Annotated in this window: 57 protein-coding genes and 2 pseudogenes (1 of these 59 cut by a window edge); 23 read left to right on the plus strand and 36 right to left on the minus strand. The window is 51.9% G+C overall.

The window, feature by feature from the left end; translation table 11 throughout:
- Positions 1–293: 293 nt before the first annotated feature.
- Complete coding sequence (locus ACTHTJ_RS07230) at positions 294–1,106, minus strand: cytochrome C assembly family protein (RefSeq protein WP_070583714.1); 813 nt, start codon at positions 1,104–1,106, stop codon at positions 294–296.
- Positions 1,107–1,288: 182 nt separating this feature from the next.
- Here ACTHTJ_RS07230 and ffh point away from each other — a divergent pair, with 182 nt between their 5' ends.
- Positions 1,289–2,659, plus strand: coding sequence for a signal recognition particle protein (ffh, locus tag ACTHTJ_RS07235; protein WP_070583716.1), 1,371 nt, complete (start codon positions 1,289–1,291; stop codon positions 2,657–2,659).
- Between the two features lie 102 nt (positions 2,660–2,761).
- Here the strand turns inward: ffh and ACTHTJ_RS07240 are convergent, their stop codons facing one another.
- The 14 genes and pseudogenes from ACTHTJ_RS07240 to ACTHTJ_RS07305 all read right to left on the minus strand — a co-directional run bounded on the left by ACTHTJ_RS07240 (position 2,762) and on the right by ACTHTJ_RS07305 (position 14,327).
- Positions 2,762–3,061 (minus strand): hypothetical protein, encoded by a 300-nt coding sequence (locus tag ACTHTJ_RS07240; RefSeq protein WP_083297171.1) that lies wholly within the window; start codon positions 3,059–3,061, stop codon positions 2,762–2,764.
- A 139-nt stretch (positions 3,062–3,200) separates the two neighbouring features.
- Positions 3,201–3,896, minus strand: coding sequence for a thiol:disulfide interchange protein DsbA/DsbL (locus ACTHTJ_RS07245; protein ID WP_070583720.1), 696 nt, complete (start codon positions 3,894–3,896; stop codon positions 3,201–3,203).
- Between the two features lie 170 nt (positions 3,897–4,066).
- Positions 4,067–6,178, minus strand: a pseudogene (locus tag ACTHTJ_RS07250) (TonB-dependent receptor).
- A 160-nt stretch (positions 6,179–6,338) separates the two neighbouring features.
- On the minus strand, positions 6,339–6,872 hold the full coding sequence (locus tag ACTHTJ_RS07255) for an alpha/beta hydrolase (protein WP_070583722.1): 534 nt from the start codon (positions 6,870–6,872) through the stop codon (positions 6,339–6,341).
- Positions 6,873–6,882: 10 nt separating this feature from the next.
- Positions 6,883–7,227 carry a hypothetical protein gene (locus ACTHTJ_RS07260; protein WP_049336871.1) on the minus strand — a complete coding sequence of 115 codons (345 nt, stop codon included), beginning with the start codon at positions 7,225–7,227 and terminating at the stop codon, positions 6,883–6,885.
- Positions 7,214–7,993: an exodeoxyribonuclease III gene (locus ACTHTJ_RS07265; RefSeq protein ID WP_003684015.1), complete on the minus strand. Its 780-nt coding sequence runs from the start codon at positions 7,991–7,993 to the stop codon at positions 7,214–7,216. The genes ACTHTJ_RS07260 and ACTHTJ_RS07265 overlap by 14 nt, the downstream gene beginning before the upstream one ends.
- Positions 7,994–8,037: 44 nt before the next feature.
- Positions 8,038–9,351 carry an amino-acid N-acetyltransferase gene (gene argA / locus ACTHTJ_RS07270; protein WP_070583725.1) on the minus strand — a complete coding sequence of 438 codons (1,314 nt, stop codon included), beginning with the start codon at positions 9,349–9,351 and terminating at the stop codon, positions 8,038–8,040.
- Positions 9,348–9,743, minus strand: a complete 396-nt coding sequence (locus ACTHTJ_RS07275) for an MJ0042-type zinc finger domain-containing protein (RefSeq protein ID WP_070583727.1) — start codon at positions 9,741–9,743, stop codon at positions 9,348–9,350. The genes argA and ACTHTJ_RS07275 overlap by 4 nt, the downstream gene beginning before the upstream one ends.
- A gap of 99 nt (positions 9,744–9,842) precedes the next feature.
- Entirely contained in the window at positions 9,843–10,484 is a 642-nt protein-coding gene (gene pyrE, locus ACTHTJ_RS07280; protein ID WP_003682682.1) for an orotate phosphoribosyltransferase, read from the minus strand.
- A gap of 145 nt (positions 10,485–10,629) precedes the next feature.
- Entirely contained in the window at positions 10,630–11,100 is a 471-nt protein-coding gene (gene rlmH / locus ACTHTJ_RS07285; protein WP_440360904.1) for a 23S rRNA (pseudouridine(1915)-N(3))-methyltransferase RlmH, read from the minus strand.
- A gap of 162 nt (positions 11,101–11,262) precedes the next feature.
- On the minus strand, positions 11,263–11,982 hold the full coding sequence (gene pyrH, locus ACTHTJ_RS07290) for a UMP kinase (protein WP_003708812.1): 720 nt from the start codon (positions 11,980–11,982) through the stop codon (positions 11,263–11,265).
- Between the two features lie 219 nt (positions 11,983–12,201).
- Positions 12,202–13,056, minus strand: coding sequence for a translation elongation factor Ts (tsf, locus tag ACTHTJ_RS07295; protein WP_002215087.1), 855 nt, complete (start codon positions 13,054–13,056; stop codon positions 12,202–12,204).
- 123 nt (positions 13,057–13,179) lie between these two features.
- Positions 13,180–13,908, minus strand: coding sequence for a 30S ribosomal protein S2 (gene rpsB / locus ACTHTJ_RS07300; protein WP_002230071.1), 729 nt, complete (start codon positions 13,906–13,908; stop codon positions 13,180–13,182).
- A gap of 176 nt (positions 13,909–14,084) precedes the next feature.
- A complete protein-coding gene (locus ACTHTJ_RS07305) occupies positions 14,085–14,327 on the minus strand; it encodes a hypothetical protein (protein ID WP_004520263.1) in 243 nt (80 codons plus the stop codon).
- A 78-nt stretch (positions 14,328–14,405) separates the two neighbouring features.
- Between ACTHTJ_RS07305 and ACTHTJ_RS07310 the strand changes: the two genes are divergently transcribed.
- Both ACTHTJ_RS07310 and ACTHTJ_RS07315 read left to right on the plus strand, forming a co-directional pair.
- Entirely contained in the window at positions 14,406–14,996 is a 591-nt protein-coding gene (locus ACTHTJ_RS07310) for a 5-formyltetrahydrofolate cyclo-ligase (RefSeq protein WP_070583729.1), read from the plus strand.
- A 94-nt stretch (positions 14,997–15,090) separates the two neighbouring features.
- Positions 15,091–15,678: a GNAT family N-acetyltransferase gene (locus ACTHTJ_RS07315; protein ID WP_070583731.1), complete on the plus strand. Its 588-nt coding sequence runs from the start codon at positions 15,091–15,093 to the stop codon at positions 15,676–15,678.
- 158 nt (positions 15,679–15,836) lie between these two features.
- On the opposite strand, the gene mnmG is transcribed toward ACTHTJ_RS07315, so the two are convergent.
- Entirely contained in the window at positions 15,837–17,732 is a 1,896-nt protein-coding gene (mnmG, locus tag ACTHTJ_RS07320; protein ID WP_070583733.1) for a tRNA uridine-5-carboxymethylaminomethyl(34) synthesis enzyme MnmG, read from the minus strand.
- Between the two features lie 83 nt (positions 17,733–17,815).
- Entirely contained in the window at positions 17,816–18,820 is a 1,005-nt protein-coding gene (amgK, locus tag ACTHTJ_RS07325) for an N-acetylmuramate/N-acetylglucosamine kinase AmgK (RefSeq protein ID WP_003749406.1), read from the minus strand.
- A 69-nt stretch (positions 18,821–18,889) separates the two neighbouring features.
- Here amgK and ACTHTJ_RS07330 point away from each other — a divergent pair, with 69 nt between their 5' ends.
- The 3 genes from ACTHTJ_RS07330 to ACTHTJ_RS07340 all read left to right on the plus strand — a co-directional run bounded on the left by ACTHTJ_RS07330 (position 18,890) and on the right by ACTHTJ_RS07340 (position 23,198).
- Positions 18,890–21,289 (plus strand): LPS-assembly protein LptD, encoded by a 2,400-nt coding sequence (locus tag ACTHTJ_RS07330; protein ID WP_349267070.1) that lies wholly within the window; start codon positions 18,890–18,892, stop codon positions 21,287–21,289.
- On the plus strand, positions 21,286–22,275 hold the full coding sequence (locus ACTHTJ_RS07335) for a peptidylprolyl isomerase (protein WP_440360903.1): 990 nt from the start codon (positions 21,286–21,288) through the stop codon (positions 22,273–22,275). Before ACTHTJ_RS07330 ends, ACTHTJ_RS07335 begins: the two co-directional genes overlap by 4 nt.
- A gap of 113 nt (positions 22,276–22,388) precedes the next feature.
- Positions 22,389–23,198, plus strand: a complete 810-nt coding sequence (locus ACTHTJ_RS07340) for an alpha/beta hydrolase (protein ID WP_070583739.1) — start codon at positions 22,389–22,391, stop codon at positions 23,196–23,198.
- A 257-nt stretch (positions 23,199–23,455) separates the two neighbouring features.
- Here the strand turns inward: ACTHTJ_RS07340 and ACTHTJ_RS07345 are convergent, their stop codons facing one another.
- Complete coding sequence (locus tag ACTHTJ_RS07345; protein WP_070583741.1) at positions 23,456–24,076, minus strand: DUF1269 domain-containing protein; 621 nt, start codon at positions 24,074–24,076, stop codon at positions 23,456–23,458.
- A 218-nt stretch (positions 24,077–24,294) separates the two neighbouring features.
- Positions 24,295–25,182, minus strand: a complete 888-nt coding sequence (gene rsmI / locus ACTHTJ_RS07350; protein ID WP_070583742.1) for a 16S rRNA (cytidine(1402)-2'-O)-methyltransferase — start codon at positions 25,180–25,182, stop codon at positions 24,295–24,297.
- Positions 25,183–25,247: 65 nt separating this feature from the next.
- Here rsmI and ACTHTJ_RS07355 point away from each other — a divergent pair, with 65 nt between their 5' ends.
- From ACTHTJ_RS07355 to ACTHTJ_RS07380, 6 genes and pseudogenes are all read left to right on the plus strand, one after another.
- A complete protein-coding gene (locus ACTHTJ_RS07355) occupies positions 25,248–25,595 on the plus strand; it encodes a YraN family protein (RefSeq protein WP_070583744.1) in 348 nt (115 codons plus the stop codon).
- Positions 25,596–25,599: 4 nt separating this feature from the next.
- Positions 25,600–26,193, plus strand: coding sequence for a phosphoheptose isomerase (locus ACTHTJ_RS07360; RefSeq protein WP_003749391.1), 594 nt, complete (start codon positions 25,600–25,602; stop codon positions 26,191–26,193).
- Between the two features lie 73 nt (positions 26,194–26,266).
- Entirely contained in the window at positions 26,267–26,878 is a 612-nt protein-coding gene (locus ACTHTJ_RS07365; RefSeq protein ID WP_049330858.1) for a BON domain-containing protein, read from the plus strand.
- Positions 26,879–26,945: 67 nt separating this feature from the next.
- Entirely contained in the window at positions 26,946–27,551 is a 606-nt protein-coding gene (locus ACTHTJ_RS07370; protein WP_070583748.1) for a hypothetical protein, read from the plus strand.
- Positions 27,552–27,590: 39 nt separating this feature from the next.
- Positions 27,591–28,394 (plus strand): annotated as a pseudogene (gene map / locus ACTHTJ_RS07375) (type I methionyl aminopeptidase); the annotation flags it as partial.
- 404 nt (positions 28,395–28,798) lie between these two features.
- On the plus strand, positions 28,799–29,095 hold the full coding sequence (locus ACTHTJ_RS07380) for a helix-turn-helix domain-containing protein (RefSeq protein ID WP_003680641.1): 297 nt from the start codon (positions 28,799–28,801) through the stop codon (positions 29,093–29,095).
- Between the two features lie 93 nt (positions 29,096–29,188).
- Here the strand turns inward: ACTHTJ_RS07380 and ACTHTJ_RS07385 are convergent, their stop codons facing one another.
- From ACTHTJ_RS07385 to ACTHTJ_RS07395, 3 genes are read right to left on the minus strand one after another with little or no spacing between them, the layout of a single operon-like run.
- Positions 29,189–30,139, minus strand: a complete 951-nt coding sequence (locus ACTHTJ_RS07385) for a YheT family hydrolase (RefSeq protein ID WP_070583752.1) — start codon at positions 30,137–30,139, stop codon at positions 29,189–29,191.
- A gap of 12 nt (positions 30,140–30,151) precedes the next feature.
- Positions 30,152–30,778, minus strand: a complete 627-nt coding sequence (locus ACTHTJ_RS07390; RefSeq protein ID WP_049343735.1) for a phosphatase PAP2 family protein — start codon at positions 30,776–30,778, stop codon at positions 30,152–30,154.
- On the minus strand, positions 30,778–31,578 hold the full coding sequence (locus ACTHTJ_RS07395; RefSeq protein ID WP_070583754.1) for a competence/damage-inducible protein A: 801 nt from the start codon (positions 31,576–31,578) through the stop codon (positions 30,778–30,780). The genes ACTHTJ_RS07390 and ACTHTJ_RS07395 overlap by 1 nt, the downstream gene beginning before the upstream one ends.
- Before the next feature lie 110 nt (positions 31,579–31,688).
- On the opposite strand from ACTHTJ_RS07395, the gene argG reads away from it, so the two are divergent.
- From argG to ACTHTJ_RS07420, 5 genes are all read left to right on the plus strand, one after another.
- On the plus strand, positions 31,689–33,032 hold the full coding sequence (gene argG / locus ACTHTJ_RS07400) for an argininosuccinate synthase (protein ID WP_070583756.1): 1,344 nt from the start codon (positions 31,689–31,691) through the stop codon (positions 33,030–33,032).
- Between the two features lie 43 nt (positions 33,033–33,075).
- Positions 33,076–33,291, plus strand: coding sequence for a DUF4177 domain-containing protein (locus ACTHTJ_RS07405; protein WP_003749376.1), 216 nt, complete (start codon positions 33,076–33,078; stop codon positions 33,289–33,291).
- Positions 33,284–33,499 (plus strand): hypothetical protein, encoded by a 216-nt coding sequence (locus ACTHTJ_RS07410; protein WP_049330864.1) that lies wholly within the window; start codon positions 33,284–33,286, stop codon positions 33,497–33,499. Before ACTHTJ_RS07405 ends, ACTHTJ_RS07410 begins: the two co-directional genes overlap by 8 nt.
- A gap of 129 nt (positions 33,500–33,628) precedes the next feature.
- A complete protein-coding gene (locus ACTHTJ_RS07415) occupies positions 33,629–34,078 on the plus strand; it encodes a DUF3290 domain-containing protein (protein ID WP_070583758.1) in 450 nt (149 codons plus the stop codon).
- Positions 34,079–34,090: 12 nt separating this feature from the next.
- Complete coding sequence (locus ACTHTJ_RS07420) at positions 34,091–34,723, plus strand: DUF421 domain-containing protein (protein WP_070583762.1); 633 nt, start codon at positions 34,091–34,093, stop codon at positions 34,721–34,723.
- Between the two features lie 72 nt (positions 34,724–34,795).
- Here the strand turns inward: ACTHTJ_RS07420 and ACTHTJ_RS07425 are convergent, their stop codons facing one another.
- The 3 genes from ACTHTJ_RS07425 to ACTHTJ_RS07435 all read right to left on the minus strand — a co-directional run bounded on the left by ACTHTJ_RS07425 (position 34,796) and on the right by ACTHTJ_RS07435 (position 37,629).
- Positions 34,796–35,167: a DUF488 domain-containing protein gene (locus tag ACTHTJ_RS07425; RefSeq protein ID WP_070583765.1), complete on the minus strand. Its 372-nt coding sequence runs from the start codon at positions 35,165–35,167 to the stop codon at positions 34,796–34,798.
- Positions 35,168–35,230: 63 nt separating this feature from the next.
- The gene (trpC, locus tag ACTHTJ_RS07430) at positions 35,231–36,013 is read right to left on the minus strand and encodes an indole-3-glycerol phosphate synthase TrpC (protein WP_070583768.1); all 783 of its coding nucleotides are present in this window, start codon (positions 36,011–36,013) and stop codon (positions 35,231–35,233) included.
- 143 nt (positions 36,014–36,156) lie between these two features.
- Positions 36,157–37,629 (minus strand): malate:quinone oxidoreductase, encoded by a 1,473-nt coding sequence (locus ACTHTJ_RS07435; RefSeq protein ID WP_049329291.1) that lies wholly within the window; start codon positions 37,627–37,629, stop codon positions 36,157–36,159.
- Positions 37,630–38,059: 430 nt separating this feature from the next.
- Between ACTHTJ_RS07435 and ACTHTJ_RS07440 the strand changes: the two genes are divergently transcribed.
- The 4 genes from ACTHTJ_RS07440 to ACTHTJ_RS07455 all read left to right on the plus strand — a co-directional run bounded on the left by ACTHTJ_RS07440 (position 38,060) and on the right by ACTHTJ_RS07455 (position 41,828).
- Positions 38,060–38,554 carry a hypothetical protein gene (locus tag ACTHTJ_RS07440; protein WP_003749363.1) on the plus strand — a complete coding sequence of 165 codons (495 nt, stop codon included), beginning with the start codon at positions 38,060–38,062 and terminating at the stop codon, positions 38,552–38,554.
- Between the two features lie 82 nt (positions 38,555–38,636).
- Positions 38,637–39,266, plus strand: coding sequence for a 16S rRNA (guanine(527)-N(7))-methyltransferase RsmG (gene rsmG / locus ACTHTJ_RS07445; RefSeq protein ID WP_036493627.1), 630 nt, complete (start codon positions 38,637–38,639; stop codon positions 39,264–39,266).
- A gap of 67 nt (positions 39,267–39,333) precedes the next feature.
- Entirely contained in the window at positions 39,334–40,104 is a 771-nt protein-coding gene (locus tag ACTHTJ_RS07450) for a ParA family protein (RefSeq protein ID WP_049336841.1), read from the plus strand.
- Positions 40,105–40,523: 419 nt separating this feature from the next.
- Positions 40,524–41,828, plus strand: coding sequence for a hypothetical protein (locus ACTHTJ_RS07455; protein ID WP_070583774.1), 1,305 nt, complete (start codon positions 40,524–40,526; stop codon positions 41,826–41,828).
- A gap of 42 nt (positions 41,829–41,870) precedes the next feature.
- On the opposite strand, the gene ACTHTJ_RS07460 is transcribed toward ACTHTJ_RS07455, so the two are convergent.
- The 6 genes from ACTHTJ_RS07460 to ACTHTJ_RS07485 form a co-directional block, all read right to left on the minus strand.
- On the minus strand, positions 41,871–44,822 hold the full coding sequence (locus tag ACTHTJ_RS07460; RefSeq protein WP_083297172.1) for a DUF3418 domain-containing protein: 2,952 nt from the start codon (positions 44,820–44,822) through the stop codon (positions 41,871–41,873).
- 65 nt (positions 44,823–44,887) lie between these two features.
- A complete protein-coding gene (lpt3, locus tag ACTHTJ_RS07465; protein WP_141745150.1) occupies positions 44,888–46,465 on the minus strand; it encodes a lipooligosaccharide phosphoethanolamine transferase in 1,578 nt (525 codons plus the stop codon).
- Between the two features lie 138 nt (positions 46,466–46,603).
- Positions 46,604–47,998: an ATP-dependent RNA helicase HrpA gene (gene hrpA / locus ACTHTJ_RS07470; RefSeq protein WP_083297173.1), complete on the minus strand. Its 1,395-nt coding sequence runs from the start codon at positions 47,996–47,998 to the stop codon at positions 46,604–46,606.
- 108 nt (positions 47,999–48,106) lie between these two features.
- Positions 48,107–48,493, minus strand: coding sequence for a ribosome silencing factor (rsfS, locus tag ACTHTJ_RS07475; RefSeq protein ID WP_002246503.1), 387 nt, complete (start codon positions 48,491–48,493; stop codon positions 48,107–48,109).
- A gap of 58 nt (positions 48,494–48,551) precedes the next feature.
- The gene (nadD, locus tag ACTHTJ_RS07480; protein ID WP_295863280.1) at positions 48,552–49,157 is read right to left on the minus strand and encodes a nicotinate-nucleotide adenylyltransferase; all 606 of its coding nucleotides are present in this window, start codon (positions 49,155–49,157) and stop codon (positions 48,552–48,554) included.
- A gap of 18 nt (positions 49,158–49,175) precedes the next feature.
- Positions 49,176–49,760: a beta-class carbonic anhydrase gene (locus ACTHTJ_RS07485; protein WP_070461258.1), complete on the minus strand. Its 585-nt coding sequence runs from the start codon at positions 49,758–49,760 to the stop codon at positions 49,176–49,178.
- A gap of 123 nt (positions 49,761–49,883) precedes the next feature.
- On the opposite strand from ACTHTJ_RS07485, the gene ACTHTJ_RS07490 reads away from it, so the two are divergent.
- Positions 49,884–50,774 carry an NUDIX hydrolase gene (locus ACTHTJ_RS07490; protein ID WP_070583778.1) on the plus strand — a complete coding sequence of 297 codons (891 nt, stop codon included), beginning with the start codon at positions 49,884–49,886 and terminating at the stop codon, positions 50,772–50,774.
- A gap of 15 nt (positions 50,775–50,789) precedes the next feature.
- Complete coding sequence (locus ACTHTJ_RS07495; protein ID WP_070583780.1) at positions 50,790–51,731, plus strand: ABC transporter ATP-binding protein; 942 nt, start codon at positions 50,790–50,792, stop codon at positions 51,729–51,731.
- A gap of 108 nt (positions 51,732–51,839) precedes the next feature.
- On the opposite strand, the gene ACTHTJ_RS07500 is transcribed toward ACTHTJ_RS07495, so the two are convergent.
- From ACTHTJ_RS07500 to ACTHTJ_RS07520, 5 genes are all read right to left on the minus strand, one after another.
- The gene (locus ACTHTJ_RS07500; protein ID WP_070583781.1) at positions 51,840–52,304 is read right to left on the minus strand and encodes a hypothetical protein; all 465 of its coding nucleotides are present in this window, start codon (positions 52,302–52,304) and stop codon (positions 51,840–51,842) included.
- Between the two features lie 98 nt (positions 52,305–52,402).
- Complete coding sequence (locus ACTHTJ_RS07505; RefSeq protein WP_283120565.1) at positions 52,403–52,627, minus strand: enterochelin ABC transporter; 225 nt, start codon at positions 52,625–52,627, stop codon at positions 52,403–52,405.
- Positions 52,628–52,705: 78 nt separating this feature from the next.
- Entirely contained in the window at positions 52,706–55,537 is a 2,832-nt protein-coding gene (locus ACTHTJ_RS07510) for a valine--tRNA ligase (protein ID WP_070583783.1), read from the minus strand.
- A 96-nt stretch (positions 55,538–55,633) separates the two neighbouring features.
- Positions 55,634–56,443, minus strand: a complete 810-nt coding sequence (gene zupT, locus ACTHTJ_RS07515) for a zinc transporter ZupT (RefSeq protein ID WP_070583785.1) — start codon at positions 56,441–56,443, stop codon at positions 55,634–55,636.
- A 180-nt stretch (positions 56,444–56,623) separates the two neighbouring features.
- Positions 56,624–56,764, minus strand: the end of a protein-coding gene (locus tag ACTHTJ_RS07520) for a D-amino acid dehydrogenase (RefSeq protein ID WP_070461263.1). It continues 1,116 nt past the right edge of the window; 141 of the gene's 1,257 nt are visible here — the last part of the coding sequence; its start codon lies beyond the right edge, outside the window; it ends in the stop codon at positions 56,624–56,626.

Below are 56,764 nucleotides of genomic sequence, written 5' to 3' on the forward strand. Positions count from 1 at the left end.
TTTAGCAAATGTCAACTAAAATTATCGAAAATTTTAACTAACTGTGTTATACTGTCTGCTTCGTTTTCTTCACCGCGTCAGCAGCGAAGAACCGAACTATACGCCTCACAACGAAACCAGTCAACACTTTTCGCAAAATTATTTCTAGAAATTTAACCACCGCCCTGTTTTAACAGGGTTTTTATTTTATAAAAAACTCCAGCAACCTTCCTACACTATCCATACATACAAAAGAACACAAAACAAAGGCCGTCTGAATTGCTCTTTCAGACGGCCTTTTTTATGTTTTCTATTTATCCAATACGTTGAAGGACAATTTCTAGGACAAATTTACTGCCCACATAGGCAAAAATCAGACTGACAAATCCGACAATAGTCCAAACGGCGGCTTTTTTGCCGCGCCATGCGGTCATGCTGTGTTTCAACAATAATGCGCCATAAATCAGCCACGACATAATACTGAAGATGGTTTTATGCGTGAAGGTCATCGGCTTGCCGAAAATAGTTTCTGCAAAAAACGTACCGCTGATTACAGAATAGGTCAATAAAACGAAACCTGCCCACATACCTTGAAACATAAGTTTTTCCAAACTCAATAAAGGTGGCAAGAAGCTGACCAATGCGGAAAAACGGCGTTTGTGCAAATTACGGTTGATTAAAAGGATTAGGATGGCAAATAAGGTAACGATGCCAAACAATCCGTATGCAAGCAATGATGATGCGATGTGCGACAGTGGCAATAAGTCTACAATTTGGCGACCTGAAAAATCCCCCGGGAAAAGGAAACCCAACAATAAGGTCAATGCGGCACAGGGATACAATAAGAGTTGCACTCCGCGCAGACAATAAAAGAAGCTGCCCAAGCAATACATCATCAGCATCAGCCAGACTATCAGACTGAGCGAATAACCAAAACCGGTAATCAATACCCTATCCTGCAATACAGGGAACATCAATGCTGCGCCATGTACCAATAATGCGCCGCTCAAAATCAGAAGCTCGGTTTTCAGCGGGTAAGACTTATTATTGTGCTTTTTATGTTGCAACCAGGAAAATGCGCCCAATCCGGCATACACCAGCATAAGGCAGATTAAGACAATCGGCATAAATATCTTTCTCAATAGAGGTGTGAACACTTGACGGACAGCCGGCAGGGTTTCAGACGGCCTTTGTGTACGTGTTTGTGTTCTTGAAGCATAACTTCGGACTATCGTGTAAAATAATCCGAATTTTATTTTAACAAAGAATGCCCTGTATTGGGCAGCTATTCTCATTATCAAGGATAAGTATGTTAGACAACCTGACCAACCGCTTCAGCAAGGTACTTAAAAATATTCGCGGCCAATCAACGCTGACCGAAGACAATATTAAAGAAGCCTTGCGCGAGGTTCGTCTTGCCCTGCTGGAAGCCGACGTTGCATTACCCGTCGTTAAAGAATTCGTCAACACAGTCAAAGAACAGGCCCTTGGCCAAGAAGTCGTCGGCAGCCTGACGCCTGACCAAGCCTTTATCGGCGTGGTCAACCAAGCCTTAGTCGAATTGATGGGCAAGGAAAACAAAACGCTGGATTTATCGGTTTCACCGCCTGCCATCGTTTTGATGGCCGGTTTGCAGGGTGCCGGTAAAACAACAACCGTCGGCAAACTCGCCCGCCTGCTGAAAAACGATCAGAAGAAAAAAGTCTTGGTGGTATCCGCCGACGTTTACCGCCCTGCCGCGATTGAACAGCTGCGCCTGTTGGCCGAACAGGTCGGCGTGGACTTTTTCCCATCCGACACCAACCAAAAACCGGTTGAGATTGCAACTACCGCCGTTGATTACGCTAAAAAACATTTTTACGATGTCTTGATGGTCGATACCGCTGGCCGCCTGGCAATCGATGAAGAGATGATGAACGAAATCAAAGCGCTTCATGCGGCGGTCAACCCGGTTGAAACTTTGTTCGTTATTGATGCCATGCTGGGTCAGGATGCGGTAAATACCGCTCAGGCATTTAATGAAGCCCTACCGCTGACCGGTGTCGTATTGACCAAGATGGACGGCGACTCGCGCGGCGGTGCGGCATTGTCCGTACGCCATGTAACCGGCAAACCGATTAAATTTATCGGTGTCGGCGAAAAAATCAACGGCCTCGAACCTTTCCACCCCGACCGTCTTGCCAGCCGTATCCTCGGCATGGGTGACGTATTGACCCTGATTGAAGACGTTCAAAAAGGTATTGATGAAGAAGCCGCCGCCAAAATGGCGAAAAAGCTGCAAAAAGGCAAAGGCTTCGACCTCAACGACTTTAAAGAGCAAATCCAACAGATGCGCAATATGGGCGGCTTGGAAAACCTAATGTCAAAAATGCCTGGCGAACTGGGTCAAATATCGAAAAAAATCCCCGAAGGAACGGCTGAAAAAGCGATGGGCAAAGTAGAAGCCATCATCAACTCGATGACTCCAAAAGAACGCGCCAACCCTGCCCTGCTCAAAGCCAGCCGCAAACGCCGTATTGCAATGGGCGCGGGTACGACCGTGCAGGAAGTGAACAAATTGCTCAAACAGTTTGAACAAATGCAACAAATGATGAAGATGTTCAGCGGCAACGGCTTGGGCAAACTGATGCGCTTGGCCAAAGGCATGAAGGGAATGAAAGGCATGTTCCCGGGTTTGTAAGCTAATTTGACCGAAAACGCCGTCTGAAAAGTTTCAGACGGCGTTTTTGTTTTTACTCTAGCAAGAATTACTATTCACATATAACTATGAAATCTATTCCTTTTAAGGATTTTCATAGCGTATCGTTGCCTCTTCCAACATTTCCCATTGGCCACCACTACCATGGTAGGTTTCGGCACCAAGCCTGAAAACGGCATTGCAGTGCGTACATTGAAAATAATGTACCACGAAATCGTTCCAACCATATATGTCACGATTACCCTGAGAATCAGTATGGGTAATGTAACCGCTATTGGCGATGGTTTTGGCAAAATCAAGGCTGGGACCATAAACTTTGTCGTAGGCTGGAGTAATATCGATAAGCGTGCCGTCTGCTAAACGATCAGAGGCTTGCAGTAACATTTGCGATAATTCTTTCGGAACCCTGATACGAACGGTAGGTCGCAGGTCAGAACAGTAATCACACATGGTTTGGATCTTTCAGCACAGTGAAGGAAAAAGAGATAAGGGACGCGAAACCTTTGCTCATTCAATCCTCAACTTATTGCGGCTTTTTCTGCTCTTCGCGTACTTTGTCCACCAACTGGTCAATCGTGGTCATGCCGGACTGCCAGTCTTTAAATTCGACTTGGTATTTGCCGCCGACGATCACAGTCGGCGTGCCGCTGATTTGGAATTTATTGGTCAATTCTTCCATTTGAGCCGCACGCGCTTGGCTTTCGGGCGCTTCAAATGCAGCCAATACTTTTTTGCCGTCAAACGCTGTTTGCTCGGACAACCATTTTTTCAGGGTATCGGTATCGGCCAAGTTGATTTTTTGGTTAACCATCGCATCGAAAATATGGCTGTTGGCTTTATCTGATTCTCCGGCCATTTCCACTGCGGCCGCCAAACGTGCCAAAGGTTTCATTTCATCACCCCACACGACATGCTCCCGGCGTATATAGGTATCGTCTTTAAACGTTTTGATGTGCTCGCTCAAAACCGGCTCAAGATGGGCGCAATGCGGGCAGAAGTAGCCGAAGAATTCCAATACTTCGATTTTGCCGGCCTGCTGTTGAGGAATCGGATTGGACAATACGGTGTAATTGACACCTTCGGTCAATGCGGCAGGGGCTGCCGGAGCGGATGTGTTGCTTTGGGCGCTGTCTGCCGGAACGCTGGTTTCCGCCTGTTTGCTGCAAGCGGCCAATGCCAACAGGGTTAATGAGGTCAAGGCTAAGGTTTTCAGTTTCATAGGTATCTCTTTACATTCAAATCAATGGGCGGATTTTATGGCATTTTGTTGGAGGTGTGTTCGATTTGAGTGAAAAAATGTGTTTAGTTTTATTTCAACCTTTATAAAAGGCCGTCTGAAATATGGCTTAGATCATAGCCTTATTTTCGGACGGCCTTTGCCTGATTTCATCAGAAACGGTAATTTACCCGGGCAGTATAGCCGCGCGGATTACCCGGCATGGCATCCGAACGCCAATATTTTTGATTGAGCAGATTGGCCGCGGCAAAGGTAACGTTGACGTTTTTATGGTTCCAGCCAAGCATGGCATCAACTCGGGCAAAGCCGGGAAGCGTAGTCACTTCTTTATTTCTTGAGTCGTAACCGTAGCGTTTGCCTGTACCGGTTACGCCGATTTCGCCGTAGAGGTTTTCGGTCGGGGTATAACGGAAAAACAGGTTGCCGGTAACGTTGCTGGTGTTATTCAAATGGATGCCCACTCGGTCGGGATTTTCCTTGTCCTCAACCACTTTCGCCTGCATCACACCCAACGAACCGCGCAGATAGAGTTTTTTGGGTATGATTTGCCCGATAGCGGACAATTCCACGCCACGCGAACGGTGTTTACCGCCGACTGCCCAAGTGTAGGGATCATTTTGCGCGTCGGGGCGGTAGCGGATATTGAAGCGTTCGATTTGGTAGGCAGACAACGTAGTGCTGAGGCGGTCGTCCAGCCAACTGCTTTTAACGCCGGTTTCGTATTGGCGGGTGTACTCGGGGTCGGCGTTGAACACGGCGGCAGACGAAGTGTCGATACTCAAATAGCCGCCGCGTCCGCCATAAGGCGCGAAGCCTTTGTTATACGAGGCGTAAAGTGTGTGGACTGGGTTGATGTTCCACACTGCGCCGATGTTGGGGCTGAACGAGTGGCCGCTGTACTGGCGGCTGCTGCCGGTAAGTTTGTTTTCGGAATTAAAGGTGTATTTGTCGTAACGGCCGCCGAGGACGAATTTCAAGTCGGGCGTGGCTGAGAAGATGTTTTGCACGAAAATGCCGTAGGAGTCGGCTTTGTGGCGGTTTTGGGTGAGGACGGGTTGCAGCCTGCCCGAAGCCGGCCAGCTTGCGCGGTCGTAGGGGTTGATGGAGGCGGAAAAGGCTCGGCTGTAACCCAATGTCGGGTTGCGGTTTTCGCGGCTGTAATCCAGGCCTACGGTCAGATGATTTTCAAAACGTCCGATGGTGTAGTCGCCGTTGAGCGTGAAGTTGGACGACAGGATTTTGTTGTCGGTCTGCTGCCAGGCGTAGTTGCGGCGGATAAGGTTGCCGTTTTCGCTGCCTGCATAGAAATGGTCGAAATCCTGCGCCGCCGTGCGGTGGGCGAGCTGCCATTGGGCGCGCCATTTGTCGTTGAAGGCGTATTCAAGGTCGGAACGCCAAACTTGCAGCTTGTCTTTCACAAAATCGTTCGGGTGGGCAAAACCCATGCGATAAGGCAGTCCGAAGCGGTCGTACACGGACTTGTTCGGGCTGCGGTCAGGTGTGCGCTCCACATTGTCGTAGGTGTATTGCCCCGTCCATTTCAAGCCGTTGTCGAGTTTGACGGTAATACTGGGCGAAACCATGACGTTTTTGCTGTCTATGCCGCTACGGAACGAATTGGCGCGCCCAACTTCGCCGGTGAGGCGGATGGCGACGTTTTTGTTCAGCACTTCGTTAATGTCCATATTCAGGCTGCGGTTTGCCCACGAGCCGTAAACCGCACCGATATTGCGGCTTTGTTTGAAGTTGGCGTATTTGCTGACCATGTTGATGACGCCACCGCCGTTGGTGCGCCCGTAAAGCACGGAGGACGGGCCTTTCAAGATTTCGACGCGCTCGATGTTGGCGGTGCTGCGGCGGACCTGTCCGCTCTCGCGCACGCCGTCGCGGTAAATATCAGATGCATCGGCTTGGAAGCCGCGCAGGAAAATGCTTTCGCCACGCATATCGTAGGCAGCGTCAATGCCGGCATTGCCTTCGAGGATGGAACTCAAATCGTTCGTACCGTAATTTTTGTTTTTCTGGATATTGAGCGTATCGACGGTTTGCGGCGTTTCTTTGATGAGCTAGCCGTTGCGGGTAACAGCGGCTTCGTCGTAGTTGATGTAGCCTTTGAGTACGCTGGTATCGGACTGTCCGACCACAGAAACGGTGGGTAGGGTGGCGGTGTAATGTTCACCATTGTCCTGCGTATCGGCGGCAGCGACAGGGAAGGAAGCAATAATCAGCGTGGGTAATAAAGCTAAATGAAATGGTATTTGCATTTTTATACTCAATTTAACGAAACAACCGAATTATATTGCCTCATAAAAGAAATGAGAATAGTTTCTTTTAATTATATTTAACATGATATTTGCAAACAAAGGCCGTCTGAAACACATATCGGTTTCAGACGGCCTTTGTTTATTAATAGACATTTCTAAACTACTTACTCAACAGCATTTCCTGCATCAGCTTCATGCCCCATTGCCAGCCACCGAGTGCGCCGTTTAACTGGCCCGAATGCGGCGATTGAAGCAGGCGTGCATGCCAGCGGTCGGCCTGTTCTTGCGCCCAATCGCGTGGCGTGCCGTTTGTTTCGGCGATAACCAGCGCTGTACGGCAAGGGCAGCGGACACGCTGGAACGTATGGATTTCGTCCTCGGGAAGAGCTTCTGGGCGCGGCGAGACCAAAATAATATTGGTCAGGCGTTTTTGCGTCAGGATGTCGGCTTGATACAGCCATGCCAAAAATGCGGACACGCCGGCACCATGAGCCACGACGGCAATATTTCTGCTGACGATATGGTCGAATGCCGTCTGAATGGCGTGTTGCCATTCGGAAATGGTTTGCCGACTATCGGCTTCGGCAGTTTGAACAATCGGATAGCTGACCGCCCAGCGATCTATCCACATTTCCGCTTCATCCGCATCGCGTATCAGAAACAGTGCCATTTCTTCGAGTTCGAAGCTCTGCATTTCAGACGGCCTATTTGAGTAAGTCGTTGAGTGTAAATGCAATCAGCAATGCGGCTGGCACGCTGAGAATGGCACAAGTCGCCAGACAAAGTACGATGTTAGCAACCAGCCGCCAGCCCTTCCAAGCAAAGCATTTGGCCGCAATCAGCAGGCAAGGCAGGGAAAACAGCAGCCATACCAACGCCCACGTCGGATTGGCCTTGGTCGGCGCAACCCAGCCGGACATCCGCGCCAGCATAAATACCGCCCACACAAGCATAGGCAATACAAATGCCGCCACGACCCACGCCGCGCCTATGCCGGTTTTACCGTTTATATTCCAATCATATTTACCAAAAACCTTATTCGGCAACATAGTCATACTCCACAACTAAAGGGGCGTGATCCGAGAATTTTTCGTCTTTATAAACATGTGCGGAAACAGCTTTGGCGGCCAACTCCGGCGTAACCATCTGATAATCGATACGCCACCCGACATCTTTCGCATACGCTTGTCCGCGGTTGCTCCACCAGGTATAGCCCGGCACATCGGGATAAAGTGTACGCCACATATCCGTCCAACCGAGCTTGTGGATGACTTTGCCTATCCATTCGCGCTCTTCAGGCAAGAAGCCCGAATTTTTCTGATTGCCCTTCCAGTTTTTCAAGTCGATGTTTTGGTGGGCAATATTCCAGTCGCCGCAGACGACGATGTCGCGTCCTTCGTTTTTCATGGCTTCGAGCATGGGATAGAACGCGTCCAAAAAGCGGTATTTCACTTGTTGGCGCTCTTCCGCGCTGCTGCCGCTGGGAAGATACAGCGAAATTACCGACAACTTGCCGAAGTCGCAACGGACAAAACGGCCTTCCCTGTCAAATTCTTCAATGCCCATGCCGATTTGCACATTATCGGGTTTGCGTTTGCTGTACACCGCCACGCCGCTGTAACCGCGCTTTTCGGCGCAATGCCAGTAGCCGTGCATACCGTGCGGATTTTTCATATCGTCTGACAGGTCGGCCTCTTGAGCTTTCAGTTCCTGCACGCAGACGATGTCGGCACCGGAAGCGGCGATGTATTCATAAAAACCTTTTTTATAGGCGGAGCGGATGCCGTTGACGTTGGCAGAGATGATTTTCAACATAAGATTTGAGTAATTTTTAAAAACGGATAATAGGATTGAGGTTTTCAGACGGACTGCAAGTCATAAACAAATACTTTGGAATTGCGGCCGTTGGCATTGTATTCCTGCCGGCGTTCGGCAGGCAGGTCATCGGCTGAGGCCGTCTGAAAGCCCCGTTCGACAAACCATTCGCCCGTGTGCGTGGATAAGGCGAAGAGCGTTTTAATATTTAAGGCGCGTGCTTTTTGAAACAGATGTTCCAACAGCAATTCGCCGTAGCCGCCATCGCGCGCTTCGGGCGACACCACCAGGCAGGCCAATTCGCCGCAGTCCGGTTCGGAAAAGGTTTTCAGCGCCACGCAGCCGTAAATGTTTTGATCGTGTTCCAATACGGAAAAACTGGAAATATGGTTTTCCAAATACTCGCGGCTGCGGTGTAACAAGATGCCTTGTTCCGCCAACGGACGGATTAAGGCGATGATGTGCGGAATGTCGTCGCTGCGTGCCTGACGGATGGAAACAAACGGCTCACGGGCAATCGAGGTACCGCTGCCCTCACGGGTAAACAGCTCGCGCAGCAGGCTGCCGTCTTCACGGCCGTTGAGAATCTGCACCCGCGATACGCCGTTTTCCAACGCGCCTACCGCCGCATGGAGTAAATCGGCAGGTGCATCGGGATTGTCGTGTATCAGTTCCTGCACTTCGCCGACAGACAAAGTATTGGCCAACGAGCCGTCGGCACGACGGATACCGGCTTCTTCGGTCAAGAAAACCAGTTTCTCCGCCTGCAAAGCCATGGCCACTTCCTGAGCGGTTTCGCACATACTCAGATTGAAGGTTTTGCCGCTGTACGAATGTCCCAAAGGGCTGATAAGCACCACCGCTCCGCCATCCAAGCGCAAACGGATTTCTTCCGCGTCGATTTTGCGGACGGTACCCGTATAGCCCATGTCCACACCGTCGATAACGCCCAACGGGCGGGCGGTAATAAAGTTGCCGCACGCGATAACCGGCGGCTTGCTCCGTTGCTGCGCAGATACGCTGCTGAACAAAGCGGCTTCGACATCGCTGCGGATAATTCCCGCCACCTGCTTCACTTCCATCAAAGTCGCTTCATCGGTAATCCGACGGCTGCCACTGTATTTCGGAACAAAATTCCGACCCGAAGCCAATTTATCGAGCAAATGCCGCGAACCGTGCACCAAGACCAAACGCAAGCCCAAGCTGGCCAACAGATTCAAATCTGCAGCCAAACGAATCAAGGTTTCGCCTTCCAACAGGCTGTCGGTTACGCCGACCACCATGGTTTTACCGCGCAAATATTGAATATAGGGCGCGGCTTCGCGAAAGCTGGCAACAAAATGGGCAATGTTACTCATAGCAAGGCAAGATAAAAGAGTTGCATAATCAAAACCGTCAGCGCAATCAGCGATGCCAACGTCCAGTTGAAACCGTCCTTGCGCGTTTTGACCGCCGCCCGCTCTTCCGCCTTAGGCTCTTCCTTGAGCGCGCTGTTGAGCAAATCGGAAATTTCTTTGCGCGAGAGTTTGGAATGCTTGAGAATTTGCGCGCCGATGTTATGCACGAGGCGCACATCCGTTACCGCCACAGGCAGATGGGCCGGATCCGCCGGCAGGTTGCCCGACAGATAATCCTTGGCCTTAAACATCCCCGAACAACGCGTGCAGACCACGAAACCCTGCGCCACGTTCAACTGGGCATCTTTCACCCAATGCGGTGTTTTACAATGAGGACAAGAACAAGCAGGCATGAGTATTTTCCGTAAGTGTATTGAATCAAAAATATATTTTAGCTAATGTTTCAGGCCGTCTGAAAACTGTTTCAGACGACCTGAGCATAATGTTATGGTTTAAACCGCGCCGTAACGTTCGCGATAGGCTTTGACCGGCTCGAAGAAGCCGCCAAATTCGGCATTGTTTTGCAAGAGCGTGAACAAGTCGTTCAGGTTGGCAATCGAAACCACCGGCAGGCCGTATTGTTTTTCAACTTCCTGCACCGCCGACAATTCGCCCGTGCCTTTTTCCATGCGGTCGAGCGCAATGGCCACTGCGGCAGGCGTTGCGCCTTCGGCCTCAATCAGTTTGACCGACTCGCGCACGGATGTACCAGCGGAAATCACATCATCGATAATCAGCACGCGGCCTTTCAAAGGCGCGCCCACCAACACACCCCCCTCGCCGTGGTCTTTGGCTTCTTTGCGGTTGTAGGCAAACGGTACGTTTACGCCTTTTTCCGCCAACATCATCGCTGTTGCCGCCGCCAAAATAATGCCTTTATAGGCCGGGCCGAACAGCATATCGAACTTCACGCCGCTGGCAATAATGGCTTCGGCGTAAAACTTCGCCAGCTGCAAAGTCGATGCGCCGTCATTAAACAAACCGGCATTGAAAAAATAAGGCGACTGACGGCCGGCCTTAGTTGTAAATTCGCCGAATTTCAACACGTTTTGTGCCAAAGCGAATTTGAGGAAGTCTTGACGGAAATCGGACATTTGGGTTCTCCCGAAAGATGTTGATTTATCAAAGAAACGATTATAAAGGATTCATGCGGAAAAATCAGGCCGTCTGAAAACAGGTTCAACCCCGCTTTTAACCGATAAGGCGGCATTACCGTCTTATCCCAGCAATCAAAACAGATTATTCCCGATGATACGGATGGTTGTGCAAAATCGAAACGGCGCGATAAAGCTGCTCGGTCAGCAAAACGCGCACCATGCCGTGCGGCAAGGTCAGGCTGGAAAGGCGCATCATCATGTTTGCCTGCTGTTTCAAACGGTCGGTCATGCCGTCTGCGCCGCCGATAATAAAGCAGACGTGTTCGCCATTTTGCTGCCAGCTTTTCAAATGTTGTGCCAATTCGATCGAAGTCGGCGCTTTGCCGCGCTCGTCCAATACCACCAAAAACGCGCCCTGCGGTATGGCTTCCAGCAGGCGTTTTTCTTCAGCCGCCATACCCTGAGCCGCATTCACACCCGCGCCTCGTTTTTCCGGCTTGATTTCTTTCAGCGCATAATTGACATCGCGCCCGAAGCGTTTGGCGTACTCGCCGACGGCCTCATCGACCCAACGCGGCATTTTCGTGCCGACAGCCAAGACGGTGATATTCATGGGATATCCTTTTGTTGTCGAATTGTCGGTTGGGCATTATGGTCAAGCAGGTTCTTAACCTTTTCAACCCATGAACCAATACCCGCGCAACCAACTGAAAATAAAAGGCCGTCTGAAAGCCGAATGTATCCCGTTCGGCTGTTTCAGACGGCCTTTCAATGATTAGCAGTGAACCAGTGTACCCTCGTTTTCGCCGGTTACCACGCGTTTGAGCGAGCCTTCTTTAGCAATGCCGAATACTACAATATTGAGCTTGCGTTCGCGGCAGAGGGCGAAAGCGGTGGCGTCCATCACTTTGAGGTTTTTCAACAAGGCTTCATCAAAAGTAATGGTTTCGTAGCGTGTTGCAGATGGGTCTTTTTTCGGGTCTGCGGTGTACACGCCGTCAACGTTGGTCGCTTTGAGCATCACGTCGCAGTTCATTTCCGCACCGCGCAATGCGGCGGCAGTGTCGGTCGTGAAGAATGGGTTACCGGTACCGGCGGCGAAAATCACGACTTTGCCTTCTTCCAAATATTGAATGGCTTTAGGACGGGCGTAAGTTTCAGCGATTTGCTGCATAGACAGTGCGGATTGTACGCGCGCTTTGATGCCCAAGGTTTCAAATGCATCTTTGAGTGCCAACGCGTTCATGACGGTTGCCATCATGCCCATGTAGTCGGCAGTGGCGCGGTCCATGCTACCCGCTTGTGCAGATACGCCGCGGAAAATGTTACCGCCGCCGACAACGATACCGACTTGCACGCCCATTCTCACGATTTCGGCAATTTCGCCGACGGTTTGAACGATGGTATCGTGATTGATGCCGAATGGATCAGAGCCCATCAGGGATTCGCCGGAGAGTTTCAGTAATACGCGTTTGTATTTGATTTGCTGTGTCATGGGATACCTTGCTTTCTTGAATGTCGTCGGTCGGAGTTCGGGCCGTCTGAATTTTCAAACGGTCGGAATATTAATGATAGGGTGTGTCGGTTTATTATTGTTTTGTTTTCAGACGGCCTTTATATTCGGTCGTCTTAAAATAGGTACCGTAAACGGTTTTCTCAAAAAAAAGCACCCTGATTCGTTTGGAATCTAGGTGCTTTCTTTTTCATAAGTGCCTTACACTTTAGCAGCGGCAGCAACTTCGGCTGCGTAGTCAACAACGGCTTTCTCGATACCGTCGCCTACTTTGTAGCGTACGAAGCTAACCACTTCAGTGCCGTTTTCTTTAGCGAATTGGGCAACAGTTTGGTCAGGGTTCATCACGAACGCTTGGCCGTTCAGAGTGATTTCAGCCAAGAATTTGCGGATACGGCCTTCAACCATTTTAGCGGCGATGTCGGCAGGTTTGCCGGAAGCGATAGCTTGTTCAGTATAGATGTGGCGTTCTTTTTCAACGGTTTCAGCATCTACTTCGGCTTCGCTTACGCATTGTGGTTTAGCGGCAACGATGTGCATACCGATTTTGCGTGCTACGTCTTCAGAGCCTTTGTACTCAACCAATACGCCTTCAGTAGCCAAAGCACCGTGGATGTAGGCAACCAGTTGGTTGGCAGTGTCGATCACTTGGAAGCGGCGAACAGACATGTTCTCGCCCAATTTAGCGATGATGGCTTTACGTTCTGCTTCAACCAGTTCGCTCAGTTCTTCAACAGAAGCCGGTTTTTTCTCGGCAGCAGTTTTAGCAACGAAGTTGGCAAATTCTACGAAGCCGGCGTCTTTAGCAACGAAGTCGGTTTCGCAGTTTACTTCAACCAATGCGCCGACATTGCCGTTGATTGCATAAGCCAATACGCCTTCGGCAGCAGTACGGCCAGCCAGTTTACCGGCTTTCGCACCAGATTTAATACGCAGGATTTCTTCGGCTTTGTCGAAGTTGCCTTCAGCTTCAACCAAGGCTTTTTTGCATTCCATCATGCCCAGGCCGGTAGCGGCGCGCAGGTCGGCAACCATTTTTGCAGTAATTTCTGCCATTTTGAATCTCCTAGATTTTTGGGAACACGGCCATTGCCGTGTTTGGAAATAGTGGCCGTCTGAAACGGATTTCAGAACGGGATTTGAGAAAAGGGGCATAACGCCCCTCTTCTGTGTACCGAATTACTCGGCAGCAGCTTCTTGGGCAGCGGCTACAGTTTCTTGCAGCGCTTGGTTTTTGCCTTCCAAAACTGCGTCAGCGATGCCGCGGCAGTACAGGCGGATAGCTTTAGCGGAGTCATCGTTACCAGGGATAACGTATTTCACGCCGTCAGGGCTGTTGTTGGTATCGACTACGGCGATAACAGGGATGCCCAGTTTTTCAGCTTCAACCAGAGTACCTTTTTGGTAGCCGGTATCGATAACGAAAATCGCGTCAGGCAGGCCTTTCATGTTTTTGATACCGCCCAAAGAACGTTCCAGTTTTTCAACATCGCGTTGCATTTCCAGAATTTCTTTTTTGTTGAAACCGCCTTCAGCAGCGTTTTCCAGGGCAGCAGTTTTTTCTTCCAGGCGTTTGATGGATTGCTTAACGGTTTTGTAGTTAGTCAGCATACCACCCAACCAGCGGTAATCAACGAAAGGCATACCGGCACGGGTAGCTTCTTCGCGGATGATGTCGCGGGCTTGGCGTTTGGTACCTACGAACAATACTGTACCTTTGTTGGCAACCAGACGACGTACGGCTTCTTGCGCCTCTTGGAACATCGGCAGGGTTTTTTCCAAGTTTACGATATGGATTTTGTTGCGCGCACCGAAAATGTATTGAGCCATTTTCGGATTCCAGAAACGGGTTTGGTGACCGAAGTGAACACCGGCTTCAATCATCTGACGCATAGTAATTTGAGACATGTTATTTCCTTGAAAGGGTTAAAGAGCACACATTCAATCGCATAGAACTTGATAGGCGGCGCCTATTGTCAAGCACCCTTCGGCGAAAGTGGGCATAAGTTTAAAAAAATAAAAGAGTGTTTCCGAAATGGAAAACTGACGGATTATAGCGGATAAGAGGCCGTCTGAAAAGGGATTTATACCTTTCCATCCTGTTTTTCATCCGTCTGTACCGCCTTTTGGCGGGCCGCTTCAAACTCCGCCTGCTCCTGTCGTTTCATCAAGCGGTTGCGGCGGCGGATGGTCACGACAAAGACCGTGAACACGGTGGGCAACACCGCCCAAAAAACCAAATAAATCAACGCGCGCGCAATACTCGGCTGCGCGGCGGAAAACATCACGGCAACAAAAAGGTAGCCGATGGCGACAATGTGCCACATTGTGTGCGTCCTGTTTGAATGTTAACAAAATCGTTATAATCGCAACATTCTACCGCAATCCCGAAAGGCCGTCTGAAAATGAGGAATCCCGAAAAATCGGCACTACGCAAACAGTTCCGCCGCGCACGCGCCCAAATGAGCGCAGACGAGCGCAACGCCGCCACCGAAACCATCAACCGCCTGCTCAAGCCCTGCATCAAAAAAGGACGGAAAATCGGCGTGTATTGGCCGATGGGCAAGGAATTGCGATTGGACGGCTTTGTCCGTGCCGCACAAAAACGCGGCGCAAAACTCTACCTGCCCTATATCGAACCGAACACGCGGCGGATGTGGTTCACCCCCTACCCTGCCGACGGTGCCAAACAAGAACGCAAACGCGGCCGCGCCAAATTGCATATCCCCCAATTCACCGGCAAAAAAATCCGTGTCCACCAACTCAGCCTGCTGCTGGTCCCCATCGTCGGCATCGACAAACGCGGCTACCGCCTCGGACAAGCTGGCGGCTATTACGACGCCACCCTCTCCGCCACGAAATACCGCCTGCAAACCCAAACCCTGGGCGTAGGCTTCGGCTGCCAACTGACCAACACACTGCCGACCGAACCGCACGACCTGCCGTTGGACGGGTTTGTATCGGAGTCGGGCGTGCTGGTGTTCAAACATCATTAATCAATAGCTTTCAGACGACCTCAAAAAAGCCGTCCATTAAGACACTATAAAAGGTCGTCTGAAAAATCAAACCATCAAATACAAAGGAAACCACATGGCTGATTTTTCATCCGCTCCCGTTTTGTCCTTCGACCGCGTCCGTCTCGAACCTTTGACGGCGGCACACGAAGCTGGTTTGCGCGAAGCAGTTTGCGACGGCGAAGTCTGGAAGCTCAACGTAACCACCGCGCCCGAACCCCACCAAGTGGCGGACTATATCCGTACTGCTATGCAAACCCGTCTCGCCTTTGCCGTCATCGACGAAGATACGGGCAAAATCGTCGGTTCGACTTCGCTTTACCACATCGACCCCGCCATCCCACGCCTGTATATCGGTTACACATGGTATGCCCTGTCGGCACAGCGCACGCACATCAATACCGCCTGCAAAATCATGTTGCTCGACTACGTTTTCGACACTTTAAACTGCCGTTGCGTCTGCTGGCAGACCGACAACCTCAACACCGCCTCCCAACGCGCCATCGAACGCTTGGGCGCACACCAAGACGGCATCTTGCGCTGCCACAAGCTGCGGAAAGACGGCAGCGTGCGCGATACGGTTGAATACAGCCTGCTGCGTGAGGAATGGCCGCAGGCAAGGGTAAAACTGCTCGAAAAAGCGGCAGCTTATGACGCGTCCTGAAAAAACGTTTTCTTCTTCATTTTTTCATCAGAATACGCCCATCTTGCTGACAATCCGAACTCTTTAAAAAATTAATGAAATAAGGTGCAACACCATCAATCCCCTGATAAATAAAGGCCGTCTGAAAGTTTCAGACGGCCTTTATTTCGGATTAAACCTTACTTGGCATCTTTAAATCCGCGTTTCAAATGCACCATCAGCAATGCGACGGCGGCAGGGGTTACGCCGGAAATGCGGCTGGCTTGGCCGACGGTTTCGGGTTTGTGCTGATTCAGTTTTTGCTGCACTTCTGCTGACAAACCTTTGACTTTGCTGTAATCGATATCCTCGGGCAGCTTTAAGGTTTCGATGTCGCGGCGGCTGTCGATTTCTTCGTTTTGGCGGTCGATATAGCCTTGGTATTTGACTTGGATTTCGACTTGTTCGACCACGCTGTCGGCAAGTGCGGTTTCAGGTTGTGCGTCGGGCAGGGTTATCAGCGCGGCGTAGTCGAGGTTCGGGCGGCGCAGGAGGTCGTGCAGGTTGGCTTCGCGGCTGAGTTTTTGTCCGAACACGCGGATTTGTTCGTCTTCGGCGAGCTTTTGCGGCGTGTACCACGTTGTTTTCAAGCGTTGGATTTCGCGTTCGATGGCTTCGCGTTTTTCGTTGAACATGCGCCATTGTTCTTCACCCACCAAGCCGATTTTGTAGCCGTCTTCGGTCAGGCGCATATCGGCGTTGTCTTCGCGCAGTTGCAGGCGGTATTCGGCGCGGCTGGTGAACATGCGGTAGGGTTCGTTCACGCCTTTGGTGATGAGGTCGTCCACCAATACGCCGAGGTAGGCTTGTTCGCGGCGCAACAGGAGCGGGTCTTGTTCACGGATGTATTGCACGGCATTCGCGCCTGCGAGCAGGCCTTGCGCGGCGGCTTCTTCGTAGCCGGTTGTGCCGTTGATTTGTCCGGCGAAAAAGAGGCCTTGGATGGTTTTGGTTTCGAGGCTGGCTTTGAGGTTGCGCGGATCGAAATAGTCGTATTCGATGGCGTAGCCGGGGCGCAGGATATGGGCGTTTTCGAGGCCTTTCATGCTGCGTACGAGGGCGATTTGAATGTCAAACGGCAGGCTGGTGGAGATACCGTTAGGGTAGTATTCGTGCGTGGTCAAGCCTTCAGGTTCAAGGAAAATCTGGTGGCTGTCTTTGTCGGCGAAGCGGTTGATTTTGTCTTCGATAGACGGACAATAACGCGGACCGACGCCTTCGATTTTGCCGGTAAACATCGGGCTGCGGTCGAAGCCTGAACGGATGATGTCGTGGGTTTGCGTGTTGGTATGCGTAATCCAGCAGGACACTTGGCGTGGGTGCATATCAGCGTTGCCGCGTACGGACATTACGGGAACGGGTGTGTCGCCGGGCTGTTCGGTCAGTTGGGAAAAATCAATCGTGCGTCCGTCAATACGCGGTGGCGTGCCGGTTTTCAGACGGCCTTGCGGCAGGTTCAATTCGCGCAAACGGCCGCCTAATGATTTGGCGGCGGGGTCGCCGGCGCGGCCGCCTTCGTAGTTTTCCAAACCAATGTGAATTTTGCCGGACAAAAACGTGCCGGCAGTTAACACGACGGCGCGTGCTTTAAACTCCACACCCATCGCGGTAACCACGCCGCTGATGCGTTCTCCGTCAAGTGTGACGTCTTCGACGGCTTGTTGGAAAAGGTCGAGGTTTTCTTGGTTTTCCAACATTTCGCGGATGGCGGCTTTATATAGGATACGGTCAGCCTGTGCGCGCGTGGCTCGCACTGCCGCACCTTTGCTGGCATTCAATCGGCGGAACTGGATACCGGATTTGTCGGTGGCCAACGCCATTGCGCCGCCCAATGCGTCGAGTTCGCGTACAAGGTGGCCTTTGCCGATGCCGCCGATGGAGGGGTTGCACGACATTTGGCCGAGGGTTTCGATGTTGTGTGAGAGCAGCAGGGTTTGCGCACCCATGCGTGCGGCGGCAAGTGCGGCTTCGGTACCGGCATGGCCGCCGCCGACGACAATCACGTCGTAGGTTTTGGGGTAAATCATGTAAGTCATTTTTATGTGTTCTGTAAAGGTTTCAGACGGCCTTTTGTTGATCAGGCCGTCTGAAAAGTGGAATCAAATCTTAAAAACCAAGCTTAGAAGGTATAGCCTGTTTCCAATTCGTCATCGCCGACCAATTCGACCAGCAATGCATAAAGCGGCGCCAAATCGTTGTAACGGCGGGATACGCGGCGCAAATAGTTCAAGAAGCGCGGGATTTCAGGACGGTATTTGTCTTTGCCGTCGCGGTAGTACAGGCGGGCAAAAATACCGGCCACTTTCAAATGGCGTTGTACGCCCATCCATTCAAACCAACGGTAGAACTCGTCAAACTCGGCAGGCACAGGCAGCTCGGCAGCGCGTGCTTTTTCCCAGTAACGGATGACCAAGTCCAATACAAATTCTTCTTCCCATTCGATAAACGCATCGCGCAACAGCGACACCAAATCATAAGAAATTGGGCCGTAAAGCGCGTCTTGGAAGTCCAACACGCCCGGGCGGCCTTTTGCCAGCATCAGATTGCGGACGATAAAGTCGCGGTGGACATACACTTTGGGCTGCGCCAACAGGGGCGGCAGCAAAGTATCAACGGTTTGTTGCCACAGCTGACGTTGCTTGAAGGTCAGCTCGCGGCCCAATTCTTTAGCTACAAACCATTCGGGGAACAAGTTAATCTCGCGCAGCATGACTTCGCGGTCGTATTCCGGCAGTTTGCCGGGTTGGCTGGCTTTTTGCAGTTCGATCAGTTCGTCGATGGCTTCGAGCAGCAGGGCTTTGTGGGCGGTTTCACTGTTTTCCTGATTCATGGCGGTCAGGAATGTGGTATTGCCCAAATCGTTCAACACCATAAAGCCCAACGCTTCATCCACATGAAGCACTTGCGGCACATTGACCATGTTAAACAGTTTTTGCACTTTCAAATACGGCGCAACACTCATCTTCTCAGGAGGCGCGTCCATACAGATGACGGTCTGGCCGTCTGAAAACGTCGCACGGAAATAACGGCGGAAGTCGGCATCGGCTGCCGCAAAACTCAATTCGAACGGCTGGTTCGGGTAGACAGACTCCAGCCAGTTTTGTAATTCGGTTTGTCGTTGCATAGCGGTATCGCAGAATTTCAGGTTACAATAACCGCTATTCTAACTGGCAAACCGATTTAAGGGGCGATTTTGGCTCGTTTATTTTCACTCAAACCCTTGGTACTCGCCTTAATTATGGGCTTTGGCGCAACAGCCGTGCGCGCGGAAGATGCTTCTGTTCCGCAGGCGGAAGACTATACCCCTGCCCACACCGCCGCGTCCAAACCGGCACAAACCAGCCAAAGCGAAGCCGATCCGCTTTCCTTAGGCAGCACTTGCCTGTTTTGCGACCACGAAGATGCCAAGCCTGCCGAAACCGCCGAAATCAAACGCAGCGGCGAGCCTGCCCTGCCTGCCGATTACACCCGCGTCAACGCCGATAAAATAGAAGGTCAGACCCAAGTCGGCGTCCGTGCCGAAGGCGATGTCATTGTCGAGCGCAATGCCGATGTTCTTAACGCCGATTGGGCGCAATACGACCAAGCCACCGATACCGTTACCGCCGGCGACCGCTTTACCCTGTATCAAAACGGTTCGACCGTATCCGGCGACCAATTGGTTTACAACCTCAAAGACCAAACCGGTTCCGGCACTGCCGTGCGCCTCAATACCGAACAAGGCGGCCGCCGCCTTCAAAGTGTCAGTGAAAAAGCCGAACTCAAAGGAAAAGGCCTCTACAAACTCATCAATACCAAATTCAACACCTGTTCGCCCGGCGATGCCAGCTGGTATATCCAAGCCCAAAGCATTGAAGCCGATGAATCGACAGGCATCGGCGTGGCCAAACACGCTTCGCTGGTATTCGGCGGCGTCCCTGTCCTCTACACGCCTTGGGCGGACTTCCCCATCAACGGCAACCGCAAAAGCGGCCTGCTCGTTCCGACCATTGCCACAGGTTCAGACGGCCTTGAGCTGAGCCTGCCTTACTACTTCAACCTTGCCCCAAATTTGGATGCCACCATCCGCCCGGGCATCATCAGCAAACGCGGCGTGCAACTGGGCGGCCAAGTCCGTTATCTGCAACCGAATTACAGCGGCGAAGTCGATGGCGACTGGATGCCGAACGACCAAAAAAGCGTCCACAACAACCGCTACCAGTTTAAATGGAAACACCAGCAGCAGCTGAACAGCAAAATCAGCGGCGGCATCAACTACAACCAAGTTTCCGACGACGATTACTACCGCGACTTCTACGGCCGCGAAGACATCGCACGCAACGTCAACCTCGACCGTCAGGCATGGCTCAATTACAGCGACAAACTGTTGGGTGGCAGCTTCGACGGCTCGTTGCGCGTACAAAAATATCAAACGCTTGCCAACCAAGACGGTTATAAAGACGAACCTTATGCCATCATGCCCCGCCTGACCGGCCGTTGGCAAAGCCATATCGGTAAGGCTCAACTCAACGTATTAGGCCAATTCACCCACTTTGACCACGACACCAAGCAAGACGGCAGCCGCGTGGTACTCTACCCGAGCGTTAAATGGGATCTCCACAACCAATGGGGCTACATCCGGCCTAAAGTCGGCGTACATGCCACTTATTACGGCCTCAACAGTTTCAACGGCCAAAGCGGCCGCAATGTCAGCCGCGTCCTGCCGATTATCAACGTCGACAGCGGCCTGACTTTCGAGCGCAGAGCCCGGCTCTTCGGTGGGGAATACCTGCAAACGCTTGAACCGCGCCTGTTTTACAACTACATTCCGACCAAGTCCCAAAACGACCTACCTAATTTCGACAGCTCCGAAAACAGCTTTACCTATTCGCAGCTGTTCCGCGAAAACCTGTATTCAGGCAACGACCGCATCAATTCGGCCAACAGCCTGACGCTGGCCACACAAAGCCGTATCCTCGACCCCAATACCGGTGCGGAACTCTTCCGTGCAGGTATCGGCCAGAAGTTTTATTTCAAAAAAGACAACGTCCTGCCTGACGGCAACGTCAGCAATTATCCGCGCAGCCAATCTGACTGGGTAGCCTTTGCACACGGCAACCTGACCCCGAGCACACGCATTGATTTGGACATCCACTACAACCAAAACCTAAGCCGTGCCGAGAGCTACGCCGCAGGAATTACCTACAACCCCGAACCCGGCAAAGTCTTAAGCGCGCGCTACAAATACGGACGCAACGAACGCATTTATCTGCAAGCCAACGGCGACTATTTCTACGACAGGCTCAGCCAAGTCGATCTTGCCGCCCAATGGCCGTTGAGTAAAAACCTGTACGCCGTCGCCCGTTACAACTACGAAATCGAAGCCAAAAAACCGCTGGAAATGCTCATCGGTGCAGAATACAAAAGCAACTGCGGCTGCTGGAGCGCAAGCTTGGTCGGCCAACGCTATGTTACCGGCGAAAACAGCCACAAAAACGCCGTATTCTTCAACCTCCAACTCAAAGACTTGAGCAATATCGGCAACAACCCATTCGAAAAACTCCGCTTAGCCATCCCCGGTTACAGCAAAACCAACGAGGTAGTCAAACAATGAACTTCAAACCCCTGATTCTCGTCGCCACACTCACTCTCGCAGCAGGCGCACACGCCGCTCCTAAAGCCAAAGCGACCAAAGCGCGTGCCAATAAAACTCCAGTCGTCAGCGCCACCACCATGCCTGCCGTACAAAGCGGCGTACATCTTTCAGACGGCATTGCCGCGGTTGTCGACAACGAAGTCATTACCCACCGCCAAGTAGCGCAAGCCGTAGCGCAAGCGCGTCAAACCCTGCCTAAAGGCACACAAATGGACGCCAACGAGCTGCGCCAACAGGTTTTGGCCCAAATGATCAACCAATCCCTGATCCTCCAAGCAGGCAAACGCCGCAACATCCAAGCGACCGATAGCGAAATCGAAGCCGTTATCGCGCACAACCCCAACATCAAAAACCCGTCTGCCGCCGTGCGCCAAGACATTGCCGACAGCATTATTGTTGAAAAAGTGCGCCAACAGGCCATCATGCAAAACAGCCGCGTCAGCGACTCCGAAGTGGCACGCTACATCGAGCAGGCCAAACAACAAGGCGTAACCCTGCCTGAAGCAGACCCTGTGCGCCAATACCATGCCCAACACATCCTCATTAAAGCCGACAACGACAATGCCGCCGTCGGCGCAGAAAGCACCATCCGCAAAATCTACACCCAAGCCCGCAGCGGCGCAGATTTCGGCGGTTTGGCACGCCAATACTCGCAAGACAGCAGCGCCGGCAATGGCGGCGATTTGGGCTGGTTTGCCGACGGCATGATGGTTGCCCCGTTTGAAGAAGCCGTCCACAAACTCAAACCCGGCCAAATCAGCGCCCCTGTCCGCACCCAATTCGGCTGGCACATCATCAAGCTGAACGACGTCCGCGAAGCAGGTACGCCTGAAGAGCGCCAACAAAACGCCGTCCGCCAATACCTGTCCCAACAAAAAGCGCAACAGGCGACCACCAACCTCCTGCGCGAACTGCACAGCAGCTCCTACGTTGACGTACGCTAATCGCGCGTATTGTTAAAAAGACAAGAATCGGTACAATAAGGCCGTCTGAAACCTATTTTCAGACGGCCTTTTTCCCTTTTACTTAAACAACCCATTGATTAAAGCACCCCATCATGCCCATCCGCCCCAATTGGCAAGCCGCCACCCTGCTGCAAGCCGAAGAAACCGCCCTTACCTCCACCCACACCGGCCGCACCTACCGCATTCAAGCCGCGACACTCGGCGAGCGTCCGGCAGGCGACTATCCCGTGCTGTATATTCTTGACGGAGATGCCTTTTTCCCCGCCATCCTCAATATGGCGCAATCCCTGCTCATCAACCCCATCACCCAAAGCCATGCCGCCTGCCTGATTGTCGGTATCGGCTACACCGGCGGCACCATCCGCGACTTAAGCCAACGCGCCCTCGACTACACGCCGCCGCTGCCCGACAACGCGCCCGAATCCGAACACAAACAATACGGCCAAGCCGACCGATTCAGCCGCTTTATCGATGACGAACTCTCCGCCCTGCTCAACAACAAATACCGCATCGATACCCAAAACCAAGCCATCTTCGGCCATTCGTTCGGCGCACTGTACGGCCTCTATTCCCTGTTCACCCGTCCCGAACGATTCCGCCATTATTTGCTGGTTTCGCCGTCTATCTGGTGGCAAGACCGCCGCGTGCTTGATTGGCTGCCCGACACTTTGCCGCAAGGAATCGGCATCCGCCTCGGCGCAGGCGAACATGAAGGCAGAAACAACCGCCCCGACCAAACCAGCCGCGGCATGGTCGCACAAGCCAAAATCCTTGCCGGCACTTTGCACCACCTCGGCGCAGATGTCCGCTTTACCCTCTACCCCAACGCCAATCACGGCAACGCCCCGTTTTACGCCCTGACCGACTGCATCGAATATTTGCGCAACGCATGGCAGCGTTGAAACAGGTTTGCCAAACATTAAGGCCGTCTGAACCGCAAACTTAGAAGCGTATTGAACCTATTGGATCGATCTAAAATCCAATTATAAAAAGGCCGAGACCTTTGCAATAACATAGGTTGAGACCTTTGCAAAGGTCTCGGGGCATGAAAAAGGGAGAGGCTACCTGAAAAATAGATTTTCAGGTAGCCTCAAACCGGTTTGGCATGCATCCGAAACGGAAAATTTGAGCGGTTACATACCTTGGGTTGGTGGCAGTGTTATTTCAACTTGGCTGCCAATTCGTCGAATTTTTGTTTGATGTCGGCCTTGAAGGCTTCCACTTTCTCTTTGCGTTCGGCTTTGCGCTGTTTTTTCCAAGCTTCGTGTGCCTGACGTGCCACTTCTTCCAGCGCTTCTATTGCTGCCAATACGTCCTCTTGGGCAACGACTGCATCTTGCCGGAGAATAACGGTTTTGAAACGGTGGAAGAAAGCATCCAATACAGCCTCGTCGGATTCTTGCGCCAAAATAATGATTGCAGTACTGCCGTTATCCAGTTTTTTGGCTGTATTTTCCAGCAACGCCCCCTCTTCCAATGTTTGGGCAGTACCTGCATCACTGCCGATGAGTGCGCCAGTAGCTCCACCCAACAGAACACCGATAGGACCGCCGAGAATGCCGACCAGTGAACCAATGAGGCTGCCCGTCCATGTGCCTTCGACCGTATTGGCGGTAAAGTCGGTGCTTTCTGCTGGGATAATCAGGTCATTTTCCTTTTTAACCAAAACGGCTTGTGCCACCAAAGCATCTGTTGTCTGCGAGTAAGCTTTCAATTCAGAAAAGGCTTGATAAGCTTCGCAGGAGATGTTGAATAAGGCAACGATGATGTTTTGTTTCATAAGTCCACTCCTGTAGATTGAAAGATTTAAGAACATACTAGTTGTATGCAGTGTCATTATAAATTGCAAGGGGGGGGGGAAGCAATGCGGCAAACAAAACTTTGCCTATATAAAGCCTGTAGAACCGGCAAACGGATAACGAACAATACCCAGCCTTGCCTGTAGGAAATCGTCGCATCGTTCACACCACAGGTTGAGAGAAATAAGCCTGCAAGACCTCAAGCGTCGTCTGAAATCCGTTTCCACTCCAACGCTAAATCGTACAAGGCTTTTTTGCTTTCGCCGGTAATCTTGGCGGCAAGCTCGGCTGCTTGTTTGGTCGGCAACTCGGCCGCAAGGATTTTCATGGTATTTTGCGCCGCTTCGGGCAAATCACTGTGCTTCTCTTTTACCGCAGGATGCAACACCAGCACCATCTCGCCGCGCGTTTGATTGCTGTCGTTTTTGAGGGCGACTTGGATTTCGGCAACCGTGCCGCTGAGGAAGGTTTCAAACGTTTTGGTGATTTCGCGCGCCAAAGTCAAACGGCGTTCGGGGAACTGCGCGGCCATATCCGCAAGGCTTGCTTCGATACGGTGCGGCGTTTCAAACATCACAATCGGAAAATCGGCTTCCGTCCATTTGGCCAGCAGCTTTTGGCGTTCGCCGGCCTTAGGCGGCAGGAAACCGTTGAAATAAAAATCGGATTCCGTCACACCGGCCACGCTCAACGCCCCCATGACCGCGCTTGCGCCGACCACAGGCACCACTTTAAATCCGGCTTCGCGCACGCGGGCGGCAAGTTTTGCACCGGGATCGCAAACCGCAGGCGTACCCGCATCCGAAACTTGGGCGACGCTCAGGCCGTCTGAAAGATGGGCGATGATTTTGTCGGCCATTTGCTGCTCGTTGTGTTCGCGAACGCTCACGAGTTTGCTCTGAATACCGTACGCACTCAAAAGCTGGGCGGTAACACGGGTATCCTCGGCGCAGATAATGTCGGCCTTTTGCAGCACGGCCAGTGCGCGCAACGTTATGTCGGCTAAATTGCCGATGGGTGTGGCGACAACGTATAATGTCTGTTTTTCGATGCTGTCGACGGCTTTTTGCAGGTGTTTTGTGTACATAGATTCAAGGCCGTCTGAAACGGCGTCTCTTTAAAAACAATGATTATATAACGGGTAAACTTTTCATGCGCTTAAACCACAAACAGGGGGCGGCGGCCGAAAATGCGGCGCTGGCATTCCTGCTGAACAAAGGCTGCTCGCTGCTGGTGCGGAACTGGCATTGCGCCTACGGCGAAATCGATTTAATCGTCAAAAACGGCGGTACGATTGTGTTTGTTGAAGTAAAATACCGCAAAAACCGAGGTTTCGGTGGTGCCGCATACAGCATCTCGCCGTCCAAATTATTGAAATTGCAACGAAGTGTAGAGTATTATCTGCAAAAGCACGGGTTAAACCATGCGCCCTGCCGCCTAGACGCGGTACTGATCGAGGGTGACGGCCCGCCCGAATGGATTCAAAATATTACAGGTTAACCTCATGACAACATTACAAGAACGCGTTTCCGCACATTTTGCCGAGAGCATCCGCGCTAAGCAGGAAGCCGAAAAAGTACTGGTCGAGCCGACCGCACAGGCCGCCGAGCTGATGCTGCAATGCCTGATGAACGACGGCAAAATCCTGGCCTGCGGCAACGGCGGTTCGGCTGCCGACGCGCAACACTTCGCCGCAGAAATGACCGGCCGTTTTGAAAAAGAACGCATGGAATTGGCCGCTGTCGCGCTGACGACGGACACTTCCGCCCTGACCGCCATCGGCAACGACTACGGTTTCGACCATGTATTCAGCAAACAAGTGCGCGCGCTCGGACGTGCCGGCGACGTATTGGTCGGCATCTCCACCTCCGGCAATTCCGCCAACGTCATTGAAGCCATCAAAGCGGCACACGAACGCGATATGCACGTCATCGCCATGACCGGCCGCGACGGCGGAAAAATCGCCGCCATGCTCAAAGATACCGACGTTTTGCTCAACGTCCCTTATCCGCGTACTGCCCGCATTCAGGAAAACCATATTTTGCTGATTCACGCCATGTGCGACTGCATCGACTCCGTCCTGCTTGAAGGCATGTAACCCTTTCTTTTCAGACGGCCCATCCCTTAAAGGCCGTCTGAACACCCAACCGTCCATACCCAAGGAAAAGGATATGAAGAATATCAAACGCTACGCCCTCCCCGTTCTGACTGCGACCCTTTTGAGCCTGAGTCTGAGCGGCTGCGTCGGCGCACTGATCGGCGGTGCTGCCGTCGGCACCAAATCCGCCGTCGACCGCCGCACTACAGGCGCGCAAACCGACGACAACGTTATGGCCCTGCGCGTCGAAACCACCGCACGCTCCTACCTGCGCCAAAACAACCAAGTCGAAGGCTACAAGCCCAAACTGAACGTTGTCGGCTACAACCGCCACCTGCTCCTGCTCGGCCAAGTGGCCACCGAAGGCGAAAAACAATTTGTTGAACGCATCGCCCGTTCCGAACAAGCCGCAGAAGGCGTGTACAACTACATTACTGTCGCCTCGCAAGCGCGTTCGCTCGGCGACGTGACCAACGACACCTGGGGCACATCCAAAGTCCGCGCGACCCTGTTGGGCCTCAGCCCGGCCACCCAAGCACGCGTCAAAATCGTGACTTACGGCAACGTGACCTATGTGATGGGCATCCTCACGCCTGACGAACAAGCCCGCGTGACCCAAAAAGTCAGCACGACCGTTGGTGTACAAAAAGTCGTGACCCTCTATCAAAACTACGTTGCCAACTGATTCACAGGCAACCCGGGGCCGTCTGAATATTCAGACGGCCATTCCTCCTACGATTACCCGACCCATCATGTCAAAGAATAATAAAACCCCTTTCCAACTTAAGCCCAAACACCTAATCCGCGCTTTATTCCTTGTCAGCTTTATCGCCATCGCAGCCCTTGTTGCCGGCGTATTCAGCACCCTAAACTCCGGTAAAACCGACGTACCCGAAAAAAGTCCTGCCGAACAAACCGACACACGCATTGAAGTTTGGCGCCCCAACGGCGCAGTCGAACCTGAAACCGTTCAACCTGCCAAAGACGGCGACGCAAAAACCGCCTCCGGCAATCCTGTCGTCCCACAAGACGAAAAAGGCGAAAAAGCGGAAGAAGGTGCAAAAAACGACCGCTCCACTGTACACCGCAGCAAACGCACTGAAAACAAACGCGCTGAAGCCGACAAATCAGAAAACACACAATCCGACAACAGCAGCCCTGCCGCTCAAAACACACCTCAAGCAGACAGCCAGCCGGTAGCAAACAAAGCCGCAGACAGCAAACCTGCCGCACAAGCGGTAGAAAACAAACCGGCAAAAGCCAAAGTCCCCGAGTCCAAACCGACTCCGAAAGCCGAGCCTGAGGCCAAACCACAAGCCAAACCGCGCAATAAAGACAATCTCGACAACCTGTTTTAAACAGACGGCACACCCGTCCCGTTCAGACGGCCTCTATGCCGTCTGAAACAAGAAGGAAACCTCATGGACAAAGTCATCATCAAAACCCCCGAAGAAATCGAAAAAATGCGCGAACTCGGCCGCTTGGTCGCCGAAGCCCTCGATTACATCGGCCAATTCGTCAAACCCGGCGTAACCACCAACGAAATCGACAAACTCGTTTACGACTACCACGTCAACGTTCAAGGCGGTTATCCAGCCCCACTCAACTACGGCAACCCGCCCTACCCGAAATCCTGCTGCACCTCCGTCAACCACGTCATCTGCCACGGCATTCCCGACGACAAGCCGCTGAAAGAAGGCGACATCGTCAACATCGACCTGACCATTAAAAAAGACGGCTTCCACGGCGACTCCAGCCGTATGTTTACCGTCGGCAAAGTCTCACCGATTGCCCAACGCCTGATCGACGTGACCCACGCCTCCATGATGGCGGGTATCGAAGCGGTCAAACCCGGCGCCACCCTCGGCGATGTCGGCTATGCCTGCCAGCAGGTTGCCGAAAATGCCGGCTACTCCGTAGTACAGGAATTCTGCGGACACGGCATCGGCCGCGGTTTCCACGAAGCGCCGCAAGTGGTCCACTACGGCCGCAAAGGTGAGGGCCTCGTCCTCAAACCGGGCATGATTTTCACCATCGAGCCGATGATCAACCAAGGCAAACGCCATCTGCGCATCCTGAACGACGGTTGGACAGTGGTCACCAAAGACCGCTCCCTCTCCGCCCAATGGGAACACGAAGTTTTGGTTACCGAAACCGGCTACGAAATCCTCACCGTCAGCCCTACCAGCGGTAAGCCTTAACCTTGAAAAAACCTTCAGGCCGTCTGAAAACATAGATTCAGACGGCCTAAAATTTATTCGCATTCTCAATCCAGAAAACCGAATAAAAACTCGAAATTAAGTTTTTACCCAGATTGAATTGTTTAATTATGTAAAAATTTGCTTATGCCATATCTAAGATAAACGCATAATTTAATGATTTATATAACAAAATTTTACTGAAATAATGAATTAAGAAATATTTACACAAATTATGGCAGACAGCAGAAAACTTCTTTCGAATATACTGTCTAATTATCTAGATCAGCCATTTGCAATACGCCCACATATCACCCCAAAAAACAATAGGGAAAAGGATGCCGGCATTCTTGCAGACCTTTTTTATGCCTAATGGCATACACTAAATACCACAATAAGGAAGATTCATGAAATCGTTCGAAAAAATTGAAAATATCCGCGATATCCGTAAAAAACTCGGCCTGAACCAAATGGACTTCTGGAGTCGCATTGGTGTGACTCAATCTGGTGGTTCCCGTTACGAGTCCGGCCGCAATATGCCTAAACCTGTACGTGAATTGCTGCGTTTGGTACACATCGAGCGCGTAGATTTGGCTAAAGTTAACCGTGATGACCTGGCCGTTGCTTCCCTGCTGAAAAACCGCGATCCTGAGTTGTACGCTTCTCTGAAAAAAGAAGCCAAAGCCGACAACAAAGGCAAATAATCAAGCTATTCAAAAGGCCGTCTGAAACTCTTTTCAGACGGCCTTTTTACTTTCTATACCCTAAGGGCATGTCGCATACATGCCCTTTTCTATTTACGGCTGATACTGTTTGAAATAGTCCAACACAGTTTGCGGCAGCCATTGCAAATTCAGACGGCCTTGATCGCGGCTGACAAAGCCGACATGACCGCCGTATGCCGGTTGCAGCAGTGTAACGGCCGAGGATACGTCCCGCCCGGTCGGCAGGGCTTCCGGCGGCAGGAAAGGGTCGTTGACGGCATTGAGCAGCAGCAACGGCGTATCCACGCCTTTCAGAAACGGTTTGCAGGAGTTGCGGCGGTAGTAATCATGACGGTCGGCAAAACCGTGTAGCGGCGCGGTAAAGCGGTCGTCAAAATCGCCAAGCGTTTTGCAGTTTTGCTGGCTTAAGGCCGTCTGAAACTGAGGAATCGCCTGGGCTTTCGGCAACAGCGAATTTAAAAAATAGCGCGTGTAAATCAGTCGCGTCATGCCCTGATCAAAACGCGTACCGGCCGCCACAGCATCAACCGGTGCAGAAACGACGGCAGAAGCGCGCGGAATGGCATTGTCGCCCTGCTCGCCCAAATATTTGGCCAAGGCATTGCCCCCCAAAGAAACGCCGACGGCGTAGATGGTTGAATAGCGTTGTGCCAGCGTGTTGAGCATAAAGGCAATTTCGGGCGTATCGCCGAGATGGTAGAACACAGGTGCGGTGTTTGCTATGCCGCCGCAACTGCGGAAATGGGCAACCACGCCGTTCCAACCGCGCTGCTGTACGGCTTTCATCAATTCGACCGCGTAATGGCTCTCGCTGCTGCCTTCCAGTCCGTGGAACAAAACCACTAACGGCGCATCGGGGTCGGCGCTGTCGACAAAATCGTAGGCAACTTGGGTTTTGCCGGTGCTGTCGGGCAGAAGCTCGCGGCGGTAGTCGGGCGCCTTGCCTTGCAGCAGCTTGGCAAACAGGGTCTCGGCATGGCCGTTTCTGAGCCAATAAGGCGTGTTGGGTGAACGTGTATTCATGATTTATTTCTTCTATTTTTCAGACGGCCTGAAGATGAGCATATACACCAGCAAGGCAGTCAGCGTGCCGTTTGTCCAACCTGCCCAAACGTCGGTGGGATAATGCACGCCCAAATAAATGCGCGAAAACCCGGTCAACAGGGCAAAGGAAATACCGCCTATCCAAGCGGCGCGGCGGTAGCGCGTGCGGCGGCAAAGCAATATCAGCATGACGGCAATGGCGGCGGAAAACGTACTGTGGCCGCTGGGGAAGGAAAAATTGCTCTCTTCAATCAGGCGCGGCCAAAGCAGCGGACGTTCGCGGGCAAACCATACCTTCACAATCAGCATATTCAAAGTCGGCACCAATGCCGCCAACACGCAAAACAGTGCCTCGCGCTTCTTATCGGCAAAATACAGGGCTGCGGCGACTGCGCCGATCAGCGGCACGGCAATCGGGGTTTTGCCCAGATAATGCAACACGGTGGCAATCGGGTCAAACCATGTGCCCGCATGGGCATGGACGGCGTGCATCAGCGGCGGCTCAAAAGCAAAGCCGCCATATTGCGCCAGCCAAATGCCGATGATGAGGGTAGGCGGTAAAAACAGCAAAGAGGCAAAAGTCAGTGCGCGTCTGGATTGGGCTGGGGATAAGTGCATTATTCCACCGTTTCTTTCAAAGTCGCACCAATCGCCTGCAAACCCTGCAACGCATCTTCCCACGCCGCATCCAGCAAGCGGCAGGCCTCGCCTTCCGCCTTGATGCCGAACTCGATATGCGGCGGAGTATAACGGCCGTCTGAATCAGTACGGCCCACTGTGGGCAGGCTGTACGAACGGATACCGGCGTAGGTACGTTCAAGATGTTCCATAATCGGCGTAATGCGTGATTCGGGTTGGTCGAACACATACACGCTGCGGCTGCCGCGTTCGGTTTGGTTGAAGCGGTCGGCGTAATAAGTTTCCAATACCCATTCGGCCATCGGGTGCGCCATCACAGGGAAACCGGGGAAGAAATAATGCTCGCGGATGGAAAATCCGGCGATGTTGTTAAACGGATTGGGCACCAATTCCGCGCCTTCGGGAAAATCCGCCATCTTCAGGCGTTGGGCGTGTTCGGGGGCGTCAAGAGGCTCGCCGCGTTTCAGGGTAACGGCTTCGATGAACTTGGCGGCTTCGGGATGGCGGACGACGGGCAAATCCAAAGCGGCCGCTGCGGCTTGGCGCGTGTGGTCGTCAGGCGTAGAACCAATACCGCCGGTAACGAAAGTCGGCAGGTCGTCTGAAAAGCTACGGCGCAGTTGTTTAATCAACAAATCAGGTTCGTCGGGCAAGTATTGCACCTGATTGAGCTTCAGCCCGCGCGATTCCAGCAGGGATTTGAAAAAGGCGAAATGCTTGTCTTGACGGCTGCCGTGCAGGATTTCGTCGCCGATGATAATAAGGTTAAAAGCGTTCATGATAAGGTTTCTTTAATACGGCTCTCCGAACATTCAGACGGCCTAATTGCTGACAATGTATTCCATTTATAAGATAATGGTTTCAACTTTTCAAGTCTGGAGGAATCCCAATGAGCCAAAACCATACCATTTTACAAAATCTCCCCATCGGTCAAAAAGTCGGCATCGCCTTCTCCGGCGGTCTTGATACCTCTGCCGCACTACTGTGGATGAAACTCAAAGGCGCGCTGCCTTACGCCTACACCGCCAACCTCGGTCAGCCCGACGAAGACGATTACAACGCCATTCCTAAAAAAGCGATGGAATACGGCGCAGAAAACGCCCGCCTGATTGACTGCCGCGCGCAGTTGGCACACGAAGGCATCGCCGCCATCCAATGCGGCGCGTTCCACGTTTCCACCGGCGGCATCGCCTACTTCAACACCACGCCTCTGGGCCGCGCCGTGACAGGCACCATGCTCGTTTCCGCCATGAAAGAAGATGATGTGAATATCTGGGGCGACGGCAGCACCTACAAAGGCAACGACATCGAGCGTTTCTACCGCTACGGCCTGTTGACCAATCCAGCGTTGAAAATCTACAAACCTTGGCTCGACCAACAATTTATCGACGAACTCGGCGGCCGCCACGAAATGAGCGAATTTCTGATTGCCAACGGCTTCAACTACAAAATGTCGGTTGAAAAAGCCTACTCTACCGACTCCAATATGCTGGGTGCCACCCACGAAGCCAAAGACTTGGAATTCCTCAACAGCGGCATCAAAATCGTTAAGCCCATCATGGGCGTTGCCTTCTGGGACGAAAACGTCGAAGTCAAACCCGAAGAAGTCAGCGTACGCTTTGAAGAAGGCGTGCCGGTTGCATTAAACGGCAAAGAATACGCCGACCCTGTCGAACTCTTCCTCGAAGCCAACCGCATCGGCGGCCGCCACGGCTTGGGCATGAGCGACCAAATCGAAAACCGCATCATCGAAGCCAAATCACGCGGCATCTACGAAGCCCCGGGCATGGCATTGTTCCACATCGCCTACGAGCGTTTGGTGACCGGCATCCACAACGAAGACACCATCGAACAATACCGCATCAACGGCCTGCGCCTCGGCCGCCTGCTCTACCAAGGCCGCTGGTTCGACAGCCAAGCCCTTATGTTGCGCGAAACCGCCCAACGCTGGGTTGCCAAAGCCATCACCGGCGAAGTAACCCTCGAACTGCGCCGCGGCAACGACTACTCGATTCTGAACACCGAATCGCCCAACCTGACCTATCAACCGGAACGCCTGAGTATGGAAAAAGTCGAAGACGCCGCGTTCACCCCGCTCGACCGCATCGGCCAACTGACCATGCGCAACCTCGACATTACCGACACCCGCGCCAAACTGGGTATTTACTCGCAAAGCGGTTTGTTGTCCTTGGGCGAAGGCTCCGTATTACCGCAGTTGAACAATAAGGAGTAGAATCAGGGGGCTTGAAAGCCCCCTTATTTTTCAAAGGAATAAAATGAAAGAATATAAGGCCGTCATTTATCAAGAGAACCTGCTGTCCAGTTTGGTTTTCGGCAGCGCCAAAATCAATCCGGTCAAATTCAGCGATTTCCTCAATAGCCATGCTTCGCAAGGCTGGAAGGTCGTTACTATGGAAAAAGACCAGCGCCGCATGCTGCTGTTTTTCGTGCGTGAAGCCTACGTCGTCATTTTGGAAAAAGAACGTGTTTAAACTCGGCGTCTATGCCTGTCTCGGATTATTCGTCAGCTGGGTGTTGCTCTTGATTTTGCAACTTTGGTTTTCCTTCGTCGATGCCGATTTGTTTCTCAAAATCACCCTGACCATGGCAGGTCTTTTCATTATCATTCTGGCCAGCTTACTGGTCATCAGCCAGTATTTTTCCGAAAAGAAAATGAAAGACGACGGATTTATCAACTGATGCTACTTCGGGAAGCGCCATGTATGCTTTATCCGAAACCTTGACGCAACATCCTTGTTTAATAGACAAGGCCGTCTGAAATTTATGTTTCAGACGGCCTTATTACCCCCCTCAAAGCCACTGAATACCATGAAATTCTTTTCCCACTTTTATCTTGAAAACCATATGTATTTCAACGACTACTTGAAATACGTCCTGATTTTCGCCGCCCTCGTCATACTCTTGCTCGCCGTATCGCAATACCTGCGCCACCGTATGGACACCAAATACCGCGACCTGAGCATTATTGCGCTGTTGCTACTCGTCCTCATCTGCGGCACGCAATATCTTTCGTACAGCGAACGTCAACACTTCGCCGCCGACACTTCGCGCATGGTTGGCTTTCTCGATGCCTTAATCGAAAACCAAAAGGTTGAAAAACAAGACATCATCGTCAACAGCACGCGCCTATCCAACGGCATGATTATCGGCATCAAAAGCCAATATTACGAAGTCCATTTCAATCAAGACTTCTCCGCCTACACACTGACGCCCATCAATCTGGTCAACAACAATATCGAACTCATCGATAAAGAATAACAGGATACACACATGGAAGCATACTCTCTGCTCGCCCTCAAACTGCTGATGGGTATTTTAGGTTTGATTTTGCAAATCAACCTCTTAGGCAAAGGCAACCTCGCACCGACCTCCGCCATGGATCAAGTACAAAACTTTGTACTCGGCGGCATCATCGGCGGCGTGATTTACAGCGACAGCGTCGGCCTGTTGCAATTTTTCCTCGTACTGATTTTGTGGACGCTGTTGGTCTTGAGCCTGAAATTCATCAAAAACCACAACCGCTGGGTCAAATCCATCATTGACGGCAAATCCGTTTGGATCATCGTCAACGGAAAAGTCCAAGCAGAAGAATGTATGAAAAACGGCATCAGCGCACACGACCTCATGTTCAAACTCCGCGCCGCCGGCATCTACGAAATCTCTGCCGTCAAACGTGCCGTGATGGAACAAAACGGCCAGCTCGCCGTCATTAAGTACGGCGACGAAAGCCTGCGCTATCCGCTGATTACAGACGGCCAAGTCGACCCCGACATCCTCGAAATCATTAAGCGTGATGAAGAATGGCTGCAACAGGAACTCGACCGCCTCCACCTTGAAGCCTCGCAAGTCTATATCGGCGAATACATAGACGGAAAATTGGTGGCACACCGTTATCCTTCTTGATTTGAAAATAGCAGGCCGTCTGAAACCTTGATTTCAGACGGCCTTTTTATATTCAATCCAAACACTGATTTTTTAATCGCGATATTCAAACCTTGCACCCAAAAATTGAGCCAGCGCAGAGACGTGGGAATGTCGGGGATCTTTGACGGCGGTCAGCAACAGGATATTGCCGTGTTGCCGCTCCAAATCCAGCAGCCGCTTGATGGCGGCCTGCTCGGCATCGCCTTGCAGCTCTTCATGATAACGGCTGACAAAACTGTCAAAATTCTCAGCCGGATTTTCGTGATACCAGCGACGCAGGTTTGCACTGGGCGTAATGTCTTTCAGCCAAAGCGCCGTAGCGAAAACTTCTTTATGGACGCCGCGCGGATAGAGGCGGTCGATAAAGACGGCGGTTTGTTTAGAATCGGGTTGATAGGCGTAAATGCGCTGTACGGTAAACATTTTTTCTCGTCTCCAATGGATTCAGGCCGTCTGAAAATTCAGACGGCCTGATGTTTTTTAGGTTTAGAACAGTTTTTTGACTTCGGCTTCGATATCGTCGGCTCGCATAAAGGTTTCGCCGATCAGGAAAGTATGCACGCCATGGCTGCGCATGAAATCGACGTCTTCTTTGTTGCGGATGCCGCTTTCGGTTACAACGGTTTTGCCGTTCAATTCAGGCAAGAGGTCGAGGGTTTGTTGCAGGGTCACTTCAAACGTACGCAGGTTGCGGTTGTTGACGCCCCACAGCGGCGTGGTCATGTTGCGGCATTTTTCCAGCTCGGACGCATCGTGCAATTCCAACAAGACAGTCATGCCCAATTCGTGGGCAACGGCTTCAAAACGCTCAAGCTGCCCGGCTTCCAATACGGCGGCAATCAGAAGAACCGCATCCGCACCCCACGCACGCGCCTGATAGATTTGGTATTCGTCGATGATGAAATCTTTACGCAAGACCGGCAGCGCCACGGCCGCACGCGCCTGTTTCAAATACTCCGGCGAGCCTTGGAAATAAGGTTCGTCCGTCAACACGGACAAACAGGCCGCACCCGCTTTTTCATAGGCAACGGCGATTTCGGCAGGATGAAAATCAGGACGGATCAGGCCTTTGCTCGGGCTGGCTTTTTTGACTTCGGCAATAATGGCAGGCAGATTCTGCGCGTGTTTTTCACGGATCGAGCCGATAAAGCTGCGAACCGGCGCGGCAGCCTGCGCTTTGGCTTTGATGTCTTCCAAGGAAACGGCGGCTTTTTGGGCGGCCACTTCTTCTGCTTTGGTGGCAAGGATTTTGTTGAGAATATCGGTCATGGCGTTTTTCTATTGGGGCTGATTTTCGGGTTTGAGTCGTGCAACATGCTGCTGCAGATTAGATTTCAGACGGCCTGAATGCCGCTATTTTAATGGTTTGAAAAAAGGCGGGCAAGAATGCCCGCCTTTGTGTCTGCTTCAATTTAGTGATGAATGCCCAAAACGGACGCGTTGTGGCTGATGATTTCGTCCGCCAAAGACGGATTGTCGTTCAGCTTGATACCGTAGCCGGGCACCAATTCTTTCAGACGGCCTGACCATGATTCGGCATGATCTGGGAAGCATTGGTTGATCAGCTTAATCATCAAAGGTACGGCGGTTGATGCGCCTGGGGACGCGCCCAGCAATGCGGCCAGCGAGCCGTCGGCATGAGCGACGATTTCGGTACCAAATTGGAGTACGCCGCCTTTTTTCGGGTCTTTTTTGATGATTTGTACGCGTTGACCGGCGGTAATCAGTTCCCAATCGTCAGGATTGGCTTCCGGATAATACTCTAAGAGCGAAGTGAAGCGTTCTTCTTTGGTTTTACGCAATTCGCCCAAGAGGTATTTGGTCAGCGGCATATTAGCCCAACCGGCGCGGAGCATAGGATAGAGGTTGTCCATGTGGATGGACATCGGCAAATCCATGAGCGAGCCTTGTTTGAGGAAGTTGGGACGGAAGCCTGCATACGGGCCGAACATCAAATGGCGTTGGCCGTCCACGTTGCGGGTATCCAAATGCGGAACGGACATAGGGGGCGCGCCGACGGAGGCTTGGCCGTACACTTTGGCGTTGTGTTGCGCGGCCGTTTCGGGATTACTGTTGCGGAAGAAGAGGCCGGAAACCGGAAAGCCGCCGTAGCCTTTGCCTTCGGGGATACCGGATTTTTGCAGCAGGGTCAGTGCGCCGCCGCCTGCGCCGAGGAAGACGAAACGGGTGCGGAGTGTCAACGGGTCGTCATCGTCTTTGGTGCTGCTGGTTTTCAGCACCCATGCGCCGTCCGATTCGCGGTTGAGGTCGTCGACATGGCGGTTGAATTTGATTTTTACGCCTTTGTCACTCAAGTATTTGACCATCTGACGGGTCAGGCTGCCGAAATCGACGTCTGTGCCTTCGGCGGAGTAGTTGGCGGCGATGGATTGGTTTTCATCACGGCCGTTGACAACCAGCGGCGCCCATTCGGCGATTTTGGCGCGGTCGGTAGAAAACTCCATTTTTTCAAAGAGTTTTTGGTTTTTGAACACGTCGAAACGTTTTTGCAGATAACTGCAATGGTCGGCGTTCATCACCAGCGACATATGGGGGACGGAATTGATGAAAGTGCGGTCGGTCAGTTTGCCTTCTTCGACCAAAGTCGCCCAAAATTGGCGGCTGATATGGAATTGTTCGGCAATATTGAGGGCGCGGGTTGGATCGATCGTGCCATCGGCAGTCAGGGGTGCATAGTTCAATTCACACAGCGCAGAGTGTCCCGTACCGGCGTTGTTCCATGCATTTGATGATTCCAACGCTACATCTTCCAAGCGTTCGATCAGGGTGATTTCCCAAGATGGTTCGAGTTCTTTGAGCAATACGCCCAAAGTGGCGCTCATAATGCCGCCGCCTACTAATACGACATCGGTTGCTTCAGCCATGGTTTTACTCCTACTAAAGTCAGGCATGGTTTGCCTTGTGGTTATCTATCATTATAAACAACTGATTTCAGAGGAATTGTTTTTTTTGTAGTGTGTGAAACTTTTGTTGCCTGCTGAGTTTCCGAGCGTAAATGGCGGAAGGCAGTTTCGGTTTGGGTTCCAGATTTCAGGTCTTTATAATATGTTATTGAGAATTTAGTAGATTTTACGGAGAAATGCAAAGATTTTCTGTTCGGTTCATATAAAAATAAGAGATTAGGTCGTCTGAAAACGTTTTCTTAACCTTTATCTGCCAACGTTTGCCAAGAAAAAAGAATTTTTCATTTCTTTTTTAATTGACCGTTTTTGTCAGCAATTTCAGCGCTAACAAACGTGAATCAACCGCCAATCTGCTATCATTTCGACTTATCCCACAACAAGGCAAACCGCCATGTATCTGACACAAGAAAAGCCCTACCGCCCCCTATTGGTCGCACTGATGTTCCTCACCCTGCCGCTGGCGATGATATTGCACAATATCGTGCAAATCGCCTTTTCAGACGGACAAGGGCTGCTGGTCACGGTCAAAGACGGCGCATGGGCATGGCAAAGCGGCTGGCAGGATTCCGTCGCATGGTTCGTCTGCGGCATGTTTGCCTTCCTCAACCTGCCGATTGCCGGCGGACTGACCAAGCTGGCGTATAAAAAAATGATGCGCCGGCATTCGCGTTACGCCATCTTCCTTGCCGGGGTCGCAGCGTGTGCCTCGGCGGCGGCAGGCTTGATTTTTGAAGCCATCTTAGGCAATGCCGCATTGGCCGGTATGCGCGGACAAGGCGTGTTCTACTACACCCTCTCCGTGTGGATCATCGCCATGCTGACCCTGCCCAAACAGCTCACGCGCGCGCCGGAGCAGCCCATCGTCTTTCACAAGATGAAACGTTGATTCAACAGGCGCAAACATTTTCAGACGGCATGCTTTCCGTTACCATTACATCCAACGCGTTTTAACCATTAAGGAATAACAAATGAATCAGGCGCAACAGCTCCGCGACGGCATACAGGCACTGGGTTTGGACATCGACGAAGCCAAACAGGCCAAACTGCTAGACTATGCCGCCCTGCTGCAAAAGTGGAACAAAACCTACAACCTGACCGCCCTGCGCGATCCCGCCCAAACCGTCAGCCATCACTTGCTCGACAGCCTGACCCTCCTGCCCTATATCGAACACGCGCAAACCATGCTCGACGTCGGCTCCGGCGGCGGACAGCCCGGCATACCCACCGCCATCTGCCGCCCCGACCTCGATATCACCCTCCTCGATGCCAACACCAAAAAAACCGCCTTTCTGCAACAAGCCGTCATCGAACTCGGCCTTAAAAACGTCCGCGTCATCAGCGGCCGCGTAGAAGCCGCCGCCGACTGCCGCGCCGACGTCATCACCAGCCGCGCCTTTGCCGAACTCGCCGACTTCGTCAACTGGACCGAGCACCTCCTCAAAGACGGCGGCTACTGGGCGGCCATGAAAGGCGTATACCCGCAAGAAGAAATCGACAAACTGCCCGAAAGCGTCGCCGTCGAAAAAGTCGAAGCATTGCACGTCCCCCAACTCAATGCCGAACGCCATATCGTCATCATCCGCAAAAAGGCCGTCTGAAAACAACCCAAGCATACCGAATAACGGTACAATCCAGCCATCCACACTTAACACGACAGCAAAGCACATGAGCGCACAAATCCTCGCCGTCGCCAACCAAAAAGGCGGAGTCGGCAAAACCACCACCACCGTCAACCTAGCCGCCTCCCTGGCCTCCAAAGGCCGCCGCGTCCTCGTCGTCGACCTCGACCCCCAAGGCAACGCCACCACAGGCAGCGGCATCAACAAAGCCACCATCGAAAACGGCGTTTACCAAGTTGTACTCGGCGAAACCGACATCCCCAACGCCGTCGTCCGCAGCAAAGAAGGCGGCTACGACGTATTGGGCGCCAACCGCACACTGGCCGGAGCAGAAGTCGAACTCGTCCAAGAAATCGCACGCGAAATCCGCCTCAAAAACGCCCTGCAGCTCGTTGCCGACGACTACGACTACGTCCTCATCGACTGTCCCCCGTCCCTGACCCTGCTCACCCTCAACGGCCTGGTCGCCGCCAACGGCGTCATCGTCCCCATGCTTTGCGAATACTACGCCCTCGAAGGCATTTCCGACCTAGTGGCCACCGTCCGTAAAATCCGCCAAGCCATCAACCCCGACCTCGACGTAACCGGCATCGTCCGCACCATGTACGACAGCCGCAGCCGCCTCGTCGTCGAAGTCAGCGAACAGCTCAAACAACACTTCGGCAACCTGCTCTTTGATACCGTCATCCCCCGCAACATCCGCCTCGCCGAAGCCCCAAGCCACGGCCTCCCCGCCCTCGCCTACGATGCCCACGCCAAAGGCACGCAGGCTTATCTCGACTTGGCCGATGAACTGATTGCACGATTGGAAAAATAAACAGGGATATGAATATAAAAAGGCCGTCTGAAAGGTAGAAAATACTTTCAGACGGCCTTTGGTTTGATTGGAAAGAACATTTTTAAAAGACCGCGTGCGTGCGTACCGCACACACCCTACACATAAATTTCAAATTCTTTGTGATTCATTTGTAGGATATGTGCCTTAAGGCACGCATGCGGTTGCAGGCTACGTGCTACGCCAAATACATAATTTTACATTCATAATATTTGAAATAATAATAATTTTATGGAATAATTTCTCTACTCTCTTGGATAAGAGGGTTGCCGCTCCTTGGATAAGGAGCATAAAAAGCTGGATAGCTAGGCGTATAAAATTCCATATATCTATTTCTACCATAATATTTATTGTGGTATGCCTACTATCCTATTTTAGTTTCCAAAATAGGATATCTTTTAATGAAAAATTCGATTATCTTAAAAACTGAAAATTCAGTTGTTTTTAATCTCGGTAAGATCCAAAAAGCTTTATGTATCATTAATGCTGAGAATATATCTAAATTATTAGATCGTGTTAGCTTAACAGCTAACCCTAGAGAATCTAAAAAGAATAAAGTTACTGCATCTATTATTGATACTTTAAATAGTGCTCCTGAAGAAATGGTTAATAGAACTAAAGGATTACTAGTATCTACTCAAAAATGTGAGCCATTAGAACGCGGCAGATTCCGATTAAGTTTTGAAGATGAAAAAACAGACGGCGTCTTAGATGGTGGACATAACATGCTAGCCATAGGGACTTTTTTATTAGAGAAGTATCATGATTCTCAAAGTAATCAAATTCCATCTGACGTGCAAAAAATTAAATGTTGGGAAGATTTTTCTGAGGCATGGACTAAATATAGTCATTTATTAGAAGATTTTGTTAAAAAACAAAATTTTACCATACCTGTAGAAATTATTTATCCTACTAAAGACGTTGACTTTGATTTTGCTGAATTAGTTTTTGAAATTTCAGATGCACGAAATAATAACTCCCCACTAACAGCTGGAACTAAAGCTGACCATCGAGGTTATTATGATAATTTGAAAGAATATATTGACCCTAAACTTGTAAATCTCATTGCATGGAAAGATAACGAGGCTGGTAAACGTATTAAACGTGAAGATATTGTTGCTTTAGCTCTAATCCCCTTTATTGCATTACAAAAACGTGGCATGCTAAAGAAGATAAATTCAATTAATCCATCTGTTATTTATAACTCCAAGTCACAATGTGTAGATATTTATTCTAAAATTATTGAAAAATATAAAGACCAACAGGGAAACTTACCTAAAGTTATTAACAATGCTCTTGGATTAATGAATGATATTCCAAAATTTTATGATCTCGTATATAAAAAATTTCCAGATGCATATAATAATTTCTCACCAGGATTTGGAAGAATCACCGCTGTCAAGAAGGTAAAAGATGATTCTAAAAAATTTCTAACCAAGTTTTATCAACAAGAGAGTGATTATAAATATCCAGATGGTTATATCTTACCATTTATTTGTGCTTTTCATGAATTAATCATAATTGATGAAAACGATAATGTCCGCTGGGCAATAAACGTTGAGGATTTAATTAATGATTTCTCTAAATATGAAATGTTGGTTGGAACTATCAAAGATAATTATTATGACCCTCAAAAGGTAGGTAAAAGTTCTGCCGCATATACCGGATGTGAAATGACTATGAAAATGGTTATGATGGAACTGTAACAACAAGGCCGTCTGAATAAATTCAGACGGCCTTTCCATCTTCTATTTTTCTTTTTCCCACTCCTTCAACAATCTCTTCACCGACACCGGATACGGTGTCTTCAATTCCTGCGCAAACAGCGACACTCTCAATTCTTCAATCATCCATTTAAACGCTGCAAGGCCGTCTGAAATGGGTTGTCCTTGTTTTACCAAGCTGTCGGTTTTCTCCTGCCACATTTGTTCCAGTTCTTGAATATCGGCTTCGCGGGCTGCGTCGCGGGCGGGGTTGCCGCTGTATTTTTCAAGGCGCAGGGTCATGGCTTTGAGGTAGATGGGGAGGCGCGGCCATTGTGCCCACGGGGTGTGGGTGGCAAAGCCGGCGGCGAGCAGGGTTTGCAGGCGTAGTCTTAGGAGGTGAGTCAATGGGTGTTTGCCGAGTTTGCTGTTGAGTTCGGCATAGGCGGCGGCGGTTTCCTGCAAGTAGCGGCTGAGGGCTTCTTTGACGGCAGGCAGGCGGCTGCGGGCGCGTTTGATTTGCTCTTTGAAGGCTTTTTCGTTGCGCGGCAGCTCGTCTTCGCCGATAAAGGCGCGGTTGCAGACAGCTTGGGTGAGGTCGTCGCGCAAGGTGTCGGCGTTGATGTGTTTGAGCAGCATGGCGGCTTGGGTAAAGCCTTGGATGCCTTTGTTCAGGTCTTTAACTTGTTCTTTTAATTGCAGCTTCATCAATTCGATTACGCCTTGACGGTGTGCCTGCTCGGCGGCTTCGGTGGTGTCAAACAGGCGCAGGGCGATGCGGCCGTCTTTTTCTTTTTGCAGGCCGAGGTAGCCGGTGAGCTGTTGTTTGCCGCGGGCGAATTTGATGGATTCGGGCAGGGTGCCGATGTCCCATGTGGTCACGTTGTCGCGCTCGAATTCTTGGGTGTTGTCACGGAAGGTGACGGCGGCGGCTTGGCCGAGTTGTTGTTGCAATTCGTGCAGTTTGCGGCCGCCGGCAAGCTCTTGTCCTCCGTCGTCGATAATGCGCAGATTCAGATAGCAGTGTTCGGGCAATTCTTGCGCCGCCCATGCGTCTTGGTCGATTTGCTCGAGAATCCGCATATCGCCGGCACTTTTGGCGATAAAGTGCGCCAACTGGGGAATGATGGACGCTTGGCGGTCGGGATTGCTTTCGAGGAATTTGGTGATGAAATCGGGGACGGGCACGCAAATGCGGCGGATTTGCTTCGGCAGGGCTTTAATCAGCAACTGGATTTTTTCGCGTAACATACCGGGCACCAGCCATTCGAGCGACGGCGCGTGCAGGCGGTTGAGGACGGTCAGCGGCACGGTCATGGTCACACCGTCGAGCGGATGGTGCGGCTCGAAGCGGTAGGAAAGTTTGAACTTGCCGTCTGCGGTTTGCCAGAATTTGGGGAACTGCTCTTCGGTAATGTGCGCGGCGGCGTGTTGCATCAAATCGTCGCGACTGAGGAACAACAGGCGCGGATTGTCGCGCTCGGCAGTTTTGAGCCAGGCTTCAAAGGTGCGGATATCGGCAAGGGGCAAAGGTTTCAGACGGCCTTTTTGAGATGCTGGCTGCTTTTTAGGTTTGGGGTCGTCTGAAACATTTTGTCGGGTATGTAAACTCGGTTCACGCTCGCGGTTGTCCGCATCATTGGCATCTGCGTGCGCGGCTTGCGCCACACGTCCTGCGTTGCGCTGGTTTGCTTGTCCGTTTTGATCGACTGTCTTGTCCGACTGGGTTTGTCCGCCCTCTTCACTTCCCCAAATGCCGCCTTTCGCGTCTTTCCACACCAGCTCGGGCAGGCGTTCGTTATAAAACGCAAACAGGGCTTCGTCGTCGACCAATACGTCTTGCTTGCGCGATTTGTGTTCGAGTTCGGTAATTTCTTTAATCAGCTTTTTATTGTGGGCAAAAAAGGCCGTCTGAAGATTGCTTTCCTGCGCCACCAATGCGCCGCGGATAAAGATTTCGCGCGCTTCTTCGGGCGCAACTTTGCCGTAAGACACGGGGCGGCGCGGCAATACGGTCAGGCCGTAAAGCGTCACGCGTTCGCTGGCGACGACTTCGCCGCGTTTTTGTTCCCAGTGCGGCTCGAAATAATGGTAGCGGACGAGGTGCGGCGCTTCCTGCTCGATCCATTCGGGCTGGATAACGGCGACATCGCGCGCGTAAAGGCGCGTGGTTTCAACCAATTCTGCCGCCATCACCCATTTGGGTTTGGCTTTGAACAGGGCTGATGCCGGGAAAAGGTGGAAACGGCTGCCGCGCGCGCCGGTGTAGTCGTTGCCGTCGGGCGATTTCATGCCGACGTTGGCGATGAGGCCGGTGAGCAGGGCGCGGTGGATTTGTTCGTAGCCGGCTTCTTTGGCGGCACGGATTTGGGCGCGGTGTTGTTTCTTATCCAGTTGTTTTTGTTTGAGCTTGGCCGCCAAATCTTGGTCGCCTTGGTTTTCAGACGGCCTTAATTGTTCTTGGGTAGGAGGTTGTCGAAACGCGGCTTCTTTGGTGGTCAAACCCATTTCAATCGCGGTTTGGGCAAGCTGGTGGTGCAGCTCGCGCCATTCGCGCATACGCAGATGCGATAGGAAATATTGTCGACACCACTGCACCAGCTGCTTGTTGGACAAACCTTTGTCGCGCTCGCGCTGGAAGCTGTCCCAAATATTCAGATAGGCAAGAAAGTCAGATTGCTTGTCGGTAAAGCGTTCATGCGCCTTGGCCGCGGCATCGCGCGCTTCCAACGGCCGCTCGCGCGGGTCTTGAATCGACAGTGCGGACGCGATCACCAATATTTCTGCCATGCAGTCGTGTTTCTTCGCCGCCAGCAAAATACGCGCGATTTTCGGGTCGATGGGCAGGCGCGCCATTTGCTCGCCGAGTTTGGTCAGACGGTAGCGCGTGTTGGCACCGATATGGCCCGAACTGTTTTGCAGGCCGTCTGAAATATTGGCTGGGTTGGATCGGGCATCCATGCCTGATCCGCGTACTTGGTTTTTCATATTTTGCATAGTCTTGTCGGTCGGGCATCTTCCCCGACATCATCTAAATTTGTCTTTATTGGTTTTCACGCCACTTATTGTGGATAAACATATTCCGCCTTGCCGTCGCGAATGTTCAAGCTGCCTGCATCGCCTGTAATCAGGTTGCCCGTTACCGAGCCTTCGCGACAACCTGAAACCGGCATATCATAGCCCAGCGTGTGAATCAGAAACGTGGAAAGCTGCTGATGGAAGGCAATCTCGCAAGGCGCAAAAGCCTGGTTGGCAGCCTGCTGCACGGCCTTATCCGGGCTGTACAACACCAGCGGCACAAGATAGCTGTCGGGCTGTACCGTTCCTTGATTGTAGGTATCTTGGCGCACATACTGACCATGATCGGAGGTATAGGCAAACAGCCAGTTGCCGTCAGGCTGCTTTTGCAGCTGCTCGAATACGGTTTGAATCATTTGGTCGGTTTTGTGGATGGTGTTGTCGTACTTATCCACAATATTGGCTTCACCGAATACTTTATCTTGAGGCTGCAACAATGCGCCGTATGGGACGTGCGAACCGCGTTGGTGCAACACAATAAAATGCTTGCCCCGCTGCAAATTGATTTTGTCGAACAAGGGCAGCAGCTTCTCATCAGGCATATTGTCGCCGTTGCCGTAGCCAAGCTGCGTCGGCTGAATCAGATGGTCAATCCATTTCTTACCGATTAAGTTCAAAATCGCCATCTCGTTTTCAGCCTGCGCGCTGTAAAAATACGTTTCATAGCCCTGCTCTTTAGCGAGGCGGAACATATTGGTATCGCCGCTGCTGATTTGCTCGTAGCCGTTGGCATGCGGTATCGCATTAAAAAAGCTGGGCAGGGACACAGCCGTCATCAAAGCGGCGGAATAGCTTTGTTTCACAATCGGCTTAAAGTCGGCTTGCGAAAGTTGGGTTAAAAACGGCGAAGTTTCGCGGCCGTAGCCAAACAATTTCAAATGCGCCGCGCTTTCACTCTCGCCCATAATCAGGATGATATTTTGAATACTGCCTTGTCCGGTTTTGCTTGGCGCTGGCTGTTTGAACACAGGGATTTTGCTTAAATCAAACAACTGATACGGCAATACGCGCCCGACAAAATAGCCGAAGCTGAAATAATTGGCTTTGATGCGGCTGTATGTTGGTTTGGGCGAAATACCGTGTTCCTGCGTCGTACTGAATGAACGTCCAAAAATCAATAACATCGCCGCAATAAACAATATATCGGCGGCAAAATGCGTCTTACGGCGGAACTTGGCAAGGCTGCAAAACAACACGACCTCCAACACGCCCCACAACGCAGGCAGCCACAACTTATCCAACATCGACGCGCCCGCGCTGCCGACTTCGGTAACCTCTTTCAGCATCAACCAATAATTAATGCCTGTCATCCAACTTTGATAAACCGCATAATGCACATTGTTGGCAATGATGCTGAGCGCAAAAAACAACGCAATCAGCAATCGTGAAGCCTTATAACGCGCAAACAGATACAGCGCAGCAATTACAAATGTCAGTGCAAACGTTTCTGCAATTTTCGCAGCCGGCAGGGTTTCAATCCCGAATACAAAACGATAGGCAATTTCGCTGGCAGTCAGTAAAGACGAATACAGAACAAGCGTGAAGAAAGATTTTTTCATCATTAATATTTCACAATAAAAAATTTACCGATTGAGTTTTAAAACCCAATATTCCCTTTTCGATAGTTTTTAGTTTCTCAATGATTTAGGCCGTCTGAAAATGAAACATGGCCTGCCATTTGATTAAGAAAGATTTTATTTTCAGACGGACTCCACCGCACCCAACTCCAGCAACACCTGAAAACCGTCATTGATATACCGCGAATCGGGCATTTCTAAAAATGGGAATGCCGCTACGTCGCCCAGGTTCAGTGATGCCATGCGCAGGATGACGGCGGCGAGGTTGCTGCGGACGATTTCTGGGTCGGTGAATTCGGGGCGGCTGTTGAAATCTTCTTCTGAAAACAGTCGGATACACACGCCTGCGGAGACGCGGCCGCAGCGGCCGGAGCGTTGGCGCGCGGCGGCTTGGGAGATTTTTTCGACATGAAGCTGCTCCACTTTTGCCCGCGCGGAATAGCGTTTGACACGCGCGAGGCCGGTGTCGATGACGTATTTGATGCCCGGCACGGTGAGCGAGGTTTCGGCGACGTTGGTTGCTAACACAATGCGGCGTTTTGCGCCTGAAGGGTGGAAGATTTTGTGCTGTTCGGCGTGCGACAGGCGTGCGAACAGGGGCAGGATTTCGTCGTTGCGGCGCAGTGTGGATTTGCGCAAGGCTTCGGTGGCTTCGCGGATTTCGCGTTCGCCCGGCAGGAATACTAAAATATCGCCTTCGCCATAGCGTGCCAATTCGTCGGCTGCATCGACAATCGCGTCGGTCAGCTCGACTTCTGCATCGTCTTCGTCTTTGCTGGTCAGCGGTCGATAGAGGATTTCAACAGGATACGTCCGTCCGCTTACTTCCAGCACAGGCGCGCCGTTGAAGTGTTGGGAAAAGCGTTCTGCGTCTATCGTTGCCGAGGTGATGATGACTTTCAAATCGGGGCGGCGCGGCAGCAGTTGTTTCAAATAGCCCAAGAGGAAGTCGATGTTCAGGCTGCGCTCGTGCGCTTCGTCAATGATAATCGTATCGTAGGCGGTGAGATAACGATCGGTCTGGGTTTCCGCCAGCAGGATGCCGTCGGTCATCAGCTTGACGCAGGCATCGCGTGAGGTGTGGTCGGTAAAGCGCACTTTATAGCCGACCGCGCTGCCGATTTCGGATTTCAGCTCTTCGGCAATCCGCTCTGCTACGGAACGCGCGGCCAAACGGCGCGGCTGGGTATGCCCGATCAATCCTGCCGCCCCGCGTCCGAGTTCCAAACAAATCTTGGGCAGCTGCGTGGTTTTGCCCGAACCGGTTTCGCCGCAAATAATTGTTACCTGATTCTCGGCAATGGCTTTTTTGATTTCGTCGAGTTTTTCGTGAACGGGCAGCGTGTTGTTGAATTCGGGCTTGGGCAGTTTGGACAGGCGTTGCAGATAGAGGTCGTGCGATTTTTTGTATTTTTCCTCAACCTTGGCCAAGCCGCCGTATTTATTGGGGTTTTTAAAGGCAGATCGCAGAAAATGGCGGTCTTTGGAGAGAGTTTGGGCGAAATCGGGTTGTGGCATGATGGTGCAATAAATTGAATAATGTGAAAAGAATGGAATTATAGCAAAAGGCCGTCTGAAACTTGCTTGCTTTCAAGTTTCAGACGGCCTTTGTATGGATAAACCGTTTTAGTCGGCGGCGTGCCAAGGTTTTTGCATACCGGCGTGGAAACTCGGTTTTTCTCCGCCCCACAAGGTGTCGATGTCGTAAAAGTCGCGCACGGCAGGGAGCATGACGTGGACAACGAGGTCGCCTGCGTCGACGAGCGTCCATTCGCCGCTGTCGCCTTCGGTGCTGAGGATTTCAAAACCGGCTTCTTTCAAATCGACGGCAACGTTGTTCGCCAATGCTTTGACTTGGCGCGTGCTGTCGCCGCTGGCGATAATCATGCGGGCGAACAGGGAGGTTTTGTCTTGGGTTTCCAAAACAGAGATGTCTTTGGCTTTAATGTCTTCGAGGGCGTTTACGGCCACTTCGACCATTTTTTGCAGGTCTTGCAATTCTTGTTCGTTCATTATTTTCCTAGTTGAAATGTTTTCAGACGGCATTATAGCTTATCTGCCTGAATAAACGCTATTTTTCATAGAGTTTGTGTTGGCGGATATATTGGGCGACGGGTTGCGGCAGGCCGTCTGAATGGTGGGTTTTGGCGAGATTGGCACGGATTTGGGTGGAGCTGGTGTTGTGCAGCGGCGCGTTGAGGATGCGGACGCTGCCGTTTTGCAGGGCTTCGCCGAGCCATGCGTGCAATTCGCGCGGGGTTTTGTTGAGGTTGTCGCCTTGGCGCATGGCGATGGCGATATTAGTCTGGCGCACAAGGGTTTGCCATTTTTTCCATGTGTGCAGCTGCATCAGGCTGTCGCTGCCCATCAGCCACCACAGTTGCGCGCCGGGAAATTGCTGGCGGAAGATTTGGACGGTATCAAACGTATAAGTCGCGCCGTCGCGGACGATGTCGCAGTCGCTGGCGGCGAATTTCGGCTCGTCGGCGATGGCGAGTTCAACCATATTGAGGCGCTCTTGTGCCGGCGTGCGCGTGCTGTCTTTGTGGTACGGGTCGCCTGCCGGCAGGAAGACGACGAGATCCAAACCGATTTCGTCGGCAAAGGCGCGGGCGATGTGGAGGTGGCCGTTGTGAATGGGGTCAAACGTGCCGCCGAATAATCCGATGTTTTTCATTTCGTGGTGGTGTTTGCGTTAGATGTTTTGGCCGTCTGAAGCAGGCAGGCTGCCGTCAACAATCAGGTTGAGCTTGCCGGTGGTCGGGTGGATGACCAGGCCGTGGATGGCGATGTTGTCGGGCATCAGCGGATGTTTGCGAATCAGCTCGACGGTATGGCGCACGCTGTCTTCGACGTTGTCAAAACCGGTCAGCCAGCCGTCCAAATCAATACCGGCATTGCGCAGGGTTTCGATGCGGTCGTCGGGGATATTGCTGTCATGTACGCGTTGGAGGAACTCTTCGGCGTGTAGTCCGCGCATACCGCAGTCGTGGTGGGCAATGACCATGATTTCTTTGACTTTGAGTTCAAATACGGCAACCAACAAACTGCGCATCACCGAACCCCAAGGGTGGGTCACCAGCGCACCGGCGTTTTTGATGAGCTTGGCGTCACCATTTTTCAATCCTAAAGCATTGGGCAGCAATTCGATAATGCGTGCGTCCATGCAGGAAAGAATGGCCAGCTCGCGGCCGGGGTATTTGTTGGTGAAATATTTTTCGTACTCTCCCGATTCAACGAAACGTTGGTTGTAGGAAAGGATATCGGTCAATTCACTCATGATGATGTGCTCGTTTCGGATGATTTACTCTATTATAGCGGTTTTCAGGGGGTATGGTTGTTTTGCAAATTCGCCGTAAACGGCTAAAATCGACGTATCTTTAGTTCTTTTGGAGGATGCGCCATGTCTCAGTCTTTCCGTTTTGAACAAGTATTCACACCCGATATCCACGACGCATTGTGGGATTGGGCGCAAACAAGCTATGGCGCATCCGACGATTGGTGCATTCTGTATCTCAACAGCCTGCCTTTAGGCCATCTGAACCCATCATGGCGCGAACGCCTCGGGCAAGATTGGACAGGCAGGCAGTCAACCCTTTCAGACGGCCTGAATTTGGAAACCGACAGCTGGGCAGAAATGGGCGACAGTTTGCAAACGCTGGCGCAACAATGGCGCGAGTGCGGTTGGCTCAAAGGTTGGCGCGGTGAAAAGTTTGACATCTGCGACCAGTCGGGCAAGCCTTTATGCGCACTAGAACGCGCCGCCTTCCGTCCGTTCGGCCTGATGAGTCAGGCTGTGCATTTGAACGGATTGGTCGAAACAGAAAACGGTTTGCGCTTTTGGATAGGCCGCCGTAGTCCGCACAAAGCCGTTGATCCAAACAAACTCGACAACCTGACCGGAGGCGGCATCAGCAGCGGCGAGAGGCCGTCTGAAGCTGTCTGTCGCGAAGGTGAAGAAGAAGCAGGCATTCCCGCTTCCTTAACCCCCCATATCCGACCGACTGCCCAAATATATAGTTTGCGCCCCGTTAACCGCGGTGTCCACAACGAAATCCTGTATATCTTCGACATCGTCCTGCCCGAAGGCTTCCAACCTGCCAACCAAGACGGCGAAGTCGCCGGTTTTGAACTGATGGACATCCCCACCCTGATCGATGCCATGTTGGGCGGACACATGATGCACGATGCCCAGTTGGTCACGATCGAAGCCTGCCGTCGATACGGCTTAATCGACCCCAAACATCCGCTGTCCGCATGGCTCGACAGCATCCGTTGCCGACCCCATTTTTAAAGGCCGTCTGAAACCATGTTGCAACTCAAAAACATCAACAAACGCTTCGGCAGCAAAACCGTTGCCCAAAACATCAACCTAAACGTCGACGCAGGCGAAATCCTCGCCGTACTCGGCCGCTCCGGCTGCGGCAAATCCACCCTGCTCAAAACCATCGTCGGCCTGGTGCGTCCCGACAGCGGCGAAGTCTGGCTCAACGGCGACAACATCACCGACATGCCGTCTGAAAAGCGCAATATCTCGCTGATGTTTCAAGACTACGCCCTTTTGCCGCATTTAACCGCCCTCGACAACGTCGGTTTCGGCCTCAAAATGCGCCGTCTGCCCAAAGCCGAAATCGAAGAACAATCCATGCAGGCCTTGCGCGACATCGGTTTGGAACACGAAGCGCAACGCAAACCCGAAAGCCTCTCCGGCGGCGAACAGCAACGCCTCGCCCTCGCGCGCGCCCTAATCACGCGTCCGTCGCTGTTGCTCTTGGACGAAGCCTTCTCCAGCCTCGACACCCACCTGCGCCACCACCTGCGCACCCTGACCGCCGAACGCATCCGCAGTCAAAACATCCCCGCCATCCTCGTGACCCACTCCGCCGAGGAAGCCTGCACCATGGCCGACACCATCGCCATCATGCACGAAGGCCGCATCCTCCAACACGGCACGCCGGAAACCCTTATCCGCCGCCCCGTCAACGCCCAAGCCGCCCTGCTGCTCGGTTTGGCCAACACCGGCGACACACGCTACATTCCCCAACACGCCATCCGATTCGACCCGGACGGCACAGCCGTCCGCATCAGCGAAGCCGTCCCCCTCGCCGAAGGCATACGCCTCACCCTCGCTCATCCGCAATACGGCGATTTGATTTGGTACCCCCACGCCGACCACGATATGGACAAACCGCAAACCGGACAGGAAATCCGCATCAGCGTGGATGAAAGTCAGATTGTTTGGTTTGATTGAATTTGATGGATTAAGAAAAAGAAAAAGGCCGTCTGAAATTTAAGTTTCAGACGGCCTTTGTTATCTCAGCCATCAATCAGACAAACCCATCTGATCTACAAGCGCTTTTTACTTCACTTTCGTACATACCTCACGGGCAGTCCCGTCTTCAGACACCAATTTGCCTGTTTTATCCAGTTGATACACATTATCTTTTCCGGGTTTGTCCATCTCCGCGACCAATCCGGTGTACATCATGCTTTCCAAGAGTCGTCCATCCTCCGACTTTTCCAACCACGCCAGCGTTTCGGGGCTGTGCTGTCGTGAAACTTCGCTATATTTGATTTGGCTTTCCGTCAAGGCATTGTTTTCAAAACGCCATTTCCCTGAGCCGACAACACGGTATGCCAAGACATTGCCGTCATCATCGATTTTGAGTATAGCATCGCCACGGAAACTGCCGTCCTGAAGATATTCGACTTTTGCATCACTGCGAATGTTTTCATCAGAACCCACGCAATGCCATGTACCGACAATCGGAGAAGCCAGAGCAGTTGTTGCGGATAAAAGCACCGGCAAAATAAAGAGTTTCATCTATTTCCTTTCTTAAAATAGGCCATCTGAAAAGTTGCAACGACATTGAAGCTGCATTTTCAGACGGCCTTTGCGAGTATTCTGTCGCAGGCAGACGTTCAAGAGATGTAAAGCACGAGGACGGCAATCAGCACCAGCTGGACACCCAGCTTTATCAGCGCGGTACGGCTGACGAAGTAGATAAACCAAGTGCCGGTCAGACTCAACAGTAGAATAATAAGCCATGGCCACCATTTGTTGAGGTGGACGGCTTCGGTAAAGCAGGTATGAATATGAAGTACGACGATGGCGACGATGAGCAATATAGGCACGATGTAGTCCATAATCTGATTTCCTTTTGATGAGGCCGTCTGAAAACCGTGGTTTCAGGTTTTCAGACGGCCTTGTCTATTCAATCAAAATCAGTCTTTCAACTTCGCCAACTGAGTTTGAACTTTCGCCATTTTGTCTTCCAATTCCACCAAATCGGCTTTGTCTTTTTCCACCAAATGCGCCGGGGCTTTGTCGGTGTAGCCGGGTTTGGACAGTTTGGCGTTGAGTTTGTCCAAGGCTTTTTGCAGCTTCTCGGCTTCTTTGCTCAAACGGGCGGTTTCGGCGGCTTTGTCGATTTCGACTTTCAGCATCAGGCGCGCGCCGTTGCAGACGGCGACAGGTGCGTCTTCTGCTTCGGGCAGGCTGTCCACCAGCTTGGCTTCGGTCAGTCGGGTCAGAGACGGCAGGTATTTGAGCAGGCCTTCGAGTTCTGCACTGCCTTCGACAAAGAGCGGTGCTTTGACGTTTGGCGCGATACCCATTTCGCCGCGCAGTTTGCGCACTTCTTCCACCAAGTCTTTCAATGCGGCCATTTTATCGAAGGCCGTCTGAACGATTTTCTCTTTATCGGCTTGCGGATAGGCGGCCAACATGATGCTGTCGGCGGTTTTGGCATTCGCCAGAGGCGCAACGACCTGCCACAGCTCTTCGGTAATGAACGGCATGATTGGGTGCAGCAGGCGCAGGATGGTTTCGAGTACGCGCACGAGGGTGCGGCGTGTGGTGCGCTGGGTTGTCGGGCAGCCGGTTTGGATTTGCACTTTTGCCAGCTCGATGTACCAGTCGCAATATTCGTTCCACACAAATTCGTACAGCGTTTGCGCGGCAAGGTCAAAGCGGTAGGTTTCAAAGGCTTCGGCAACGGCGGCTTCGGCTTGTTGCAGTTTGCCGATAATCCATTGGTCGGCGAAGGTAAACGCCAACGGCTGCATTTCGTCTTGACCGCAGTCTTTGTCTTCGGTGTTCATCAACACGAAGTTGGTGGCGTTCCACAATTTATTGCAGAAGTTGCGGTAGCCTTCGGCGCGCTTGAAGTCGAAGTTCACGCTGCGACCGAGGCTGGCGTAGCTCGCCATGGTGAAGCGCAAGGCGTCCGCGCCCATGCTGGGGATACCTTCGGGGAAGAGTTTTTTCGTGGCTTCTTCCACTTTCGGCGCGGTTTCGGGTTTGCGCAGACCGGTCGTGCGTTTCACTAGCAGCTTGTCCAAGTCGATGCCGTCGATCAAATCCACAGGGTCGATGACGTTGCCTTCGGATTTGGACATTTTTTTGCCTTCGTGGTCACGCACGATGCCGTGGATGTACACGTCTTTAAACGGTACTTTGCCGGTGAAGTGTGTGGTCATCATAATCATACGCGCCACCCAGAAGAAGATGATTTCGTAGCCTGTTACCAAGACGTTGGACGGCAGGAAGGCTTTGAGTTCGTCGGTTTCAGACGGCCAGCCGAGCGTGGAGAACGGCACGAGCGCGGAGGAGAACCATGTATCCAATACGTCTTCTTCGCGGGTCAAGCCTGTTTTGCCGGCTTGTTTTTCGGCTTCTTCCTGATTGCGGGCAACGTAAACATTGCCTGCTTCGTCGTACCACGCGGGGATTTGATGGCCCCACCACAGTTGGCGCGAGATACACCAGTCTTGGATGTTGTTCATCCATTGGTTGTAGGTGTTGACCCAGTTTTCGGGAATGAAGCGCACTGCGCCGCTGTCGACGGCTTTTTTGGCTTTGTCGGCGAGGCTCAAGCCTTTGAATTCGCTGTCAGGCTCGCCACCGTTTGGGGTGGCGGACATGGCGACAAACCATTGGCTGGTCAGCATCGGCTCAATCACTGAGCCGGTACGGTCGCCTTTCGGCGTCATCAGCGTGTGCGGTTTGATTTCGACCAAGAAGCCTTGTTCCTGCAAATCGGCAACCATTTGTTTGCGCGCGGCAAAGCGGTCTAAGCCTGCGTATTTTTCAGGCAGGGCAAAGCCTGGTTGCGCTTCGCCTTTGAAGTTGAACACTTCAGCGTTTGCCAGCACTTTGGCTTCCAAATCGAACACATTAATCAGGCGCGTGTCGTGGCGTTTGCCGACTTCGTAGTCGTTAAAGTCGTGCGCAGGCGTGATTTTCACGCAGCCGGTACCGAAGTCTTTTTCAACGTATTCGTCGGCGATAACCGGAATGGTGCGGCCGGTCAGCGGCAGGATTAATTCCTTGCCGATTAAGTGGGTGTAACGTTCGTCTTCAGGATTGACGGCAACGGCAACGTCGCCCAGCAGCGTTTCGGGACGGGTGGTCGCCACGATAACGGCTTCAGCAGGATTGTCAGCCAGCGGATAGCGGATGTGCCACATAGAGCCTTGTTCTTCCACGCTTTCCACTTCCAAATCAGATACTGCCGTACCCAAAACCGGATCCCAGTTCACCAAGCGTTTGCCGCGGTAAATCAAGCCTTGCTCAAACAGGCGCACGAACACTTCGGTCACGGTTTCGGCGCGCACGTCGTCCATCGTGAAATACTCGCGCGTCCAGTCGGCAGAACAGCCCACGCGGCGCATCTGCTGCGTAATCGTGCCGCCGGACACTTCTTTCCATTCCCATACTTTTTCCAAGAATTTTTCGCGGCCCAAGTCATGACGAGACACGTTTTGCGCGGCAAGCTGACGCTCGACCACGATTTGTGTGGCAATGCCCGCGTGGTCGGTGCCCGGAATCCAGGCGGTATTGCAGCCTTTCATGCGGTAGTAGCGGGTCAGGCCGTCCATGATGGTTTGGTTGAAGGCATGACCCATGTGCAACGTACCGGTTACATTGGGCGGCGGCAGTTGGATGGAGAAAGACGGTTTCGTCAAATCCATATCAGGCTGGAAATAGCCCTGCTCTTCCCAGTTTTGATAATGTTTGGATTCGATTTCGGCTGGATTGTATTTGTCTAACATGATGGAACTTTGTGAAATTAAGGTTATTTTTGATGTGCGGATTATAACGCAAAAAGGCCGTCTGAATCATTTCAGACGGCCTTTGGCATACGGGTTTTAAAAATGGAACAATACCAGGCTGACGGCAATCACCGCCATGCCCGTTGTCAGGCCGTAAACGGTTTCGTGGCCGTCTGAATAGCGTTTGGCGGCCGGCAACAACTCGTCCAACGCCAAAAACACCATCACGCCGGCTATCACGCCGAACACCGAGCCAAACACGGCAGGCGACAAAAACGGCTGCAAAACCAAATAGCCCAAAGCCGCCCCCAACGGCTCGGCCAAACCGGATAGCAGACACGCCCATACCGTTTTCTTACGGCTTCGGGTGGCAAAATAAACCGGCGCGGTGATGGAAATACCCTCCGGAATATTATGGATGGCAATCGCCAAGGCCAAAGGCATCCCGACCGCCGGATTTTCCAAGGTGGCAAAAAACGTCGCCAAGCCTTCGGGGAAATTGTGCGCCGTAATCGCAAACGCCGCCATCATACCGACTCGCGCAATATGGCGGCGTTTGCTTTCTTGAAAAGACGGGTCTTGCGCATCTAAGGTTTCATGCGGGTTCGGCACCAGGCGGTCAATCAGTGCGATGCCGCCCATACCGGCCAAAAATGCCATGGTCGCCGCCGCAAACGCGTGGTCTTTATCATAAATTTCAGCGAACGCCTCGCTGGACTTACTGAAAATTTCCGTCAGAGAAACATAAACCATCGCACCGCCGGCAAATGCCAAACCAAACGACAACACGCGCGGATTAGGCGTTTTGGAAAACATCACCAAGCCGCTGCCTAATACGGTAAACAAACCGGCAGCCAACGTGATGGAAAAGGCAACGGCCAAATTGGACATCGAAAAATCGGGCATGAGAAGACCTGCGCTAAAAGCTGGGACAGGTTCAGACTAACACTTTTTAATGCGCATGATAATAGTTATTATTTATTTTATTGATTAGGTACACAGATTTTGAAACAAAAGGCCGTCTGAAAAATAATTTTCAGACGGCCTTTAAATTTGAAATGCCGCTAAACCTTATCGCTTTCCAGCTTAAGCCTGATAACGCGACAGGCTCAAATCGTCGCTTCGGATTTCGGTATCTTTGCCGCTCACGATATCGGCGGTTAATTTTGCCGAACCCAGCGACATGGTCCAGCCCAAAGTACCGTGGCCGGTATTCAGGAAGAGATT

The organism is Neisseria sp. P0018.S001 (genome assembly GCF_051957355.1).
Classification (GTDB): Bacteria; Pseudomonadota; Gammaproteobacteria; order Burkholderiales; family Neisseriaceae; genus Neisseria; species Neisseria subflava_A.

Coding starts and splice junctions, on each gene's coding strand:
- ACTHTJ_RS07440 (WP_003749363.1), top strand. CDS start 38,060: ATGTATCTGACACAAGAAAAGCCCTACCGCCCCCTATTGGTCGCACTG.
- ACTHTJ_RS07390 (WP_049343735.1), bottom strand. CDS start 30,778: ATGCACTTATCCCCAGCCCAATCCAGACGCGCACTGACTTTTGCCTCT.
- ACTHTJ_RS07340 (WP_070583739.1), top strand. CDS start 22,389: ATGCCCATCCGCCCCAATTGGCAAGCCGCCACCCTGCTGCAAGCCGAA.
- ACTHTJ_RS07380 (WP_003680641.1), top strand. CDS start 28,799: ATGAAATCGTTCGAAAAAATTGAAAATATCCGCGATATCCGTAAAAAA.
- hrpA (WP_083297173.1), bottom strand. CDS start 47,998: ATGCCACAACCCGATTTCGCCCAAACTCTCTCCAAAGACCGCCATTTT.
- ACTHTJ_RS07500 (WP_070583781.1), bottom strand. CDS start 52,304: ATGAAACTCTTTATTTTGCCGGTGCTTTTATCCGCAACAACTGCTCTG.
- ACTHTJ_RS07435 (WP_049329291.1), bottom strand. CDS start 37,629: ATGGCTGAAGCAACCGATGTCGTATTAGTAGGCGGCGGCATTATGAGC.
- rsmG (WP_036493627.1), top strand. CDS start 38,637: ATGAATCAGGCGCAACAGCTCCGCGACGGCATACAGGCACTGGGTTTG.
- ACTHTJ_RS07485 (WP_070461258.1), bottom strand. CDS start 49,760: ATGAGTGAATTGACCGATATCCTTTCCTACAACCAACGTTTCGTTGAA.
- ACTHTJ_RS07345 (WP_070583741.1), bottom strand. CDS start 24,076: ATGAAACAAAACATCATCGTTGCCTTATTCAACATCTCCTGCGAAGCT.
- ACTHTJ_RS07335 (WP_440360903.1), top strand. CDS start 21,286: ATGAACTTCAAACCCCTGATTCTCGTCGCCACACTCACTCTCGCAGCA.
- ACTHTJ_RS07275 (WP_070583727.1), bottom strand. CDS start 9,743: ATGCCTGCTTGTTCTTGTCCTCATTGTAAAACACCGCATTGGGTGAAA.
- ACTHTJ_RS07240 (WP_083297171.1), bottom strand. CDS start 3,061: ATGTTACTGCAAGCCTCTGATCGTTTAGCAGACGGCACGCTTATCGAT.
- rsfS (WP_002246503.1), bottom strand. CDS start 48,493: ATGAACGAACAAGAATTGCAAGACCTGCAAAAAATGGTCGAAGTGGCC.
- ACTHTJ_RS07355 (WP_070583744.1), top strand. CDS start 25,248: ATGCGCTTAAACCACAAACAGGGGGCGGCGGCCGAAAATGCGGCGCTG.
- ACTHTJ_RS07360 (WP_003749391.1), top strand. CDS start 25,600: ATGACAACATTACAAGAACGCGTTTCCGCACATTTTGCCGAGAGCATC.
- ACTHTJ_RS07460 (WP_083297172.1), bottom strand. CDS start 44,822: ATGCAAAATATGAAAAACCAAGTACGCGGATCAGGCATGGATGCCCGA.
- argA (WP_070583725.1), bottom strand. CDS start 9,351: ATGAGTAACATTGCCCATTTTGTTGCCAGCTTTCGCGAAGCCGCGCCC.
- ACTHTJ_RS07385 (WP_070583752.1), bottom strand. CDS start 30,139: ATGAATACACGTTCACCCAACACGCCTTATTGGCTCAGAAACGGCCAT.
- zupT (WP_070583785.1), bottom strand. CDS start 56,443: ATGCCCGATTTTTCGATGTCCAATTTGGCCGTTGCCTTTTCCATCACG.
- ACTHTJ_RS07425 (WP_070583765.1), bottom strand. CDS start 35,167: ATGTTTACCGTACAGCGCATTTACGCCTATCAACCCGATTCTAAACAA.
- ACTHTJ_RS07370 (WP_070583748.1), top strand. CDS start 26,946: ATGTCAAAGAATAATAAAACCCCTTTCCAACTTAAGCCCAAACACCTA.
- amgK (WP_003749406.1), bottom strand. CDS start 18,820: ATGCAACGACAAACCGAATTACAAAACTGGCTGGAGTCTGTCTACCCG.
- argG (WP_070583756.1), top strand. CDS start 31,689: ATGAGCCAAAACCATACCATTTTACAAAATCTCCCCATCGGTCAAAAA.
- rpsB (WP_002230071.1), bottom strand. CDS start 13,908: ATGTCTCAAATTACTATGCGTCAGATGATTGAAGCCGGTGTTCACTTC.
- ffh (WP_070583716.1), top strand. CDS start 1,289: ATGTTAGACAACCTGACCAACCGCTTCAGCAAGGTACTTAAAAATATT.
- ACTHTJ_RS07255 (WP_070583722.1), bottom strand. CDS start 6,872: ATGCAGAGCTTCGAACTCGAAGAAATGGCACTGTTTCTGATACGCGAT.
- ACTHTJ_RS07395 (WP_070583754.1), bottom strand. CDS start 31,578: ATGAACGCTTTTAACCTTATTATCATCGGCGACGAAATCCTGCACGGC.
- ACTHTJ_RS07305 (WP_004520263.1), bottom strand. CDS start 14,327: ATGTGGCACATTGTCGCCATCGGCTACCTTTTTGTTGCCGTGATGTTT.
- ACTHTJ_RS07315 (WP_070583731.1), top strand. CDS start 15,091: ATGGCTGATTTTTCATCCGCTCCCGTTTTGTCCTTCGACCGCGTCCGT.
- rsmI (WP_070583742.1), bottom strand. CDS start 25,182: ATGTACACAAAACACCTGCAAAAAGCCGTCGACAGCATCGAAAAACAG.
- ACTHTJ_RS07365 (WP_049330858.1), top strand. CDS start 26,267: ATGAAGAATATCAAACGCTACGCCCTCCCCGTTCTGACTGCGACCCTT.
- ACTHTJ_RS07490 (WP_070583778.1), top strand. CDS start 49,884: ATGTCTCAGTCTTTCCGTTTTGAACAAGTATTCACACCCGATATCCAC.
- nadD (WP_295863280.1), bottom strand. CDS start 49,157: ATGAAAAACATCGGATTATTCGGCGGCACGTTTGACCCCATTCACAAC.
- ACTHTJ_RS07230 (WP_070583714.1), bottom strand. CDS start 1,106: ATGCCGATTGTCTTAATCTGCCTTATGCTGGTGTATGCCGGATTGGGC.
- ACTHTJ_RS07450 (WP_049336841.1), top strand. CDS start 39,334: ATGAGCGCACAAATCCTCGCCGTCGCCAACCAAAAAGGCGGAGTCGGC.
- ACTHTJ_RS07420 (WP_070583762.1), top strand. CDS start 34,091: ATGGAAGCATACTCTCTGCTCGCCCTCAAACTGCTGATGGGTATTTTA.
- pyrH (WP_003708812.1), bottom strand. CDS start 11,982: ATGACACAGCAAATCAAATACAAACGCGTATTACTGAAACTCTCCGGC.
- ACTHTJ_RS07260 (WP_049336871.1), bottom strand. CDS start 7,227: ATGTTGCCGAATAAGGTTTTTGGTAAATATGATTGGAATATAAACGGT.
- ACTHTJ_RS07265 (WP_003684015.1), bottom strand. CDS start 7,993: ATGTTGAAAATCATCTCTGCCAACGTCAACGGCATCCGCTCCGCCTAT.
- ACTHTJ_RS07455 (WP_070583774.1), top strand. CDS start 40,524: ATGAAAAATTCGATTATCTTAAAAACTGAAAATTCAGTTGTTTTTAAT.
- ACTHTJ_RS07245 (WP_070583720.1), bottom strand. CDS start 3,896: ATGAAACTGAAAACCTTAGCCTTGACCTCATTAACCCTGTTGGCATTG.
- ACTHTJ_RS07415 (WP_070583758.1), top strand. CDS start 33,629: ATGAAATTCTTTTCCCACTTTTATCTTGAAAACCATATGTATTTCAAC.
- ACTHTJ_RS07510 (WP_070583783.1), bottom strand. CDS start 55,537: ATGTTAGACAAATACAATCCAGCCGAAATCGAATCCAAACATTATCAA.
- tsf (WP_002215087.1), bottom strand. CDS start 13,056: ATGGCAGAAATTACTGCAAAAATGGTTGCCGACCTGCGCGCCGCTACC.
- lpt3 (WP_141745150.1), bottom strand. CDS start 46,465: ATGATGAAAAAATCTTTCTTCACGCTTGTTCTGTATTCGTCTTTACTG.
- trpC (WP_070583768.1), bottom strand. CDS start 36,013: ATGACCGATATTCTCAACAAAATCCTTGCCACCAAAGCAGAAGAAGTG.
- ACTHTJ_RS07495 (WP_070583780.1), top strand. CDS start 50,790: ATGTTGCAACTCAAAAACATCAACAAACGCTTCGGCAGCAAAACCGTT.
- ACTHTJ_RS07505 (WP_283120565.1), bottom strand. CDS start 52,627: ATGGACTACATCGTGCCTATATTGCTCATCGTCGCCATCGTCGTACTT.
- ACTHTJ_RS07310 (WP_070583729.1), top strand. CDS start 14,406: ATGAGGAATCCCGAAAAATCGGCACTACGCAAACAGTTCCGCCGCGCA.
- rlmH (WP_440360904.1), bottom strand. CDS start 11,100: ATGAATATCACCGTCTTGGCTGTCGGCACGAAAATGCCGCGTTGGGTC.
- mnmG (WP_070583733.1), bottom strand. CDS start 17,732: ATGACTTACATGATTTACCCCAAAACCTACGACGTGATTGTCGTCGGC.
- pyrE (WP_003682682.1), bottom strand. CDS start 10,484: ATGTCCGATTTCCGTCAAGACTTCCTCAAATTCGCTTTGGCACAAAAC.
- ACTHTJ_RS07405 (WP_003749376.1), top strand. CDS start 33,076: ATGAAAGAATATAAGGCCGTCATTTATCAAGAGAACCTGCTGTCCAGT.